Source organism: Trabulsiella guamensis ATCC 49490, assembly GCF_000734965.1.
Classification (GTDB): Bacteria; Pseudomonadota; Gammaproteobacteria; order Enterobacterales; family Enterobacteriaceae; genus Trabulsiella; species Trabulsiella guamensis.
The window spans coordinates 113559-171229 of record NZ_JMTB01000117.1 but is presented as its reverse complement, the minus strand read 5'-3'; the positions used below and the strand labels follow the sequence as shown (position 1 = coordinate 171229).

At 50.4% G+C, this 57671-nt stretch carries 48 protein-coding genes and 6 pseudogenes (2 of these 54 cut by a window edge); 16 read left to right on the top strand and 38 right to left on the bottom strand.

The window, feature by feature from the left end:
• The 3 genes in view from GTGU_RS21260 to acpT are tightly spaced (at most 2 nt apart) and all read left to right on the top strand, a layout consistent with a single transcriptional unit that may run on beyond the window.
• On the top strand, positions 1–391 hold the 3' portion of the coding sequence (locus GTGU_RS21260) for a 3-ketoacyl-ACP reductase FabG2 (protein ID WP_038162063.1). Its footprint begins 341 nt before the window's first position; only the last 391 of its 732 coding nucleotides appear in the window; the start codon falls outside the window, past its left edge; it ends in the stop codon at positions 389–391.
• Entirely contained in the window at positions 388–1617 is a 1230-nt protein-coding gene (locus tag GTGU_RS21255; RefSeq protein ID WP_038162061.1) for a beta-ketoacyl-ACP synthase, read from the top strand. Before GTGU_RS21260 ends, GTGU_RS21255 begins: the two co-directional genes overlap by 4 nt.
• A gap of 2 nt (positions 1618–1619) precedes the next feature.
• Complete coding sequence (acpT, locus tag GTGU_RS21250; RefSeq protein ID WP_051857410.1) at positions 1620–2243, top strand: 4'-phosphopantetheinyl transferase AcpT; 624 nt, start codon at positions 1620–1622, stop codon at positions 2241–2243.
• Here acpT and GTGU_RS26175 read toward each other — a convergent pair.
• The 4 genes from GTGU_RS26175 to GTGU_RS21235 all read right to left on the bottom strand — a co-directional run bounded on the left by GTGU_RS26175 (position 2191) and on the right by GTGU_RS21235 (position 7348).
• Positions 2191–2490, bottom strand: coding sequence for a hypothetical protein (locus tag GTGU_RS26175; RefSeq protein WP_169741191.1), 300 nt, complete (start codon positions 2488–2490; stop codon positions 2191–2193). The two genes, acpT and GTGU_RS26175, sit on opposite strands and share 53 nt — an antisense overlap.
• A 144-nt stretch (positions 2491–2634) precedes the next feature.
• Positions 2635–2862, bottom strand: a complete 228-nt coding sequence (locus GTGU_RS26730) for a hypothetical protein (RefSeq protein WP_051857409.1) — start codon at positions 2860–2862, stop codon at positions 2635–2637.
• Positions 2863–3372: 510 nt separating this feature from the next.
• The gene (locus tag GTGU_RS26925; RefSeq protein ID WP_038162059.1) at positions 3373–3663 is read right to left on the bottom strand and encodes a hypothetical protein; all 291 of its coding nucleotides are present in this window, start codon (positions 3661–3663) and stop codon (positions 3373–3375) included.
• Positions 3664–4081: 418 nt separating this feature from the next.
• Positions 4082–7348: an Eco57I restriction-modification methylase domain-containing protein gene (locus GTGU_RS21235; protein WP_038162056.1), complete on the bottom strand. Its 3267-nt coding sequence runs from the start codon at positions 7346–7348 to the stop codon at positions 4082–4084.
• A gap of 241 nt (positions 7349–7589) precedes the next feature.
• Here GTGU_RS21235 and GTGU_RS25100 point away from each other — a divergent pair, with 241 nt between their 5' ends.
• The 9 genes and pseudogenes from GTGU_RS25100 to GTGU_RS25880 form a co-directional block, all read left to right on the top strand.
• A complete protein-coding gene (locus GTGU_RS25100; protein WP_084222832.1) occupies positions 7590–8399 on the top strand; it encodes a winged helix-turn-helix domain-containing protein in 810 nt (269 codons plus the stop codon).
• Between the two features lie 1039 nt (positions 8400–9438).
• The gene (locus GTGU_RS25090) at positions 9439–9975 is read left to right on the top strand and encodes a fimbrial protein (protein WP_072012037.1); all 537 of its coding nucleotides are present in this window, start codon (positions 9439–9441) and stop codon (positions 9973–9975) included.
• A gap of 85 nt (positions 9976–10060) precedes the next feature.
• On the top strand, positions 10061–12580 hold the full coding sequence (locus GTGU_RS21220; protein ID WP_051857408.1) for an outer membrane usher protein: 2520 nt from the start codon (positions 10061–10063) through the stop codon (positions 12578–12580).
• Positions 12577–13401 (top strand): fimbria/pilus periplasmic chaperone, encoded by an 825-nt coding sequence (locus GTGU_RS21215; protein ID WP_245609631.1) that lies wholly within the window; start codon positions 12577–12579, stop codon positions 13399–13401. Before GTGU_RS21220 ends, GTGU_RS21215 begins: the two co-directional genes overlap by 4 nt.
• Before the next feature lie 54 nt (positions 13402–13455).
• The gene (locus tag GTGU_RS21210) at positions 13456–13971 is read left to right on the top strand and encodes a fimbrial protein (protein WP_038162048.1); all 516 of its coding nucleotides are present in this window, start codon (positions 13456–13458) and stop codon (positions 13969–13971) included.
• A gap of 24 nt (positions 13972–13995) precedes the next feature.
• Positions 13996–14448, top strand: coding sequence for a hypothetical protein (locus tag GTGU_RS24055; protein ID WP_156964224.1), 453 nt, complete (start codon positions 13996–13998; stop codon positions 14446–14448).
• On the top strand, positions 14445–15485 hold the full coding sequence (locus GTGU_RS21200) for an FKBP-type peptidyl-prolyl cis-trans isomerase N-terminal domain-containing protein (protein ID WP_084222829.1): 1041 nt from the start codon (positions 14445–14447) through the stop codon (positions 15483–15485). Before GTGU_RS24055 ends, GTGU_RS21200 begins: the two co-directional genes overlap by 4 nt.
• Positions 15486–15552: 67 nt before the next feature.
• The gene (locus GTGU_RS21195) at positions 15553–16425 is read left to right on the top strand and encodes a hypothetical protein (protein ID WP_038162045.1); all 873 of its coding nucleotides are present in this window, start codon (positions 15553–15555) and stop codon (positions 16423–16425) included.
• Positions 16426–16486: 61 nt separating this feature from the next.
• Positions 16487–16621: pseudogene (locus GTGU_RS25880) on the top strand (IS3 family transposase); the annotation flags it as partial.
• A 22-nt stretch (positions 16622–16643) separates the two neighbouring features.
• On the opposite strand, the pseudogene GTGU_RS21190 reads toward GTGU_RS25880, so the two are convergent.
• Positions 16644–17612: pseudogene (locus GTGU_RS21190) on the bottom strand (IS110 family RNA-guided transposase).
• 191 nt (positions 17613–17803) lie between these two features.
• Here GTGU_RS21190 and GTGU_RS25085 point away from each other — a divergent pair.
• A pseudogene (locus GTGU_RS25085) lies at positions 17804–17995 on the top strand (integrase core domain-containing protein); the annotation flags it as partial.
• Between the two features lie 49 nt (positions 17996–18044).
• Here the strand turns inward: GTGU_RS25085 and GTGU_RS25875 are convergent.
• The 11 genes and pseudogenes from GTGU_RS25875 to GTGU_RS25075 all read right to left on the bottom strand — a co-directional run.
• On the bottom strand, positions 18045–18302 hold the full coding sequence (locus tag GTGU_RS25875) for a hypothetical protein (RefSeq protein ID WP_156964223.1): 258 nt from the start codon (positions 18300–18302) through the stop codon (positions 18045–18047).
• A 174-nt stretch (positions 18303–18476) separates the two neighbouring features.
• On the bottom strand, positions 18477–19223 hold the full coding sequence (locus GTGU_RS21185) for a membrane lipoprotein lipid attachment site-containing protein (RefSeq protein WP_038162043.1): 747 nt from the start codon (positions 19221–19223) through the stop codon (positions 18477–18479).
• 580 nt (positions 19224–19803) lie between these two features.
• A pseudogene (locus GTGU_RS21180) lies at positions 19804–20003 on the bottom strand (hypothetical protein).
• Positions 20004–20059: 56 nt separating this feature from the next.
• On the bottom strand, positions 20060–20347 hold the full coding sequence (locus tag GTGU_RS21175; RefSeq protein ID WP_038162041.1) for a hypothetical protein: 288 nt from the start codon (positions 20345–20347) through the stop codon (positions 20060–20062).
• Positions 20348–20362: 15 nt separating this feature from the next.
• Complete coding sequence (locus GTGU_RS26720) at positions 20363–21088, bottom strand: TreTu family toxin (protein WP_038162037.1); 726 nt, start codon at positions 21086–21088, stop codon at positions 20363–20365.
• A 131-nt stretch (positions 21089–21219) separates the two neighbouring features.
• Entirely contained in the window at positions 21220–21426 is a 207-nt protein-coding gene (locus GTGU_RS21165) for a hypothetical protein (protein WP_038162033.1), read from the bottom strand.
• A 2-nt stretch (positions 21427–21428) separates the two neighbouring features.
• Positions 21429–22007: a hypothetical protein gene (locus tag GTGU_RS26920; RefSeq protein WP_051857405.1), complete on the bottom strand. Its 579-nt coding sequence runs from the start codon at positions 22005–22007 to the stop codon at positions 21429–21431.
• Positions 22008–22630: 623 nt separating this feature from the next.
• Positions 22631–22903 (bottom strand): colicin immunity domain-containing protein, encoded by a 273-nt coding sequence (locus GTGU_RS21150; RefSeq protein ID WP_038162030.1) that lies wholly within the window; start codon positions 22901–22903, stop codon positions 22631–22633.
• Positions 22900–33690, bottom strand: coding sequence for a hemagglutinin repeat-containing protein (locus tag GTGU_RS21145; protein WP_051857404.1), 10791 nt, complete (start codon positions 33688–33690; stop codon positions 22900–22902). The genes GTGU_RS21150 and GTGU_RS21145 overlap by 4 nt, the downstream gene beginning before the upstream one ends.
• Before the next feature lie 18 nt (positions 33691–33708).
• Positions 33709–35385, bottom strand: coding sequence for a ShlB/FhaC/HecB family hemolysin secretion/activation protein (locus tag GTGU_RS21140; protein WP_084222828.1), 1677 nt, complete (start codon positions 35383–35385; stop codon positions 33709–33711).
• Positions 35386–35634: 249 nt separating this feature from the next.
• Positions 35635–35799 (bottom strand): annotated as a pseudogene (locus tag GTGU_RS25075) (IS3 family transposase); the annotation flags it as partial.
• Between the two features lie 97 nt (positions 35800–35896).
• Here GTGU_RS25075 and GTGU_RS21135 point away from each other — a divergent pair.
• The 3 genes from GTGU_RS21135 to GTGU_RS21125 all read left to right on the top strand — a co-directional run bounded on the left by GTGU_RS21135 (position 35897) and on the right by GTGU_RS21125 (position 36822).
• A complete protein-coding gene (locus GTGU_RS21135) occupies positions 35897–36151 on the top strand; it encodes an SDR family oxidoreductase (RefSeq protein WP_084222827.1) in 255 nt (84 codons plus the stop codon).
• Between the two features lie 21 nt (positions 36152–36172).
• A complete protein-coding gene (locus GTGU_RS21130) occupies positions 36173–36376 on the top strand; it encodes a hypothetical protein (RefSeq protein WP_156964222.1) in 204 nt (67 codons plus the stop codon).
• A 164-nt stretch (positions 36377–36540) separates the two neighbouring features.
• Positions 36541–36822: a hypothetical protein gene (locus GTGU_RS21125; protein ID WP_038162028.1), complete on the top strand. Its 282-nt coding sequence runs from the start codon at positions 36541–36543 to the stop codon at positions 36820–36822.
• Between the two features lie 44 nt (positions 36823–36866).
• Here the strand turns inward: GTGU_RS21125 and GTGU_RS21120 are convergent, their stop codons facing one another.
• From GTGU_RS21120 to GTGU_RS21015, 22 genes and pseudogenes are all read right to left on the bottom strand, one after another.
• Positions 36867–38411 (bottom strand): conjugal transfer protein TraG N-terminal domain-containing protein, encoded by a 1545-nt coding sequence (locus GTGU_RS21120; protein WP_038162026.1) that lies wholly within the window; start codon positions 38409–38411, stop codon positions 36867–36869.
• Between the two features lie 10 nt (positions 38412–38421).
• Positions 38422–38760: a hypothetical protein gene (locus tag GTGU_RS21115; protein WP_032676594.1), complete on the bottom strand. Its 339-nt coding sequence runs from the start codon at positions 38758–38760 to the stop codon at positions 38422–38424.
• Between the two features lies 1 nt (position 38761).
• Positions 38762–40156: an integrating conjugative element protein gene (locus tag GTGU_RS21110; RefSeq protein WP_000709002.1), complete on the bottom strand. Its 1395-nt coding sequence runs from the start codon at positions 40154–40156 to the stop codon at positions 38762–38764.
• 11 nt (positions 40157–40167) lie between these two features.
• Positions 40168–41139 (bottom strand): TIGR03756 family integrating conjugative element protein, encoded by a 972-nt coding sequence (locus tag GTGU_RS21105; RefSeq protein WP_038162024.1) that lies wholly within the window; start codon positions 41137–41139, stop codon positions 40168–40170.
• Positions 41136–41543 carry a TIGR03757 family integrating conjugative element protein gene (locus GTGU_RS21100; RefSeq protein WP_038162023.1) on the bottom strand — a complete coding sequence of 136 codons (408 nt, stop codon included), beginning with the start codon at positions 41541–41543 and terminating at the stop codon, positions 41136–41138. Before GTGU_RS21100 ends, GTGU_RS21105 begins: the two co-directional genes overlap by 4 nt.
• Positions 41544–41894: 351 nt before the next feature.
• A pseudogene (locus tag GTGU_RS21090) lies at positions 41895–42203 on the bottom strand (lytic transglycosylase domain-containing protein); the annotation flags it as partial.
• Positions 42182–42895 carry a TIGR03759 family integrating conjugative element protein gene (locus GTGU_RS21085; RefSeq protein ID WP_038162188.1) on the bottom strand — a complete coding sequence of 238 codons (714 nt, stop codon included), beginning with the start codon at positions 42893–42895 and terminating at the stop codon, positions 42182–42184. The pseudogene GTGU_RS21090 and the gene GTGU_RS21085, both read right to left, overlap by 22 nt.
• 24 nt (positions 42896–42919) lie before the next feature.
• Positions 42920–43786, bottom strand: coding sequence for a hypothetical protein (locus tag GTGU_RS21080; protein WP_038162020.1), 867 nt, complete (start codon positions 43784–43786; stop codon positions 42920–42922).
• 207 nt (positions 43787–43993) lie between these two features.
• Positions 43994–45115 carry a site-specific integrase gene (locus GTGU_RS21075; RefSeq protein WP_032676573.1) on the bottom strand — a complete coding sequence of 374 codons (1122 nt, stop codon included), beginning with the start codon at positions 45113–45115 and terminating at the stop codon, positions 43994–43996.
• 441 nt (positions 45116–45556) lie between these two features.
• Positions 45557–47023 (bottom strand): shufflon system plasmid conjugative transfer pilus tip adhesin PilV, encoded by a 1467-nt coding sequence (gene pilV / locus GTGU_RS21070; RefSeq protein WP_425427528.1) that lies wholly within the window; start codon positions 47021–47023, stop codon positions 45557–45559.
• A gap of 5 nt (positions 47024–47028) precedes the next feature.
• Positions 47029–47697 carry a prepilin peptidase gene (locus GTGU_RS21065; protein WP_000173819.1) on the bottom strand — a complete coding sequence of 223 codons (669 nt, stop codon included), beginning with the start codon at positions 47695–47697 and terminating at the stop codon, positions 47029–47031.
• Positions 47694–48173: a lytic transglycosylase domain-containing protein gene (locus GTGU_RS21060; protein ID WP_038162017.1), complete on the bottom strand. Its 480-nt coding sequence runs from the start codon at positions 48171–48173 to the stop codon at positions 47694–47696. Before GTGU_RS21060 ends, GTGU_RS21065 begins: the two co-directional genes overlap by 4 nt.
• Positions 48174–48177: 4 nt before the next feature.
• Entirely contained in the window at positions 48178–48774 is a 597-nt protein-coding gene (locus tag GTGU_RS21055; protein ID WP_038162015.1) for a type 4 pilus major pilin, read from the bottom strand.
• 9 nt (positions 48775–48783) lie between these two features.
• Positions 48784–49899 (bottom strand): type II secretion system F family protein, encoded by a 1116-nt coding sequence (locus GTGU_RS21050; protein WP_038162014.1) that lies wholly within the window; start codon positions 49897–49899, stop codon positions 48784–48786.
• Positions 49889–51463 (bottom strand): GspE/PulE family protein, encoded by a 1575-nt coding sequence (locus GTGU_RS21045; protein ID WP_038162012.1) that lies wholly within the window; start codon positions 51461–51463, stop codon positions 49889–49891. Before GTGU_RS21045 ends, GTGU_RS21050 begins: the two co-directional genes overlap by 11 nt.
• Before the next feature lie 7 nt (positions 51464–51470).
• Positions 51471–51968, bottom strand: coding sequence for a type IV pilus biogenesis protein PilP (gene pilP / locus GTGU_RS21040; protein WP_038162010.1), 498 nt, complete (start codon positions 51966–51968; stop codon positions 51471–51473).
• Positions 51955–53235: a type 4b pilus protein PilO2 gene (pilO2, locus tag GTGU_RS21035; RefSeq protein ID WP_072012036.1), complete on the bottom strand. Its 1281-nt coding sequence runs from the start codon at positions 53233–53235 to the stop codon at positions 51955–51957. Before pilO2 ends, pilP begins: the two co-directional genes overlap by 14 nt.
• A gap of 3 nt (positions 53236–53238) precedes the next feature.
• Complete coding sequence (gene pilN / locus GTGU_RS21030; protein WP_038162008.1) at positions 53239–54912, bottom strand: PilN family type IVB pilus formation outer membrane protein; 1674 nt, start codon at positions 54910–54912, stop codon at positions 53239–53241.
• Between the two features lie 19 nt (positions 54913–54931).
• The gene (gene pilM / locus GTGU_RS21025; RefSeq protein WP_038162007.1) at positions 54932–55375 is read right to left on the bottom strand and encodes a type IV pilus biogenesis protein PilM; all 444 of its coding nucleotides are present in this window, start codon (positions 55373–55375) and stop codon (positions 54932–54934) included.
• A gap of 1 nt (position 55376) precedes the next feature.
• Positions 55377–56726: a PFGI-1 class ICE element type IV pilus protein PilL2 gene (gene pilL2, locus GTGU_RS25070; protein WP_072012035.1), complete on the bottom strand. Its 1350-nt coding sequence runs from the start codon at positions 56724–56726 to the stop codon at positions 55377–55379.
• 266 nt (positions 56727–56992) lie between these two features.
• The gene (locus GTGU_RS21020) at positions 56993–57241 is read right to left on the bottom strand and encodes a DUF2442 domain-containing protein (RefSeq protein WP_038162005.1); all 249 of its coding nucleotides are present in this window, start codon (positions 57239–57241) and stop codon (positions 56993–56995) included.
• Between the two features lie 205 nt (positions 57242–57446).
• Positions 57447–57671 carry the final stretch of a GNAT family N-acetyltransferase gene (locus GTGU_RS21015; protein WP_038162003.1) on the bottom strand. The gene runs 258 nt beyond the window's last position, so 225 of the gene's 483 nt are visible here — the last part of the coding sequence; its start codon lies beyond the right edge, outside the window; it ends in the stop codon at positions 57447–57449.

The window sequence follows — 57671 nt, the reverse complement described above, 5'->3', positions numbered from 1 at the left end:
TTTTTATAATGTTATCCACCCGTGCATTATGCCGATGATTAGCACCCGTCAGGGCGGGCGGATTATTACGCTGTCCTCTGTTTCCGGGGTCATGGGCAACCGGGGTCAGGTGAATTACAGCGCAGCGAAAGCCGGAATTATTGGCGCGACTAAAGCGCTGGCTATCGAACTGGCAAAACGAAAAATCACCGTAAATTGTATTGCGCCAGGGCTGATTGACACAGGCATGATCGAAATGGAAGACGCGGCGCTGAAAGAAGCGATGGCGATCATCCCAATGAAACGAATGGGTCAGGCAGAAGAAGTCGCCGGGCTGGCAAGTTATCTAATGTCTGATATTGCGGGTTATGTGACTCGCCAGGTGATATCCATCAACGGAGGGATGCTATGACTCGTCGGGTTGTCATTACAGGTATGGGTGGCGTAACGGCTTTTGGTGATAGCTGGCAACAAGTCTCACGTCGCTTACTGGCTTATGAAAATGCTGTACGCAGTATGCCGGAATGGCAGATTTATGATGGTTTGCACACCTTGCTTGGCGCCCCCATTGATGATTTTGTGCTGCCAGAACATTATACCCGCAAGCGCATTCGCGCGATGGGTCGCGTCTCTCTGCTCTCTACCCGTGCCAGCGAACTGGCACTGGAACAGGCTGGATTGATCGACGATCCCATTCTGACCAGCGGGCAGACGGGCATTGCATATGGCTCATCAACCGGCAGTACCGGCCCGGTAAGTGAATTCGCCACCATGCTCACTGAAAAGCACACCAACAACATCACCGGTACGACCTATGTGCAGATGATGCCGCACACCACCGCCGTGAATACGGGGTTGTTTTTCGGTCTGCGTGGGCGTGTGATCCCCACCTCAAGTGCCTGTACTTCCGGCAGCCAGGCGATAGGTTATGCCTGGGAAGCCATTCGTCATGGTTATCAAACCATCATGGTGGCAGGCGGCGCAGAGGAGCTGTGCCCTTCCGAAGCGGCGGTATTTGATACGCTGTTCGCCACCAGCCAGCGCAACGATGCACCGAAAACCACACCGTCGCCTTTCGATCAACAACGCGATGGGCTGGTGATTGGTGAAGGCGCCGGTACGCTGGTCCTTGAAGAGCTGGAACATGCCACTGCGCGCGGGGCGACAATTTACGGTGAAATCATTGGCTTTGCCACAAACTGCGATGCCGCGCATATTACCCAACCGCAGCGGGAAACCATGCAAATATGCATGACGCAGGCGTTACACATGGCCGGACTGAGTCCAAAGGATATCGGCTACATTTCCGCGCACGGCACCGCCACTGATCGGGGTGATATTGCCGAGAGCCAGGCCACCGCAGCGCTGTATGGCGACAGCGTGCCGATCTCATCGCTAAAAAGCTACTTTGGCCATACCCTCGGCGCCTGCGGCGCGCTGGAGGCATGGATGAGTCTGCAGATGATGCGGGAAGGCTGGTTTGCTCCCACTATTAACCTGACGCAACCAGATCCGCAATGTGGGGCGCTGGATTACATCATGGGTGAAGCGCGTCATATTGACTGCGAATTTCTGCAAAGCAATAACTTCGCATTCGGTGGGATCAATACGTCGTTAGTCATTCGACGCTGGGCCTGAACATGCATCAGGTCATCCTGGGCAAGGTATCTATTCTGAGTCAGGAGGTGCTGCCAGAAACCTGGCGTTCACTGGCGCCCACTGGCGCAAACCGCGCAAAATGGATTGCGGGTCGCGTGTTGTTAGCCCACGCGCTCGCCCCTTTACCACTGCCGGAAATTATCTACGGCAAAAACGGCAAACCCGCCTTTCGGGACGAAATTCCCCTGTGGTTTAACCTGAGTCACAGTGGCGACGATATCGTACTGCTGTTCGGCAACGAGGGAGACGTTGGCTGCGATATCGAAATCCTGCGTCCTCGCAAGTACTGGCGGCAAACCGCTGAGTCAGTGTTTAGCGCGGGTGAACAGACATGGCTGGCGACAGAAAGGGAAGGCCAGCAACTTGCAATGTTCTGGCGTATATGGACGCGTAAAGAAGCAATGCTAAAACGTACCGGAGGGCACATCTGGCAGATAGCGGATTTCGACAGTACCTCGCCTCAACACGGCTTCGTCAACGATCTCACGCTGACAGACGGCCGCATGCTGGCTATTTGCACACCGACACCCTACCCGCTTTCCCCGGACACCATTACCTTTTTCCCTTCGCCCGCCCCAATCGTGGCATCACGCGGATATAAATAAGCTCAGAAGTCGACGCAACCCCTTCACTTTCTTTAATATTTATCAGCTCGGAAATCACGCTATCTTTAATGAAACCACCAATAAATTCAGAACCACCGGAACCAACACCTGTATAAATGGAGTCAGGAAGCTCTTTTCCTGTAACTGAATTTACAATACATCCCAAACATTCCACCGCCCCATGACCCGGCAACCACTCATCCAATAGAGCCGGCATCAGGACCATCGGTAAAGAATGTGCTCCCATAGCAATACCGACGTTTAACCAGACAGTTCTTCCCGGTGCAAGTATACCTGCTATGCCTGAACTGGTACTGTTTTTCCAGTCCCAGCCTTTGTTTTCATTGCCCGACTGGCACAGGTCAAACCACTGGTATGTTCCGTTAGTTATCTACACAATCACTTCACTACCAATCACCTTGCCGATGGAGCCAGCAGAACTAAAATACCCGACGTATACAATCATGACCCAATATTTATAACCATCAACAAACACTTTTGCGATATTAGCACCATCCGGTAATTCGTTTTTAGCAAGCTTATTCAGTCCTGTCTGCGTTTCCTCCTGAGACAAGCCATTAGCTGCCGCATATTGCAGTCGTGAATTAGAAATATTCACATAGTTATCCAGAGCTAAGGCAGGGAAACTTGCTGAGCACTTTATTCTCAGTAACACCTCGTTCCGACGTAGATTTATGTAACAAACCAGATTTTCACATTATTTACCGTTAATTACTGTCATTTTACCTGTTGGACTTCCGGTGTGACAACTTTTGCCCGGACGTGCCCTTTTCGCCTGGACACGCTACTACCCCAGCGAAGATCACCAGACACAGTAACAATTTCATCAGACGCATCAGTATTTTTTCTATACGCGCATAATAATCTACGTTTACTTTATGGGTAATGTTGTTTTTAGCCCTATTCAGGGAGTTAGTGTGATTATCCGGTCAGGCATTAACTCTGCTGTACTGCCAGGCTATTTTTTTACGGAAGGTATGAAGAACCTGCAGGATGCATCCACGGGCCTTTTCACCCAAATACACGATGATGAACGAGAAGTGAGGTACCACCAGTTTACTCTATTTGTCTGATCTCCCGGCCTTTACATCTGCCAGGGGATTATCTTTCAGTATGTGCTTTCATGAACCACCACGTCCATCGCGGCCTGTGAAACCGCTGACTCAGCGACAATTAACGAAGAAGGACTCTGTTGGCTGGCCGTTACCTCAGGTACAGACGGTGATTCATGGCTGAACACCACACCGTGGCCACTGACGGAACCAAGCCACCTGACCTGTTGCAGCGCCAGCACCGACTCCGGACTGCTGCTTATGAGCGTATAGTCATTCGCATCCATACCCGGCGGGAAGCTCACCCGCCACGCGTCCAGATCACAGGCCAGCAGTTCAGTCGCCACACGCTACGCCCCTGATCTCCCACCTCATCACGGTCATACGCAATAAGCACGTGTTTCACGCCGTGGTAACGCAACACCGTCAGATGAGCGGCGGTGATGGCATTGACATTCTTGAATAGGTTAGCCGTATGGATGGTGGTGTTCGGGAAGATTATGTGCGTCTGAAAATATTTGGAATTATGCTAAAAGGTGGCGAAATTGCATTCCCTATATACATAAATGTATATGTGATTTTTTATCGTTTGTAATCGTAGTTTTTTTTGAATTATCGTTATGACCAGTCAACGTCCTGTTCAGTTACAGAACGGGTGGCAAAAGGAACCACGACAGGTTCCTCTGGAGATGCCGTTGTAGCCGGGCTACAACCCAAAATATCGCATAAGTGAATTGAACGCTCATATTCACTCCTCGGCCTGCATTAGCAAATGGACTGGTTGCGTTGCATGATTTCCTCTTCGATCAATTTGGCTGCTGAATTCCGTACTTTGATAACCGTGCGGGATCGTATTTCTGCATCGTGCTCACCATGCGCTTGTTTAACCAGGTTCGCGAGATCAGTGTGGGCTGAGTTCAATGGATCAAACAGGGGCAAGCTGACATGTTTGAATATGTCTCCCATGTTGGTAGCGACGTTATGAGCCTCGATCATTTCCTTGACGATTTCCGAATGTAAAAGCCCACACAGGAAGTAAGCTGGCTCTGGTTCTTTAAAATCGGCGAAATAAAGCTTGTGGTCGGGGACGTACACGCGCGAGCCATATCCCGGTACCACACCTGAAGCCACAACTGCAGCGGCAAAATCGCCCGTCATCTCGGCCCAGACCACCTTATATGGGGAAAAGGTGTAGTCGCCAACATTGTATATTGAGAAGAAGGGCGCTCCTTTCATACGCGTCCTGAAGGTAGAACGCGACTCTAAAAAAAACTCGTAGGCTTTGAAAAAATTGAAGGTCTTAGGGTTTGTGTGCGTACTGTAGCTCACTGCCGCTATGTCGAGTGATGCCCGGTTGATTCCCTTATTGGGAACGAAGGTGTATAGGTTGTTCTCTGGCAGGAAGTAGCACGGATGCAGGTCGCCAGCACCTTTGGCGAGCGGATACAGGCTATCGGCTTCCACCCAGAAGTCGCGAGGTTTCCCGAGGTCGGTCTTACCCTCCTGTGGTCGGGTGCGAATCTTGACGGTCTTGTCTGCAGAGTTTGAATCGATCACTTCGACGAAATAGACGCCATTCAAGTCAGTGGTAATCCCTTTGCGACCATTGACCCAGGTTGAAGGCCCAAATAGTGACTTGTACGCCGCAAAATGGCCGGGCTTCATCACTGCCCAAGGTGCACCTTCCATCGTGTCCGATACCGGATTGGCTTCCATCTGGATCACATCTACCAGTCCAAGTACATCTGAACGATGCAAGCGAGGGTCGATGGCCTTCAAGCGCTGCGGTAGTCCTCCGCGTCCCTTCTTAGGATTACCAGCGCTGTCACTCTTCGGTTTTCCGAACCAAACGCGGTAATCAAGAGGGTATGCAGTCACGCCTTGAATCTTTTTGGTGAACATCGCGACGGCTGTCTTGTTCGCCGCATCCGGGAAGGGTTTCAGATCCTTCATATCATCGACTGACAGCGGTACGAGGCGATCCGTTACGTTAATACGGAAACGGCGGAAGCCCTGTGACGACGGCGACTGGAAGACGGTCTGAGTGATAATGAACACCAACCTTCCTCCTTCAACCAGCCACTTGTCAGCCGTCGTGTAGGTAATCATGGCTGAGATGTCCAGCTCATTGCCTCCATGGAATTTAGTGTCGGAGAAGATCGCGTACTTCTCGCACGTTGGCTTGGCACGGTTGCGATAGGCCTCTGGTAGATTCGACCAGCGAACCCACGGTGGATTGCCCACGATGGCATCGAACTGGCCAGCAGTAGCCGACCAGAAGAAATTGCGAACGATCCGGAACCAGATGCCATTCCAGTTCTGTCGGTGCAACGCGAGCACTTGGTCGTAAGTTTCTTTTAGATGCACCTGCCACTCATCAGACTGTGCTTTCGAGAGCACACCTGATTTGATCATCTCCTTAGCTACGGCAGGATATTCGGTATCGTTCTCGACCTCCATGCCCATGAGTTGAAACACCTGATCGAGCAAAACACGATCACGCACGAGTTCGGTGGGCAACACAACTTGCAGGTTGGCATGCTCACTACCGATGCTGTACTCGATCACTGTTTGGTCGCCATCAGGGGGAGGTGCAGGGGAATACACAGCATCCGCCAGCAACACCGGAATCTCAACATCTTTGCCTTTACACTGCTGCAACAGATCTGCAATGGCGATCAGGAAGTTAACGCGAGAAGACTGGACAGCCAGAGGGTTAAGGTCAAAACCCCAGATCGTTGTCGTGAGCATTTCTACAGTGCGGTCTGCATTCCAGCCAGCCGCAAGCGCAGCACGACGCTTCTGCTCGATGGCTTCAAGCAAAAACGAGCCTGAACCACAGGTCGGGTCTAACAGACGAGCAGCAAGCCACTTGGCGTCGTTATAGCCGAGCTTGGCCACAGCATGCTCCACCAGCCAGTCTGGTGTATAGAATTCTCCGAGGCTTTTGCGCAGTCCTTCCGGCACGAGGTCCTGGTAGAAATCACGCAATACATCACGCGAACGACCTGCCTTCTTGATTGTGTCAAAACGGTAAACCGACAGTTGTGCCAACAGGGTGCGGATCGCCAGACATAACGACGAGCGAACTGTCCTTTTACTTGCTGCGTCCAGATACCAACTAAAAATTGCTTCTTCGACAAAGCCATGCAAGCCCACTGCGTTGAAGAATCCACCGTGCTCCACATCGGCACGCAACGCAGCAATCAACGCCTCGTTGTTGTCGATAGCCAACAGCTCATGAATCAGCGAGGCACTGGATGCCATGCCATGTGCAGCCACAATCTCGGCCGCTATCAGCTTCATCAACAGCGAGTGAAAGGTGTGCGTAACGAAAAGCTTTGCAGGTAAATCAATGTACGCAGGACCATTGAAATCAAAGCCAAGTGAGCCGCTGATTTTCTTGCGTTGCTGAATGCTGAGGTCGGCGGCTTGACCGTACAAAGTCGCCCACTCCTCGAAAAGCATCTTTATCTTGCGATTGCCGGATTGACCGAGAGCGTCTTCCAGCGCATCCGACAACACCTGCATGAACTCTCGACCAGTGGTGGAAAGGTGGCCAAAGTCCTCAGCCAAATTTTCGGACGTGATGGCCCGTCGGAAGTTGGCTTTTAATGCATCGACGACCATCTGGAAGGTTATTATTGAGAATGGCATTAAGGGCTGGTGAATGATCTTGCCCTCCTGAACCTGTGCGAAACCAACATGGTCACCGTCGATGGCAATACCAATGTAGTCCTTCTCGTCCATGCCTTGCTCAGCCGCTAGCCGCTGGATGTACTTGAGTAAACGGCCCTCGGTAGCCTCTATGAACTTAGGGCTCGTCTCGTTGCCCTTGAACAGCCCAGGCCCTTTGAATTCAATGATGACATTGTTGTAACTGGAATCGCGCTTAGCTCGTTCCGCGTCGAGATCAATCTGCAAGGCCTCTTCCAGCCCTTTCATCCAGACATGGCGTACCTCTTCTTCATTCACCCATTGTTTGCAGCGGCGGTTGATAAGGTCATAACCTTTCTTTGTATTGGTATCCATTGTTGTCCTTCTGCCTGTTCAGGTTCTTCACGTCGGCACTGCTTGCGCAAGAGTGCGCCCATGCAGGGCGCACAAGAGTATAACGTGGCAACAACAACGATAATATGAGTTTATAGCGGGCAAACCGAACAACTTCCGTAACGTTAGGATTATTCTATGGTACGTTCCATTATGAGTTTGTTTTCAGTAAACTTAGCAAGTTTCCATTTTTAGACACGAGTATTAACTTGAGCACTGTTCCATGCACACAGGTTATCTAATTGATAATTATATAGAATTTTGGCCTTCTCTATCACTGTTAAAATCACGAAAGACAGAGATGACATTCCAGTTAACAAAATCATCTTCACTCTGTCTCTCAATTCTTCTTCTAAATGCACCTGATATTGTACTTCACTCAACGTTTATGCGAGAGGTGTGGCACGATGAAGAAATGTCCACCAATATTCTTTATCAAAACATATCTCATTTACGTAAAGGGCTCTCCACAATCGCGGGTTTTGAATGTGGCACAACTATGATAAGGACTATTTCGAGAAAGGGATTTTGTTTTACGTCCGAGTTCTGCCAAATTCAATTACTGGAAGATAAAACAGAGGAATCCAGTATATCGTCACCTCTAATGGAAAAGACAGATGAATGTATCGGTAGTCCGCCTCAGGACAACGGGCAATTAACAATTGCCGATACTCAAACAACATTACATGAACGATTTTTACAAAGCAAAATCGTTTCCTTTGTTCTTATTGTATCTGCAGTAATTATTATATATTTAGATCATTTGAACTCTAATGGTTATTACCAATCATTTTACGAAAACTATGAACCATTCATCAAAGAAGGGGATTGCAATATCTATATTAATAAAGATACGTTCGTCGCTAAAACAGAAGCCATCAAAAAAGGGATAGCCGCTATTAACTGTAAAATATATCCATATATATACACCACATCATGGCAGCACATTACATCAGTACGCATGGTTGCCTGCCCCAAACCGCTGGATAAAGAAAGTTCACCATTTTGTATCACTTATGTATACAGAGGGTAAACAGATACATGAAAAAATGGAATCTCGTATTAAGTTTACTGGTTGCATTATGTGTAATGTTCTTTGCGATCCGTTATAACGTCAACAATAGCACATCGACGTCTCCCTCAACTTGCACAGTACGTTATACATCAGTTAAAGGCAATATACAACTTCACACCATCGTTTATTTCTTTTTCAATAGTCACGCAAAGAAAGGAGAGATTATTCTTGATGGTGAAATATATAATCAAGACTTATTTATTTCAAATTTACACAGGAAGATATCATTTCAATATCATATGGACATGAATAATATAAGTCTTACTTCAGAACAGTATGAAAAAATGAATGAAGATGATACGGACGACGTGAATCTGAAAGACCATTTATCACCTTTTTACCTTGTTAATCACAAATCCACGAACATTTCAATTCAAAAACAGGGTCCTAACGCTTATATTTTTTATGAAGGTCCAATTCCACTTTTTTATTGTTTGACTAAATAGCTGTAAATAGTCGCTTACCACTATTCATGAACATGGATTAACACGATTGCGTTGCCGCCTGATAACTCAGCAGCGGCGATTACTTTTATACTATACGGCTGTAGTGACTGTTACATATTGCCATAATGACTTGCATCTTTTATTAGTCATAGTTCCGCAATGCTACTGGACAGTCTCTGTGAGTGGTGATACGTAACTGTACTCCTGAAAATCTTAATGTCGGGGCCTGGTGAGGCATATATCATCAATAAGCTTCCATACTGTATTTTAGTAGAACATGGGCTTTATTACAGCTGTTACATGTAATGCTCTTTAGTTAAAGCCATCTTATTAGATCACTGCCTGACAACCAACAACTCATCATTTTAAATTCTTTAAATTCTTTAAATTCTTTAAATTCTTTAAATTCTTTAAAATGGATTTAAATATTTGTTTTCTACGGGAGGTTTGATTTAATACTGCCGCAGGCCTTTTTTGTCAGCTTTATGCAACATTATCATTACTAAATACAAAAATGGTTTGTTTTATGTTAACACTCTAAGGATGAATATATGCGTAAGTTAAAATTTAACGCTTTAGTGGCATCAGCTTGTTTTGCACTGTGTTCTGTCTCTCATGCTGACTCCGGGCATGGAACAATTACCTTCAAAGGTACAATTATTGACGCACCTTGCTCCATTTCTTTTCAGGACGCTAATCAGACCGTACAGTTAGGCCAGATATCTCGCACAAGCCTGGTAAATACAGGGTCTTCTGTACCTCGCGACTTTACCATCACACTGGAACAGTGTGATGCAAGTGTTGTGGGTAAAAAAGCTCATGCTGCTTTTACGGGTGTCACTGCCGGTACTGATTTACTGGCTGTTAGCGCTTCTGCTGGTGATGTTGGTGTGAGACTGACCAGTGATTTGGGTACTAATATTGCAATTAACGGACCTGCCTGGCAGTCGGGGAATCTTGTTCAGGGCGATAACGTTTTACATTTTAAAGCAATGCTGAAAACAATTGCCCCGGCAGCACCAGCAACGGTTACTGTTAATGAAGGTGATTTTACCGGTCAGGCTAATTTCACTTTAAGCTACCTGTAATAATAACTCTGAACCTGCAATTAAATTTGCAGGTTCACATTAAATAAAACGGAAAATTAAGACCAATTCTAATGGATGTGGCTTTGTGCTAATATATTTAAATAAAACAAACCTGAAACCATTAAGTATAGTTACATCGCTGTCATTGTCGATGGCGCCGTTTTATGCAGCATCAGGTGGTGCTCAGTTTAATACAGAGTTTCTGGACATTAATGACCGAAGTAAAATTGATTTAAATCGTTTTTCTCAGGATGATTATGTGATGCCAGGAACGTATGACCTGGTTGTTCAGATTAATAAAAACGAACTATCTGAACACTCTGTCACCGTTTATGATTCCGATGATACTCCGGATGTCAGCCATGCGTGTATCACAGCAGAATTGATACAAAAAATTGGAATAAAAGAAGAATATCTGAAAAACCTGTCGTGGTGGCATAATAATGAATGTGCCAGCGAATCATCTTTGTCTGGTATGGATGTTAAAGTTGACCTCAGCACCTCGTCGTTGAATATTTCAATGCCAAAGACATATCTGGAATATGTGTCAGATAATTGGGAACCACCTTCAAGGTGGGATAACGGTATTGCTGGTATTTTACTCGACTATAATATTTCGCTGCAGGCCAGACAGCAGACAGGAATGCCGGACGCCTACTTGTTTCGCGGAAACGGAACAACGGGAGGTAATATTGGTGCATGGCGCATACGTGCAGACTGGCAAAGTCATATGGATAACCAGAATAAAGGTCAGAGTATCGACAGACGACTGGAATGGAGTCGTTTCTATGCTTATCGTGCACTTCCATCGCTTAAAGCCCGACTGATCGCTGGCGAAGATTATCTGAATTCAGGGTTATTTGATGGTTTTCGTTTTACCGGTACCAGCCTCGCTTCTGATGATAACATGCTACCTCCAGGATTAAGAGGTTATGCGCCGGAAGTCACCGGGGTTGCCCGTACGAATGCGCGCGTGATTATCAGCCAACAGGGACGTGTTTTATATGAAACTCAGGTGCCCTCTGGTCCTTTCCGAATCCAGGATCTTAATGATTCGGTTTCTGGTGAACTGGACGTACGTGTTGAAGAACAGGATGGCTCTGTACAGCAATTCAAGGTCAGTACTGCATCGATTCCCTATTTAACCAGACCTGGTGACTGGCGTTACAAAGTTGCTCTTGGACGCCCCTCTGACTTCAGACACAAATTTAATGGCCCTCACTTTATCACCGGAGAATTGTCCCGGGGGATATCGAATGGCTGGTCCCTGTATGGGGGGGCTTTAGTTGCGCCATCTTATGGTGCCTTATCGTTTGGTGTGGGGCGGGATTTATTATTATTCGGTGCTATTTCTTTTGATGTAACGCAGTCACGAGCAAAATTAAAAAATGAGAGTAGCCATTCTTCAGATGGCAGGTCATATCGGGTGAGTTACTCGAAGACATTCGATGAAATTGACAGTCAGGTGACATTTGCCGGGTATCGATTTTCAGATAAAAATTATCTTTCTATGTCGAACTGGCTGGAGGCCCGTAACGGCGGTATTTCTGCTGGCCGTAGTAAAGAGATGTATACCCTTACGCTTAACAAACGGTTCAGGGATTCTGGTCTTAGTCTTTGGTTTGGCTATGACCACCAGACATTCTGGGATCGCCCCTCAACGAATCGCTATACAGCAACACTATCCGGGGATTTTGATCTCTGGGACTGGAAACGTCTTAACCTGTCTCTGTCAGCCTATCGCAGCCGGTATTATGGAAGTAATGATGATGGTGTATATCTGTCTATGAGTATTCCGTTGGGCGAACGTTCTCGCATGAGCTACAACAGCACATTCAGCAAAGATACTGCAGATCATCGCGTTGGGTATTACGACAGGGTGAACGACACTGACAGTATGCAAATGAGCCTTGACAGCTATCGGGACAGAATTGGTGCTAATGTTTTCTATAATCACAGAGGTGACCTTGCTGACACCAGTATCAATGCAGCTTATCAGGCCGGACGTTTCGCATCCACTACAGTGTCTTTTACCGGAGGGGCAACTTTAACCAAAGAGGGCGGAGCCTTTCATCGGGGCGGAATAACGGGAGGAACCCGGTTACTTGTTGATACCAGCGGTGTACCTGATGTCCCGGTGAAAGGATACGGTAGCATTATACGTTCAAATCGCTTTGGCAAAGCCGTCTTAGTGGATGTCAACAGTTACTTCCGTTCCAGAGCTATTGTCGCAGTGGACGAACTGGATGAGCGGACAGAAGCAACAAAAGCCGTTGTACACAGCACACTGACTGATGGTGCGATTGGTTATCGGAAATTTGACGTTATTTCCGGGTTAAAAGCTATGGCAATGATCCGTCTTGCTGATGGCAGCGTACCTCCATTTGGCTCTACCGTTATGAACGCCCGAAAACAGGAAACCGGGGTTGTAGGCGATGAAGGTAATGTTTTCCTTGTCGGAATCAATGAAGGTGAATCCATGTCTGTACGCTGGGATGGTGTTGTTAAGTGCATAATAACACTACCGACGCCATTACCAACTGACGTATTGACAAGAATTCTTCTTCTTCCATGTATTCAATCAGAGAGTATGGAAAACAAATGACTTTAAATATTAATTTATATCTGGTTCTGAATATGCAGAATATGCTCATAAACAAAATACATTTATTTTTTCAACAATTATGCGCAATATTGAAACTCCACAAAAATGTTGCAGTGGTTGTATTTCTTTCGTTTGCAATAATTCCTGCCGGGTATGCAGCTATTGCACCGGACAGAACCCGCATTATCTATAATGGTTCGCAAAAGTCTGTTAGTATTGCTGTTCATAACAGAAATACACAACTGGCATATCTTGCTCAGGGATGGATTGAAGATGAGAGTGGTAATAAGGTAAAGGATTATTTTGCCGTTCTCCCCCCGGTACAGAAGATTGGACCTGGTAAAGAGTCCCAAATGAGAATACAGGCATTGCCTTCTGTTTCTGCGCTTCCGCAGGACCGCGAATCTGTTTTTTGGTTTAATTTGCGTGAAATTCCACCGAAGTCGGATAAACCTAATTCATTACAGATTGCCCTTCAGTCACGCCTGAAGCTCTTTTACAGGCCTACGGCAATCACTTTGAAGGATGGAGAAAAACCCTGGCAGGAAAAAATAACATTACACAAAGAAGGTGATAGATTCATCGTACAAAACCCTACTCCATATTATGTAACAATTGCTGATGCCGATAATAATAAAGGAGGAAGCGGTATCAAAGGATTTGAGCCGGTGATGATTGCCCCGATGGGGAGGGCGATGCTGAAGGTTTCCTCCAGTGCTTTGGGGAACCATCCTGTGTTGACATATGTAAATGATTATGGCGGGCGACCACAACTGGAGTTTGTTTGCAACGGCACCGTATGCGATGTGAAGAAGAGATAATGCCTCACGCATAACAGGAGCAATAACAGTCCATGGACTTATGCGGAGGATATCATGAGATTTAATAATTTACTTTTTCTGTTCGTTATTCTGTTCCCTGCTCTGTGTGTATGCGGTGCGTCTTATGGTGTTGGTTTCCGAGGAACCGAAGAAATAAGTGTTCCTGTGACGGTGGCCGTAAGAGCGTTATGTGAAATCGACGCATCAAGTAATAATGTTGAGGTGTTGTTTGACGGAGTCGCATCTGGTCATTATCAGCAGTCTTTTACTATCACGCTTAAGGGAACGGGGTGTCCTGCCTCACCTGAAGTGTCTTTCACTTCAGCAAATAATGTTGACGCTCAGAGTCGCCTTCTTGCGCTGTCAATGGAATCTGCGACGCTGAATCAACCTGTCGGTGTTATTCAGGTTATGAGCGAAGACGGAAGGTCTTTCAGGTGGAACGACGTGCCGGTAAGTATCCCACTTGTAGCAAACACGATCAAACTGGTTGCCGGGTTATCGTTATATTCCGGCGCACCTGCTGGGCGTTTCCAGGCCACAGGTATCTTTACAATTAACTATATATAACTGTCTAAACGGAAAATGATGGCTATGGCTGGTACAAATATTTTTCGAAAAAGCTCTTTGTATGTAATTAAATTATTCATTGCGTACACGTTCGCCATATTTTTATCTCAAACAGCGATGGCGGCAAAAAAAAGTAAGGAAATGAGTGTAGTGGTTGGGAATGTCTCTGCAGAATCTGAACCAGAAGAGAGTCTGGAAGTGGATAATTCTGGTTATGAACATGAACTGAAAGCGTGTCAGCAGGAGCTGGCGCTACTTGAAAGTTCTGTTCCTGACAAGTATCAGTCTTTCAAAACTAAATATGACAGACTAATGAGTGATATTTCTGGTTACGCTTCGATTCGTTCCGGTATCCGACCTCAGTTACAGCGTAGTATGGATTCACTCTGGCAGTTTCGTACTTATAGATTGTGTGCGGAAATTAACCTGACATTGCTTCAGGGACTTTCAGAAGATGCTGCGGGGGATGGCAAGTGACTGGCTGTACATTCAAAATAAACAACTTTCTCCTGTTCGTCGTATTGCTCTTAAGTGCTGGTACCGTAGTACCTGATAGTTCGGCCGCACAAATAGAAGAGCTTTTACGTTTTGCTGAAAAAAATCAGACACCAAAATCAGTTGAGACTGAAAGGGTTGAAACTCAGGAATCGACTGGTGATATGAGTACGAACGAAGAACCTGTATATCAAAATACAGCAACCAAAACATCCGGAATAACTGAGTCAGTTAAGTTCACTGAGTTAACAGGAACAGTGAATAACATTGTTCCTCAGTTATGGCCGTGGTTAGATAAAACAGGAAGTCTTTTGTCTCATAATGTCCATAGAGGAATGATTCAGGGCACGGGCAATACAGAGACTGTAAGTGTTAATCTGGAATCGCCGGTCGCAAGACAGTCATGGGCCAGTGGCTATGTGCTTGGTCGTGACCTTAAGTCTATGGTCGACGAACGCCGGGACTGGAAAGTGGCTGTTGAGACAAGACAGTTTCTTTCGGGAATTGAAGATGCTTTTTTTAACCACTCCCGTCTGTCAGAAGAAGAGTTTTCTGAAACACTTAATGAACTGGATTCCATTGTTTCAGCAGCGCGTACAAAAGTTCTTAAAGAGCAAAAAGTACTGGGAGAGTTATTCCGCTCTGAATTTAAAAAGAAAAAAGGGGTTAAGACATCATCAGGTGGTTTTTTATACAAAGTAGACTCTCCCGGTGATAATGATATTAAAGCTGACTCGGAAATTGAGTTGACAGTTAAGGAAACGTTGATCGATGGAACTGTCGTCAGTGACATGGAACGTGATGGCATCCTGATTTCAAAGAAACGCTCTGAATTACCACCTGTGATTCAGGAGGCTGTTGGGTATTTACGTAATCATGGTTCTTTAACGATGGTTGTTCCGCCAGAGTTAGCATATGGCGATAATGGTTTTTCTCCTCTGGTACCCCCTGGTGCTACAATGGTTTATTTTCTCAGTATTAAAGATGTTCGTACCTTGGTAAAAAAGAAAGTGAATTAATGTTATTAATTAATAAATGTCAGCGATAGGCTATGTTAAAGTTACTTTTCTTTGAGGGGATATCAGCATGAAAACATTCAGGTGTATGGTGTATACTTTTTTTGTATTCCTCGCCCCTTCCTGTTGCCAAGCGTATCAGTTATTTTTTACAGGTAGCCAATACGAGGTTCAATTAAATGACAGTGATTTTTCTTACTCGTCAGGGAACTGGTTTCGAAAAAAAACGAATTATTCGGCCTATGTGAAAATAGTTCAAAATAAAGGCAGTGTTGGTCTTATTCCTACTGATTTCACCATGAATGGTAATTGCGGATCTGCATTTACCACAGGGGTTGTATCGAAATCAATTAATTTTAACTCGGGTGAAAATACCACTTACGGTGCTATTTTCAAAAACGTCCTTGGGGCAAAGGGAAATGTACTATTTTTTGAACCGGCAAGTCCATGGATTGGTTCTGCCGGACAGCGTTGCTTAAGCTCTTACCGGGATATTTATTTGTGTCTGACAATAGCAGAGGCAGTGGGGTCCGGGGCTTCCAGTATTGCCATGAACGAAACATGTCAGGTCACGCATATTCCCCCTGCGAATATGGACTGCTATGCATCACTTAACGGGGGTGGTATTGATATTACGACAGACGAAGGTGTCGCATGGAACCAGAGAACGGATATCAGCGTTACCTGTAATGCAGAAGCATCCGCTCAGATTGAATTAAGGAACAACGTCGGTGACAAGGTACGTTTAACTGATATCGTTAAAGGAACAGATACCTTTGGCGAGGTCTGGGTTATCGGCGAACGCCTCACACAAAACCACAAAGCGATCGCAAGATTGAATAACGGTACAACGAATCTTGCAGTACGTATCCGTAATGATAATGGCACACCTGACAGTGGAGTTTACTCCGGGGCAATAGTACTGGCTTTAACTTATATATAAGTCGGAAACCAGAGACGGGAGTAACATGAACATGCGACTAGGTAGATTTGTAAGCATCCCGCATAATCTGCCAGCCTCACGAGTGGTCCGTGTGCTCGACAGGATCGAGGGAAACCGCGACTACCCGCTGAAGATGCGGATGGACAACGGACCAGAATTGGTCTCACTGGCGTTGGCGCAGTGGGCTGAAGAGCATAGCAACTGTCTTTCGAGCGCGACTAGGAAGCATGCTGGTGATACATCGGATCCCTGCTTCATTCTTTTTCAGCATTGCGTTCAGGATGGTCAGCAATTTTCTGATGCAGGCCGTAAGTGCAACTTTTTTGGGCTTTCCTGCGGCAACCAGGCGTGTATAGAACTCTTTAATTACTGGGTTGTGCCTTATCCCGACCAGGGCCTGACATATAGAGAGCGGTTCGGACGGAGGCTCGTCCTCCGAATACCGTTCGGCGACCGCGCATCGTGCCGGAATCCCTGTTTATTGGAGCAACCCCAATAAGCGCACTAATTTCACGTCGTGATAACGTTCCAAGTTCCGGAACCTCAGCCAGCAGCACGGCAACAGTCGCTGCACCAATACCTTTAACGGCGCTCAATAATGCAGATAATTCACTGAAATTTTTCGAGATATAGGCTGACATTTCAGCTTCTACACGAGCCATTTCACTTTTCAATACCGAAATTATAAATCTGATATTTTCATAATTCTGAGGATGCGATGGATGCAACCTGTTCCGCTCAGCTGTAAGCATGATCGTTAATTGTCGGCGTCTGACCACCATTGCTGCCAGCAACTGCCTGTGAACATCAGGTAAGGGACGAATATATTTTTCCCGCTCAGGATGCTGGTTAATAACTTTTGCCATTTGTAGCAGGACTCTGGCATCTATTTGGTCGGTCTTAGCCAGATATCCCATTGCACGGGCAAAATCTCGCGCCTGTCGGGGATTGATAACAACCACATCGAAACCTTCAGACTGAAGATAACCAGCCACACCAGACTCAAGTCCCCCACTGGCTTCCATCAGGATCAGTTGAGTTTCATTTCGCTTTAACTCTTTGAGTATCTGATTAAAACCGCCATCTTCATTTGGCACAGTGAATTGCTGGGCAATACTGCTGATTGCAATATCCAGAGTGCTTTTCGAAACATCAATGCCTGCACAACGTTGATTTGACACGCTCATCTATACCCCTCCTTGCAAACACGATTTGAAGTTCAGACAACTGTTCGGGCTTCAGATGAACGACTCAGCCTGTGCGTCAGTCGCTATGCTGCGGGCTTGAATAACCCCAGGAGGAATCGGACTACACGGGCTTTGCCAAATCTAAGCCAGAACATAGTAATCCACTTTCAAGATACAAGGGGATACGGGAGTTTATTAAACAGTTCAACCGAACGTACCGGATAGAAATACTCAATTTTTATCTGTTCAGAACGCTGAATGAAGTGCGGGAAATCACAGAGAAACGGTTATCAGAATATAACTGTGAACGCCAGCATGAATCGCTGAACAATATGACCCCTGAGGATTACCGCCAACAATATTATCTGGCCGGGTTCTCAAAAAAGAATGGAGCTAAAGCGGGTCTATTTACAATCACAGTGATCATAAGCATTATGATACTGGGTCTGTTTTTTTAGTTTCAGTCCATATCTGAGAATCTTTTTGTTTACCTGAACCAGCATTTACCTCTACACCATGATCTGGTTTCCATACTCCACTTGATGATTGCGATGTAGGATTTGAAGGCAACTTTGTTGGTATACCATCACTCGCTTCTTTTATGAGCTTATTCGCCCCATCAAGATAGCCAGCTTTTAACAGTAATTTGGCTTCTTTTAGTGGTTTCGTGAATACTTTAGCAAAAGGCAATGTACCCGCAGCAGCTAACGTGTAATCAATCCAATCATCTGCTTTAGCAAAATCGTAATATCAATATGAGTTCCCGTAATCAATAATAATCCCAGCAATGCTGGGATTATTATTGGGCGGTGCGGTTTTAAATTATATAATAACGCTCACACTTACATTGGGTTTGCAACATATTTAAAAGTCATACTTTTTCTTGATGGATATTACATCCTCTTTATAATCAGATGAATTTGCAAGCCCTAGCCCTTGGGTTATCTTAACTGAAACCAAGTATATATTTTCAATTTTATTGTCTTTTAATTCAACATAAACTCGCTCAGCCCCCCCTGACTCAGTACCTTTTATCATGTTAAAAATTGGGATGAAGGAAGTTGCATCTCTTGTTATTTCCGTGTTACTATAAACCAATAAAATATTCCCGGCATCTGAAAATGATATAGTTCTAGGTTCTCCAAGAAGACCTAATGCCTTTGACTTGCTATCGTTTTTGTTTAACTCATTAAAAGCAGTTAAACGCAATTCCTCTGGTCTTTTTTCAAATTTATTCTTCTCTCTGAAGTTATTTGTTGCAATATCATGATTGATAATCATACCATTTTTATCATAAGCCACAAAGAGAACACGGTGTGCATAAGTACCAGCCCAGTCATTCAGGTGGCCCTTATATGAAGAAATGCTGTAAGTACCGTTGGGAAATGTTTTTTTGACTACACTTCTGGTATTCTGCTTATTATCACCAAACAAAGCGTTAACTTCATTTATAGAAGTTTTATTGTTTTCAATTTTCGAATTTATTTGCTGATCAGTTAAGCTTTTATCTGCAAGCATTTCATTTCCTTTAGCCCAATTCCAATTCACATTTGGTTTAGAGCAGCCAGATAAAGCTAAAGTAAAAATCAGTGACAATATTATTTTTCTCATTGAAGCATCCTTTGTTAAATTAAAAAATTGAATCAATAAAGTGACGATGTAGTATCGATTTATTGATTCAATGGTTCATAATTGAGCTATACGTATTCAATATTCCACCACCACCTTTCAGTGGTTCTCCATCCATTCCTGTCAAGTATTTTGGCTGTACTATTAAATAATGGATTAATGTTAATAATTTCAGTTGGTCGCAGCCCAAGCCGCTTTTCTTCTTCCTCTCTGAGCGAGTTATTACCCACAACAACTATCTCTGATGCAGAGAGCAGGGGTAAAGTCGATTTTTCCCTGTTTTTTCCGTCAGTTACATCCGTTTTTGCCTGCTGCACTTCCGGCGCGACAACTTTTTGCCCCGACGCGCCTTTTTCGTCTAAACACGCTACCGCCCCGATGAAGATCGGAGGGCTCGATCAACCAGTTCCCTGCACCGGGTTCACTCTGGCTGAGCCATTAGGACTGACTCACTCAGCACTCCACAGCCTGACACAGTTGACCGCCAGTCCCTACAAGCCGGAAAAACGTCAGCACAATCAGCACCAGATCGTCAATGCGAGGTCCCCGGAACTTTACTCATCTAACGATTCCATTTAATATCAAAATCAGTTAGTTGATTGTCAAGATACTCTTTTTTTCAAACCAATAATCAAAACATTCAATATTACCATGCTGCAAAATCAGGTAATACCCTCCTGTTTCACCAGCAGTATCATCAACAATTTGGATCTTCCAGCCTGCATACTCACCGCTATGCACAATACCTTCATTTAAAATCATGAGCACACCCCAATTTTTATAAGGGACGTGATTATTAGAGATGTACTGTAGGCTTTTCATTTATTAACTTCTAAAACTCGCAAAAGATCTTCTATTGTTTTATTTTGCTGTTCTAACTCATCTGGGCCTAATAATATGTTAATTAATTGAGCCTCTAAGGCGCTATCATACACATCTACCCCCATCCAACCTGTAGACCACAAGTCAACTGTTCCGAATTTATCCCCTTTTTCAAACTCAATTCGCTCTAAGTCGCCAAAATCACCATTACTAAAAGAGCGATATTGAAGCTCGCACCCTGTTAAATAGGGGGCAATTTCGGCTTTAAAAATATCTATATTCATTATTAACGCTCCTTTCTATTTCTTATCTAGAACTGTGATACTTTTAGCTTCAGGTAATTGACTACCGCCTTGCTTATTCAACATAAATTGCTGTGATTTACTCGCATCTGGACCGATTAACTTATACCATCCATCTTTTCCGCCTTGTAACAAACTATTTGTAGGGACATCAAACTCAACATAGACTGACCCTGCCGGTGCGGTTGACTTGAAATCTGAAGCACCTCTAGTGGATATAAAAGTCTGTCCACCACCTCCTTGAACGACTTTCCCTCCATTTTGCATTTGAGATAATTCATCTGGAGACATCCATCTACCAACACGAGTAACACTAACCTCATTAATAATTACTGTTTCGCCCAACTTTATCTGTGGGTAAGAGTTTGGTATTGTCCCCTTCGCTACACCGCTTTCCGTTATAGATGTTGCCCCTGGTTTTCCTCCCGCCAGACTTCCAGCGCCAAGCACACCATAAGTAATATTGGTTAAACCATCGGCCCCTGCTTTCAGCAATGACGCTTCCAGCCAGCCACACTTACCTGCGCACTGTTCAATTATATCTGCGTACCATTTCGCTGAACTTTCATACGCTCTGCCAGCCAGATCATCCTGAACCCGTAATGCAGTATACACCTGCTCATTCAGTTCAATCTGCGCCCCAAGTTGCACCACGCAGGCAGTATCTCCAGCTTCCCAGCATGACTTCAGCTTCAGAACATTTTCCGCTGATTCTTTCGCCATATCCTTACGGATCTGCTGTTCACAACCAGCATTTCCACTACATTCTTTATAGCGTTCAGTATATTTCTGTGGGCTGCCTTTGCTTAAGGAATTGTGTTCAACAACAATTCGATCCGATGTAACCTAATACATCAAGCTAATGCATCCATTTTATCCAATACCTCACCAATTTCATCCAATAAAACAGTTACCTCAGTCAAAGTAGCACCAAGTCTTGTTTCAAACTCAGGAATATCAATACCGTTGCAAACTTCATTCAGCGCTGAATTTAAAACGAGCAATTCGGTCTCGGTAACTTCTAAGGTAACCTTATGTTTTGCAATGCCTAACGTATTCATTCTCACCTCAAATTATCAAAATAGGCCCGACCATTAACAGGTCGGAAGGCAGTTCCACCATCGCTTGCTTTGGGGTTACGGATCACAACAGTTCCTGTTGCATCATCCCAATATGCAGACCTACCACCACTAAGTGTTCTGGACGCTGAAGGATTGTTAATTATTTTCTCAATATGCTGGGCAAATTGCTCCTTAGTTTTTATTCCAAGATCAGCAAACTCGTTCTGCGTAACAACATGTTTTTCAAATGCATGTCCATCTGCAATATCTTTGCCAACGGTTGATGCGGCAGAGTTCCGTCCATTTTCCTCGTCCTCTGGTCCCCAGCCTCCTGGCGTTCCGGAACCCACACCACCTAACTCAGCTTTCTGGTCGTTATCTAGGCCTTTACCCAGATTAGGATTGGATGACGCTTCCGGTGCATATTTGTCCTGCAACAGACCAAGATACTTACTGGTGATCTCATCGTTGCCCGTCATTTGCAGGGTGACGAGGTGATCCAGTTCGTCGGCGGTCAGTTTGTCGGCGAGCGTCTTCGCCACAGCCCCCGTCAGCCCGGCCTTGACGCCAATCTCCAGCAACTGCTCTGCAACCTTGCTACGACATGGGGCAGCGATAGCACAACCTTCCGCAATAACCTTCAGACTGTTGTTGTCTACAACAACTCTCTCTGATGCAGAGAGCAGGGGTGAAGTCGATTTTTCCCTGTGTTTTCCGTCAGTTACATCCGTTTTTGCCTGCTACACTTCCGGCGCGACAACTTTTTGCCCCGACGCGCCTTTTTCGTCTGAACACGCTACCGCCCCGATGAAGATCGAAGGGCTCGATCAACCAGTTCCCTGCACCGGGTTCACTCTGGCTGAGCCATTAGGACTGACTCACTCAGCACTCCACAGCCTGACACAGTTGACCGCCAGTCCCTACAAGTCGGAAAAACGTCAGCACAATCAGCACCAGATCGTCAATGCGAGTTCCCCGGAACCTTACGTTTTGCTCCCCGTTTTCCCGCTGCTATAAAGAGCCTGTTCCAAATGACCAAGTACTATTTATTCCTGCATCCCCAGCCTAGAAACTGGCTGGGAGAGGCGGGATTCAGCACCGACACGCCGGTCATTGTCAGTGTGGAAGAGTGAAGACCGGTAGTCGAGCCGGTTAAGAGCTGACGATTAACAAGAAGATCCCGGCAACTACGCCAGGATGTTTTTTACTTATTAATATAAATATCCATGAGCTTATTTATTTCATTTCGTAGCTGCTCATCATCAAATTCATATTCTTCACGATCATCATCAGGGTTATACATATCTGCCGCACAAAATACACTTGATAGACACTCACTTACACTCTCATCATAGTTAAGTATATTTTTGTTATCTCGTTCTATACGCCAAAGCTCCATATATGCTTCCGCGAATGCTACCGCAGAAAGCCTTCCACTCCCGAAAGATCTGGCAAATTCAACAAGTAAGTAACTCATCTTAAAACCCCATTTTTCATATAGTTATCATACTGAGGTGTTCCAGGGATCACTTTGAAGCCTGTAATAAACTCACCTGACTTATCAATAACAACTGCATTATTCGTATTGGGATTAAAAAACACTCTTGAGTCTTTCACAAAGCCATAAGTGCCGTTTTCACTAGTAGCTTTATCATTCAGATGATTCTTAATAGCTGTCTCATATTGCTTAAGTGTCTCCGGGTTTTTCTTTGTGGTAACAACATCGAAGTCAATTGCATGCTTAAATTTTTTGTCTAACTGCTTGGTACTGAACGCGACACTATCAGAGATGATTGCAGTTCCAGCATTTGGCAATTTCTTACCTGGCAATATAAAACCTGCCAGTATTCCACCTGTGGCTTCCAGTGCAGCCTGGTTTCCGCCATACGCCTGTTTTACATTATCGGCTACTGCTGACCAGGTTTCACTCTGCATCAGCGCCTTGACGCTGTCTGCCACTGCCTGATTTTTACCCGCCAAATCACTCAGTGCTTTATCACAGTAGCTTTCGCCGGTTGCACATGAGGCGAGCGCCATTGCCGCATCACCCACATAATCGGCTGAGCCTATTGCCGTATCACCGGAGTCAGCGATGGCATTAATAATGCCGTTGGCAATAGCCGATGAGGCTCCGTCTCCCAGCTTATCCCTGACCTGTGTTTTCCACCATTCAGCACTTTGTTTGACCGATTCCCTGGCCTTATCACCCGCCAGCGAGTTATTGGTGACTTCCACCCTCGCTGTATTTGCGGCCAGAGCCGCCATTGACAGATCACCGTCCGTGCCTGCCGCTCCGGCCAGACCACCTGCAATTGTCACCAGACTGCTCACCAGACGTTTTTCATCGGCGGTAAGTTCGCTGACCTTCTTACCATACAGAGCACTCACCAGATGGTCCGTCATCACCGACGCCGTAATGGCACCAATCGCACCGGCTTTCATACCTTCAGAGCCGCTGCCCCCGCTCAGTTGCGTCAGCGCCGCCGCCACAATCCCGTGCAGGGCCGCACGGGCCACGTCGTTATTCACATCCTTAACCAGCGAGGCCAGCAGCGGTGCAGCACCTGCTGCTGCACCGGCTTTCAGATTGCCACCAAGCGCACCGGCCAGCAGTCCTGCCGCCGCACTGCCCTTCGTCCAGAATTCACTTCCCAGACCGTAGTCGGTTCCCTGATAATCTGGATGGGCTTTCAGCGTGGCTTCCCGTTGTTCTGCTGTCATGTTGCCATTAAGCTTGCCTTCGGCGATTAGCTTCGCTTCCAGCACGGCGTTGGATTCCTTCGCCTTCTGCTCTGCGTACTTGCCATACACATCCAGTACCGACGTTGCCAGAGCCATCCCTTCGCTCTGTACCGCCAGGTTATCCTTTACCTTCTGCACATTGCCGTTCACGTCCACTCCGTGGTGGGCGTTGTCGGTGTCACGACTCAGGTCAGCAATATCCTGTTTCTGGTTCGCCTGGGCACGGATGATGATGGTGCCGTTACTGATAGCCGATAAGGTGGTGCCACTGCTGCTCTCTTCTGCAAAACCGGTACCAATCCCCGGAACCACGTTGCGATTTTCATCGTCACCGCCTTTTCCCCTGTTGACAGATTTATCAGCGCTGTCCTTACCCCCCATGCTACCCGATATCGCCACGGTATAGCTGTTACCGGAGGTTTTGCTTTCGTTATGAATATCCGTCCAGCCCAGCGTTCCCGTATCCAGTTTGTTTTTGCCGCTGTCTGCCGTGGACGCAATCACCGCACCATCAAGTTGGGTGTGGTTTCCGACCGTGATATCAAAGCCGCCGTTTCCGGCGAAAATACCGCTCTGGTCGGTGACGCTCTTACCGTTCTGGGTGATATTTTCACCGGAGGCGTTCACGCTGCCCGATGAGGTACCGGCGCATATCGGCGGCACGCAGAGGCTGAGGGATGCACCGGAAGAGGATTGTTTGCTGTCGTAAGAGGCGGTGTCCTGCACGCTGCTGATGGTCAGGTCGCGTCCGGTGTTCACCACCACACGATTGCCTTCCAGCTCTGCCCCTTTCAGCGTGGTGTCGCGTCCGCTGTTCACCGTAAGTTGCTCTTCGGCACGGATAACGCTGTTGGTGTTGCTCTGTGACTGGCTGTTTTCCTTACCTTTCTGCTGTGAGGCACCCAGTTCAATACTGATACCGGTCTGGGAACCTGCCAGGCTGGCACCCACACCCACACCCACGCCTGCGCTGAACTGGCTGCCGCTGTTTTTACTCTGGCTGTTATGCGTGTTCTGAGAGGCGGTCAGCAGAATATCCCGTCCCGCATCCAGCACCACCTGTTTACCGCCAATCTGTACGCCCTGACCCGCGATATCGTTGCGGGCGTTAATAATGACATTCTCACCGGCATGAATGGTGGTACCCTGCGTGTTACTGCTGTGGTACTGACTGTCCTGCGAGGATGAACCCACGGTGACAGAGACCTTGCCCTTCACAACAGCCGAATCCGTCATCATGCCCTGTGCGGCAGTGGTGCCCGCCTGACCTGTTTTAATGGCGGTCAGACGCGCATCGTCGCCATTTTCCGCACTGCGGGCAGCCGTTTCAGCGGCTTTTGCCGCGTCAATGGCCCAGCCACCGGCAGCGGCGGTCACCCCGTACTGTGAACTGCTGCTGTGGGCTTCCCCGTCACGGGTGTCGCGGCTCACGTCAAACAGGACATTTTCACCGCTGAGTGAAACCGATTTACCGGCGCTGACATCCGTACCGGACAGGGAAACGTCCTTCCCGGCCTGAGCAATAATGTTGCCGTTTGTGCTCGTTAACTGGCTGCGCTGCCCGCTTTCAGTGGTCGCGTCCTCACGGCTGCTGTGTTTATCCCGACTGTAACCCGCCGTGGCGCTGTAACCGTCCCCACCCAGGGTGCCAATGGTTTTGCTGCTGCCACTCGTTTCATTATGTGACGTGTCACGTCCTGCGGTGACCGTAATATTGCCCTGTGTGGCCGACAGCATCAGGTCTTCGGTTGCCGTCATCTGGCTGCCGCTGATGTTCACACTGCCTTCCCGGCTGTTGACGTAAATATCTGAACCCTGAATGACCGACGCGTTCTCTGTGGTACGCGTGCCGCTGCTGTTGCTCTCAGACCGGCTCATTCCTCCCGGCAGAAGCTGACTGCCGTGTTTGCCCCCGCCGGTAGTGGCACGGACAGCACTCCCGGCACTCAGTGCATCCGAAAGATTCCAGCCGCTGGATTTGCTGCTGTTGCTGTATGTTTCGGTATCCGTGGAGGTGGTGATGTTCACATCACGCTTCGCATCCAGTATCACCGCTTCACCGGCATTCACCTGGCTACCTGCAATCAGGATATTGCCGCTGTTGCCACCCTGTCTGCCGGTAGCGGTCATCTGGATATTGCCTGCGGCGGCAAGCTGGCTTCCGCTGTTAAACTCGCCCTGGTAGTGTGATTCAGAGGACGACTTGCTGCTGCCTGCGGAAACAGACAGCATCTGACCGGCACCGTCCAGGGCAAGAGCGGCACCTTCCGCACCCAGCGATTTCACCTTATCAACGGTGCTGTTACCGCTGCTGTCTTTCCCGCGCACGGTGTCACGCACATTGCGTACCGTGTCCTCAAATGGTGCCTTCACGCTGACGGTGATACCGGAGGATTTTGTCTCCTGTTTCACCGATTCGGTGACCGTATCCCGTCCCGGGATAATGGCAATGTCGCTGCCGGTGATATCGATATGCCCGGTAGCACGGGACGTGTCGTCCTTCGCCCGTCCGGCAATCACGTCGGCGGCGCTCAGTGTCACCTGGTTTCCGGCGCTGATAATGACGTTCCCCCCGGAAGTGCCCACCATGCTTCGCGCATCGCTCTGCGTGGTCTCTGCACCCCGCCGGGTGGTTTTCGACGACTGTGAACCAATGGTTACACCCAGGCCTGAACCACCGGAGAAGATGCCGGATTTCTTCGTCTTCTTCATGTCATAGTACGTGTCGGTATTGGTCGCGGCTTCCACCGTCACGTTGTTTCCGGCCTTCAGCGCCACGTCGCGTTCAGCGGCAACGGATGAGCCCTGAACTGTCAGGTCACTGCCCGCGCTGAGTACCACGTTTTCCCCGGAAAGCTGTGTGCCTTTCTCGCGGGTGTGATTTTCCTCGTGGATGGTGTGGGTGGTCTTTTTACTGAACATGCCACCGGAGGTTTTCTTCTTCTCCCGGTACTCATAGTCGCTTTCAGTGGCGGTGGTGAGGGTGATATCCCGTCCGGCCACCACGGCGGTGTTTCCGTTGGCATATACATCAGCGGCCTGTGCTGTCACATCCCGTCCGGCCACAATAGTGGTGTTTCCGCCGGAGGTGATGTCGGTGCCCTGCTGACGGACTGTCTCGTTAATCTCTTTTTTGTTTTTTGAGATATAGCTGTTGCCTTCGTTGCTGGCTTCAGCCATCAGGTTCACATCACGTCCGGCCCGGATGGCGACGTCGTTTTCCGCCGCGATTCCGGCGGCCTGACTGTTCACATCACGACCAGCAGCAAGGGTGAGGTTATCACCAGCGGTCACCGTGGAGACGACCGAACGGCTTTCGTGGTTTTCTGATTTGCCGTTGCGGTGAGATTCACTTTCCCGTGCCGCATTCAGGTTCAGGTCGTTGCCCGCTGAGAGCAGGGCAATGTTACCGGCGGTGACAGAGGACGCGGTGACGTTCAGGTTATTGTCCGCGGCCATCACCAGATTTCCGCCCGCGCTGACGGTACTGCCCTGTTGCGTGATGGTGCGGCTGACTTCCTGGTTCTTCCGGTGCTGTCGGTTGTCGCTTTCGGTTATCTGGTTCGCGGCAATATTAATATCATTACCCGCGAACATCCCGAGGGAGTCACCGGCGCTGACGTCTGCCCCGGTGATGTTAATATCCCTGCCTGCATCCAGTGACAGCGACTCTGACGCCGTAATGGTGGCGGTTGTGCCGGTATCCGTGCCGCTGATATGGGTTCGTCCGGCAGTCACATCCCACTGCTGCGCACGGGTGATATTGTTAATGCTGCCACTGATACTCTCCAGTGCAACGCTTTTGCCACTGATGGCTGAGCCGATATTGTTAATGTCTCCGATAGCGCTCAGGTTCAGACTGTTCCCTGCACTTATCAGTCCCGCGTTCAGGTTGCTGATGCTGTTATCTGCATCCAGGGACAGGTCATTCTGTGCGGTCAGGGTACCGCCACTGTTGATGATGTTACCAGCCGCCAGCTGTACGTTATCCCCGCTGATGACAGAGCCATTGTGAATGGTCACGTCCTGCGGGGACAGATACAGTTTCGGCACCATCACGGTCTGCCCGTTAATGGTCGCCGACTCCCACCACAGAATGCTGCCGGTCAGGCGTGCCACCTGTTCAGCGGTCAGCGCCACGCCAAACTGTAAGCCCAGCCCTTTCTGCTGACTGGCCGCGCTGTCCATCAGGTACTGCATCTGCTCAAGGTCTGAACCGAGGCCATTGATATAGCGTGAACCGGTCTGGTTCAGCATCGCATTTGACACATACCGGGTGTCAAAGGCCGCATCGCCCAGGAAACGGTAATCCTTCTCCGGTTTCAGACCGAGGCGGTCAAGGAAATACGATGAGCCGAGGAACTGTTTTTCATCGCTCCATCGCGCATCTGCATGTGGAGCCTGCCCCGGCTTCATCCCCAGCAGACCATAGAGGCTGTCAAACAGGCTGCTGTCCAGGTTCCCGAGGCCATCGAGCTTCGGGTTTACCGTAATCAGATACGGGCTGTCGGGGTCAGTGGACGGAACAAAGTAACCATTGTTACCGGAGGGCAGAGGATAACTGCCACCGCTGCCACTCTGACCGGAAAGTGACGAGCCCCCGGCGATGTCTTTCAGCCCGTCGGTGATACTGTCCAGCCAGCCGGGACCGCTGATGGTGGCGTTTCCGGCACCGGTGAGCGATTCTGCACTGAGACCGCCACCAACAGTCTGCGGTGTCAGCGTGCTGAGCGAGGGGGCGTTAATCGTGTTGCTGACGCCACCTGCGTTCGCGGTGGTCGTGGTGTTGCTGATGTCACGGGTGAAACTGGCGCTGATATTACCACCGGCACTGATAACGGCACGGTACGCCCCGCCGTCTGCCACATATTCGGTTGTGCGCTCACCGAGGAGATAGGGCACCCAGGATGCATCACCATTTCCGCTCCAGCTGCCGTCCGGATAGAGTGTCACGGGCTTCCATGCAGTACTGTCACAGTCACTGTAAAACCATTCACAGCGGTATTCAGCCTGCACATACGTGATACGGCGTCCGCTTTCAGCAGACAGGTTGTTCAGTGTTCCTCCAGTCAGTACAGCGTTGCGGCCTGCCAGAATATGGCTGCCACGGTTATCAAGCGTTCCTGCGGTAACAGAAATATCCCGACCGGAAGCAATACGCGCCGCTGTACCACTGGCTGATACCGACACCACTGATTCGCTCAGCAGATACTGGCGGACGTCACTACCGGTGAGGCGGTAGGAATAAAGAGTCCGACAGTGGTCATTTACACCACCAGTACACATTTTTTCTGATTTCCAGACAATGTCTTCCCCGTTGTATTTCCATTCGTTCAGACTGACATCAAAATCCGGTGTGTTAAGGCTGCCGTAAAAGCCGTGAAGTCCCGGCATGGCATCCGGGTAGGTATGTTCTGACTGGCTGATGGTCAGCCCGTCAGCTTCGTTCAGCAGGTGTCCGGTGTTAATGACGATGTCGCCATTCGTGGTTTCGATAGTGCCGGAACGGTTGATGACCTCAGTATTTACCGTCCCGCCGGCATTCTTCTGCATCCACAGGCTGTTACCGGCCAGGATATCGCCGTAAATGTTGTGAATGCGGTCGGCAAACAGCTTCAGGTTGTTACCGGCATAAATCAGCGCGGTGTTGAGCAGGGTACCTGCGGCTGTCATGGTCAGACTGCCCGCCGTGCCGGTGAAGCCGTTGACGGTGATATTGCCACGCGACGTCAGTTGCACATCGCTGCCCGCCTGAAGCGAGCCGGAGGTGTTCAGCAGGATGTTCTGTGCGTTGATGGTACTGCTGCCGTTACCGGTGGTCAGTTGCGCATTGTTGGTGAAATTGCCCCCGGCACTCAGCGCAAGGGCATTGCCCTGCATCACACCGCTGTTGGTGATGGCATTCTGCGACGTGACAGAAAGGGCCTGACCTGCGGCCAGTGTGCCGGTGTTCGTGAGCGCGCTGATGAGTTTCAGCGTTGCATTACCCAGAGCTACCACCTGACCCCGTCCGCTGAACTCGCGCACGTCAAGCTCCAGAGCACCGGCGCTGTACAGACGACCGGCATCGGTCTGCACCAGCGAATCACCTTTTACCGTCAGCCCGATGGTGCCGAGCGCCGTGCCGCTGTTGCTGAGCGTCCGGTAATTCACCAGCAGGTCCGCGCCCTGAAGCGTGCCGCTGTTATTAAGCGACGTGCCTTTCAGTTCAGCACTGCCGGTTGCCAGTACGCGCCCGCTGTTTACGGCGTTCACCACATCCAGCAGCAGCGTGACGGCCTGTACCAGTCCGCTGCCGGTGTTCGCCAGCTCCGGCGCGGTCAGCGTGAGTTTACCGCCGGAGAGGATTTTGCCGTCGTTCTGTACGCGGGTGGTGGCCTTAACGGAAGAGTCGCCGCCGCCCTGTATTGCGCCCTGGTTGGTCAGCGTTGCGGCTGACACATTCATGGCATTCTGGCTCAGCAGCACGCCACTGGTCGTATTGCTCAGTCCCCCGGAGACGTTCAGCGCCAGAGACTCGCCCTGAAGCCGTCCGCTGTTAACAAACGAGCCTGCGGTGATGGCAGTTGTCTTTCCCTGTATCTGTCCGGCGTTCGTGACGCTGCCCGCGCTGAGCGTCAGATTACCGGCGCTCAGCAGTTTGCCGCCCGCCGGGTTATTCAGGGTCTGGTTCAGCGTGACCGACAGTGCATCCACTCCGGTTACCTCACCGCTGTTTGTCAGCGTTCCGCCATTCAGCGTCAGGTTTTTCGCTATCCACTGCCCACTGTTGCTCAGCGTCAGCGCGGACAGCGCCAGTTCACCGTTTGAGGTGATTTTGCTCCCGGATGTGCCGGTGAGGCTGTTGCTGATTTGCGCATCCAGTAACTCTGCCGCCTGGAGCGCACCGCTGTTTGTCACCGTCTGCGCATGGATAAGTACCCGTTTCCCCTGCCATTGCCCCACGTTGCTGATGGTGCCTGCGGTGAGGGTCAGATCGCCGGTCGTGAGCAGCGATCCACCACTGTTATTTGTCAGCGTCAGCAGGGGGGCCGCCATCTCCGGGCGTGCGCCCAGCGTCAGTGCGGCGATCCCGGTGAGCGTTCCGCTGTTGGTGATGCGGTCCTGCTGAACCGTGACACGGTTGCCCTGGACGGTGCCGCTGTTATCCAGCGAATTTCCGCTAAGGGAGAGGTCGCCTGCCGACAGCAGACCGCCCCGGTTGTCTGTCGTTCCCGCAGTCAGCGCAGTGTTGCCCTGACTCATCAGATCGCCGGTATTGCTGAGCATCCCGGTAAGCAATACCGACAGTGATCCGGTTGCAAGCCCGCTGCCGCTGTTCTGCCAGTCACGGGCATTCACGCTGACGTTCTGCCCCTGTGTCTGGCCTGCGGTGGTCAGCGTGGTACCTGAAAGGGTGAGATCCCCGCCGGTGAGCGTGCGCGACCTTGTCAGCAGTACCAGTATCCCGGCAGTCAGCGACAGCGCGGTATCTCCCTGTAACAGACCAGTACCGGTGAGACGATCGGCATTCAGCGTCAGCCTGTCACCGGCGATCGTGCCCGCATTTGACAGGGACTGTGCGGTGATCGCACTCCCGCCCTGCGCCAGCAGCAAACCGCCAGTGGTATTGTTCAGCGTGCCGTAATCAAGAGAAAGTGAAGCACCGCTTAACTCCCCGCTGTTGGTCAGTTGTGAGCCGGACAGGGACAGTACGGCATCGCCGGTGATAATGCCGCTGTTTCTGAGTTCCGGTAAGGAAAGGGATAATGCGGCCTGGCTGTACACCACACCGCTGTCACGGTTATCCAGCAGGCGGGAGACCAGCGAGAGCGTCTTTTCGCCGTGGATCAGACCGCTGTTGATAACGGTGGGGCTGTTGATCGCAAGCACAGCAGCAGTCAGCGTGCCGCTGTTGCTGAGACTACCACTTTCCACCTTCAGCGTGGAGGCGGACGATTTACCACTGTGGTTCAGCGAGTCACGGGCTTTAACAGTGAGGTTGTCCCTGGCAGCCTGCGTCCCGTCAAGCTGCGCGTTCTGAACATCCACGCTGACGCTGTTGCCCTGCGTCTGTGCGGTGGTCGTGGTCTTCAGGCTGTTGCCTGTTACCGTAACGCTACCATCCGCAACGGTCTCTCCGGAAAGCGTAATGTTGCGGGCGCTGACAGACAGCGTTGAGGAGCTTTTGAGGTTGCCGGTACTGGTCAGTCCGGTGGCAGTGACTTTCAGGTTGTTGCCCTGGACGGTGCCGGTATTGCTGAACACGCCGGTTTTCACCGTGGCATCGCTTCCGGCGGCCAGTGTCCCGCCGTTGTTCAGACTGCCGGTACTGACGGTAAGCCCTTTTCCGGCAACCGTACTGCCCTTCAGCGTGGCATCCCCGGCAGTGGTGAGGGTGATATTCCCGGCGGCATTGATTCTGCCGCTGCTGTTCTGACTCAGCGACTGGCCGCTGAGCGTGGCGTTCTGTCCGGCGGTCAGTTCACCGCCGTTCTGTACAATCTGTCCGGACGAGGACAGCGCCAGACTGTTATCCGCCACCAGGCGGGACTGATTCAGCGTCAGTGCATTTCCCCCGGTGACATTCAGGCTGCCCCCGGCTTTGTTATCCCCGGAAAGCGTGACATCTGTCCCGGTGACGGTGGTGTTGCCGCTGGCAAGGCTGTTTTTCAGGACCAGCTTACCGGCGCTGTTCAGCGTGATATCACCCTGGCGGGCATTGAGGTTACTGAGGTTCACCCCGACACCCTTTTCAGTGGAGGTCAGGCGGATACGGTTCGCGTACATCCCGCCGAGTGCACCGGTGTCAATGGCGACTTTCGGCGCTGAGCCTTCACCGGTAACGGGTTTAATGCCGCCGTCTGCGCCGACGCGGTTAGCCCCGGCGATGATGGTTAAATCCTTCGCATGCAGCTGTGCATTGAGTTCGGTGGCACGGGCAATAATGGACACGGCATCTGACTGGCTGCCATCCAGACCGGCCCCGTTAATGGTGATACTGCCTGTTGTCACCTCCAGTACCTGAAAGCTGCCATCGGCGTTCATCGCGGGTTTCCCGGTGGTCAGCGTGGCCTGCGGGGTGTTGATAAAACCGCAGCCGTCACAGGTGATACCATACGGGTTTGCCACCATGACGTTCGCGGCTTTCCCCGCCACTTCGGTGTAGCCTTTCAGTTCTGAGCGTTTACCGCCCGTGACTTCATTAATAATGCCCCTGGCTTCCTTGCCCGCCTTCAGGTTCGGGTTGTTCTGGATGAGGCCGCCAAGCTGCGTCTGACTGAGCTTACCCGTGGCGTTATTGAGAATCAGCCCTTCCTTCCCGACGTTGTATTCACCGTATCTGTTGTGCGAAATGCCAGCCCCGTTGGGCGTGGCAATATTCACCACCGGCACCCCGTTACCGGCTTTATCCATCTTCGTGTTACCGGAAGGGGTGACCACGGCACCGATGGCAGGCAGCACGGGCTGTCCGGCAATCAGGGCGCTGATGAGATAACTCAGAACACGGCGGCTGAAGGAAACGGTGTGGTGATTATCCATAACGGAGAGTTCCTGAAGTTAAAAGGCCAGTGCCAGACGGTAATACATGATGAGATGGTCCGGCGCGAGCCAGTCCGGGTACTGCAGGGGAATGCCCAGAGTAAACTGTGATGAGTGCCATTTTCCTGCTGCGGACAGACCGATGGCACTGCCCCACAGGGTACCGGAGGAATAGCGGTCATACCGGTCAGAATGCAGCCAGCCGCCATCCACAGCGGCAATGGTGCTGACCTGGCCGATAAACGGCAGGGTGAACAGGGAATAATTCAGCTCATTGCGCAGATAACCGCCGTTGTTGCCGGAGAGATACTGCTCCTTAAACCCGCGAACCGAGCTTTCGCCCCCGACAGTCAGTTGCTCTGCACCGTGCAGGCGGTCGGGTGACCACTGACCATAAGCACTACTGAGCCACCACAGCCCGTCTGCAACCGGACGCTGAAAACTGGCGCTGAGACTATACTTCCTGAACTGCGATTTTGGTTCACTATCCTGTTTACCGTGGTCGGTCTCTGCATCCAGCCATGACATGCCACGCGTGAAAACCGGGTTCAGCGTGGCGACGCCACCCAGAACTTTCTGCGTGTGGTTCAGCCCGACAGAAAACGAGGTGAGCTTACGACTGCTGCTCTGAAGCAGGACATCATCAAGGTAGTTACGGCTGATACGGTGCTGTAATCCACCGGTCAGCGCCGTTTTAATATCGCCGTTGCGGAAAATGACATGAGACAGGTTCAGACGGTGCGTCTGCGTGTCCCCCGTGGAGCGCCACGGCCAGCCGTGATTATCAATGGTGCTGAGGTAGTTGCTCCACGCGTAGCTGTAATCCAGCAGGGAATACCCGTACGGGAGACTGAAACCTGCCGCCACGTTCTGCGCATCATGCGAAGACGAAAAGTCGCTGCTGCGCCCGCCGCTGACAAACCACGAATCCGCCAGACCGAGGGGATTATTAAAGGAAAGGGAACCGCTGAACTGCCCCGTCCCGGTACTTTTCTGGCCGCTGTTGTCGAAACTCACCGAGCCTGTGACGGGAGACTCGGGTGTGACGGTGAGATTCACCACCGACCAGCCTTCCCTGTCACCCGGTAAAATCTCAATCTGCACTGGCTCGCGGCGGGTACGGTTAATCTGCTCCATCCCCTGCTCGATGTCGCGCAGATTTAAAACACCGCCTTCCGGCCCCGGAAAAACCATCCTGAGCATACGGGGTGGTGCATCATCCATTCTGATGGCCTGAAGACGACCCTCCATCACGACAAGACGAAGATGACCACCGGAGATATCCTGCTCCGTCAGAAAAGCCCGACTGGTGATATAGCCCCGGCTGATGTACCAGTCCGTCACATCGTTTGTAAGCTGCGTCAGTTGCGCCATACTAAGGCACTGGTTCAACCAGGGAGAAAGTAACGTTTGCTGCGCGGCAGGTTTAATCAGCGTGGAACCATTAAGGGATATGTCGCGAACAGTAAAACAGGGACCGGATGCGTCAGATGTTGCGGGAGGGGGTTCTGCTGTACGGGGAAGCGGAATACTGCGTTCAAGCTCTTCGCGCTGGCTCTGTTCGCGCCGTAGCAGTTCAGATTGCTGCTGCTGAATACTGTCACGATCGGATGGCGAAAGCGGCGCGGCACAAACGCCGGTACTCAGTATCGACAGAAATGTTACCGCAATTCTGACCCGCGTTTCCCTGCCCATCGTATCGCATTCCCTTGAATCAGCCTGTTAGTTTAATTTAAGTAAAACCACCTTTATATTATGGTTATATCGCATTATTTGCTTACATTTCCACATAAAATGAACAAAAAACCGTCTTAAAAGTGAGCTTTTCCGGGGTTAAGGGAATAATCCTGGTGAGAAGTGTTATTTACTGAAGAAACAGCAATCTGCTGAGTTTACAGAAACCGCCAGTCTGGACTGACCCACGCCCGTAGACAAATTCTGTCCTCACGACGAGATCTGTTCAAAGGCCTCCGGACTGACGCCACCGAGATGGGTATGGCGCCGGGCCCGGTTGTAGATCACTTCAATGTAATCGAAGATAGCCGCCCGGGCCAGATCGCGCGTTTTGTATATCCGCTTTCTGATGCGTTCTTTTTTCAGCGGACTGAATGGAAAACAGGGTCGAGCGTAGCGAGTTCATTAAATCCTTGTTTTCCAGGCTGGACGGGTGCTACGAACAGCCCTCCGTGTGAGAACGTCAGGGGGGATGGTTATCGCTGCATTAGTTAAAGGACTGGCGCTGGATCTGGCCCCACGCCAGATTACGGTGAATAATATTCAGCCGGGACCAACCGAAACGGATATGACTGCAGATATGGCAGAACGCCTGGCCGCTTCAAGCCCGCTACAACGGATAGCCCAGCCTCAGGAAATTGCCTCACTGGTATCCTGGCTCGCCGGAAGAGAGTCGGGATATATGACCGGCTCAAGCCTGACCATCGATGGCGGGTTAACTGCCTAAGTGGATATTGCGGGGCAGAGTGTGAAGGTATCTGAGGTACGCGAGCTGCGCGCGGAAGCGCTGCCGCTGCGCGAGCCGGTGGCCCGTCTGACCGCCACCGGCGAACACCTGGCGGCGCAGTTGCAGGACACCAGAGCAGAGCTGAAGGAAACCCGGGAGGATGGCCGTGCACTACAAGCCGAGCTGCTGGCCCTAACACGCCATGACGGGAAGGCGAAGAAATGAGAGCAGACACCCGGACCAGCGTGCAGGTATTCCCCCGCGCGCTGGAGCTCGCCGTCAGGGAACGCGCCGATGAGCCGGTGCCCTCCCCCTATAGCGCTTAATAATTTGCGTGTATAGGGGATTTTTAGTAGCTTATTTATTAGACAAAATGAGGAGCTGTTATCATGAGCGAGGACGGTTTTAATAAAGATGACCTGAGCAGCACCTTTGCGCGCTTCACCACAAAACGCCGCAATATCGTTTGTGATGAATCCAAGTTAAAGCGGAAAAAAACTGAGCCGGTAAAACTTTCGAGTGCGACACAAGAAATTGGTTGTGTGATTTCATCTGTGCTCGCCTCCACCTCTAAAGCGGATGTCACAAAAGACAAACATGACCAATATAAATCTCCTATCCGTTACAGTTGGGAGAAAAAAGGTATTAACGGTGGTTCTAACAATTTTTAATCTTATGAAGCGATGGCATTACCACCGCTTCATATAGCCATCAGTTATCCTTTACTTAATCCTGATTTAATCCCGCCTGATGCTGCATCAATCGCCACCCCTTGAGCTTTTTTACCTGCTTCCGAGCCAGCATCCGTAGGCATTTTAGAAGCATCGCTAAAGTTGTTAGCCATATTACCAATTCGAACTCCAGCCCAACTCAGCATACCGACCCAGAACATCGGAAAGACCAGGTACATCATCCCCAGCACCAGGTTCATAATCCATCCATCAGCCGTTGAACTAAAGAAAGCCGCGAAGGGCACCGAGCTGTTTGCAATCCCCTGCTCAGCCATATTGTCATAGAGGATGGTGATCAATCTGTCATCAAGCCAGCCTGCCAGCTCCCACCAAAACGTGATGAACTGAAGAGCGAATAACGCGAACGAGATAGTAAAAATGGTTTTCGGATCGTAGGCGCTGAACATCATTAACGCAGGAATGACCGTGATTATCATCATCAGCAATAATGCCTGGATCATCGGCAGTGCCTGCTTCATTGCATCAAAACCAGGTAACGCCTCGGCCTGTTTTAATCCAAGACCAATAGACGAGGTAAGGCGTGTAAGATTACCGACTACTCCGGAGGTTGTGTCGCTACTGCCAACAGCATAAGTGGTACCGGTGCCGGACAAATCTGCGTTGCGTGGGCTGACCAGCCAGCGTAACGCAATTTCTTCCCACTGCTGTCCGGGGAACTGACGTTGCATCTCCTTACGTGTGTTATCACTAAAACTGGCCAGAACTCGTGTACGAAGCCCGGAAGTACCATCGGACCACCACGTCTTACATGTTGGATATCCACCTGCACCTGTATCTGGATAGCCACTGTCCCGGCTACTGTTGTAAGGCCACTGGCTACGTGGCGTCATAGCCGTGTAGTAGTCATAATATCCGGAAGTATTCAGGAAGTAGCTGCTACCTATCCAGCCCACAGAGTTGATGGTGGCATCACTGAGCTGGCTGTTGCTGTTTTTCAGTCTGAAATATGCTCTCGAGTAACATTGATCTGCAAATTCCTGGACCTCCTGCAGCAACACAGGATCACGCAGCTTCGTGTTCTGAACGTCAAAACGCATTTGTCGCAAATTCGTACCGCATGGGATTGACGCAATCATTGCCTGCGTTGTGCCCTTCGACATCATATGCAGGAGATACCACCATACTGGAACCTCGGCCGTGCGACCGTCAAAATCATTAACGAGCCCCTTGTAGCCAGAATTCTGTGGTGTCGGCACACTGACGCCGCACTGTTTAGCGCGCGAGCTGTCGAACTTGATTGTGCTGATATCCACCGGCAACAGTGGAATGCAGCAAAAGAGCATCACAAGATAAGACACATACAGTGCATGTTCGATTCGCGGAAGGGCAAGAAGCCCTTTGTTCCCCTCGTCAGCCCCCTCCTCCCTCACTTTCAGCCAGACGCCAAGAACCCTGACCACCAGTGGCAATGCAAAAAGGCCCGTATTGCTGAGAATGCTCCACATGGCATTGTTCATTACCCAGCCAAAGAGAACGAGAAAATATTCCAGAAAACTGTTTGCGGTCATCGTCCTCTCCTTACACAGCGCTTGTCCAGGCCACATATTCCGTGGCTACCAGGAACAACACCCCCATCAGTTCCATACGTACAAGACGCGGACGTCCATCCGGCCAGCGGATTAATGCCTGTGGGCGTACCTTCAGTATCCAGGCGGTAATAAGGCAGCCATAAAGAACCAGTCGCCAGGCAAACAGTCCCCATCGGCTGTCATGCAACCAGCGCCGTGTGATGTGGCCATCAGGGTCGTAAGCCATAAATACCGCTGCGATAGCAAACATGCTGGCCGTCATCAACAGAATGAGCAGCACCATAAGGAGAATGCGGCCAATATGGCCGCTGAGCGGGTTAAGTCTCATATCAGTTTGCTCCGGAAGACTGAGACTGGCCCATCTGGCTGAAGCCCTGGTCCTCGTTACCGGCTTTCTGCTGCAGACGGTTATCCTGATTCCTTGTTCCCTGCCGTTCCAGTGCCGTAAGCAGACTGTTATTGCTGATAGATTTGCGTAACTCCATCTCATTACGCAGCGCCGTCAGCTCGCGATCGAGGGCATCGATGCGGCGATCACCCTCGGCAATAGCTTCCGGCTGCTCTGCAGCATTAGGTTCGGATTCACCGGTGGTGAGCATCCTGCGCATTGTTAGCGCGGTTTCAACGGTGTCGGACATCGCCAGTTCGCCGGCAAGCCGCTGAACCAGGGCCGCTTTGTCCGGATCGTCACGTAATGCCTGAATTACCCCGCGGGTGACAACCAGACTGCCGGTTTTCAGTGCGGAAAGGTTATCAGTGGTGGGCTGCAGTTCACCACTAACCAGCTTACTAAGCTGCTCCAGATTCTCTTTCGTGGCATCCTCAAGGATGGGAGAAAAGCCAGTACCAGCGACAGCACTGCCCGGCTGGTTATCGGTTCCACCACTGGTACATTCACTGGTTTCCCGACAAGTCCTGATGGAGCGATCACCAAGCACTTTAACAACGGCCGCTGCGGCCTCTTCAGAAGATTTATAACGTTGGCATGCGGTACCATTGCAGCTCGAGGAGCCGACGCTGCTGTTACTGGTCACTGGCAAATTATTCATCATGTTATAACCAGCTTTGGCCAGATCCCGGGTGGGCTGAATTGCGGGCTGCCCCTTGCCGCCTCTTTTCTGCCCACCAACCCACGTCACGCCTTCCTCTCCAGTTGCTTTTTGCAGTTTCTGGTCGCTGGAAACCGCATCGCCGCCACTTGTGGCCACAATATCTTTGTACTCTTCAGAGACGGCTACCTGCTGCCATTTATTGCCAATGGTATAATCAGCCAGCTTCTTCGACATGCTCTGACAGTTCAACATCGCTTTATCAAAGCTCAAACCGGCCTGCAGAACGCCATTGGTGAGCATTTCATACAGCCCGGGGTTTGCGCGCTGAATAGCCATTGCCGGCATACTCATGACAGCACCAGTCGCCCCCTGAATCACATTCCCCATCAGATCCTTAAACCCGCTGGTAATACCATTCAGCTGGTTGCCAACGGTTGTTTTGATGTCGAAATTGCCACACATCAGATCACTGCTAAGGCCACCATTGATGCCTATCCTGGACATATTGTTACGACTGGGCGGGGGTGAAATAACCGAACCGCCACCAATAGAATAAAAGAGCCCATCGCTGATAGCGTTACCGCTAACTGACGCCCCCGATGAAGACAAAGAGATATCAGCTGCCATTGCCGGCAGCGAGGCAAAAATCAGTAAAAGTCCTGCTTTTTTCATGTTCTGAACCTTTATGAGAAATCGGTACTGGAAAGGAACGTCTGGCCGCGACGTTTGCAGCAGCTGTACGGTTGCCACAATGCCCAGGCATAGTTACCGTCCTGGGCAATCTGGCCATTGGTGTCGGGAAACACTGCACAGGTCTGGGACAACTGAGGCGAAAGTCGCTGCCATTTGTGGTTTTTCGTGCCGGTATTTTCTTTTACCGGCTCGGGTGGCCAGTAACCCGGGGACTTCTGTCCCGTAAGGGGGTTGTATACATGGAGCTGGCCAGAGCGGGTAATGACGTCAGCGACACGCTGAACTACAACCGCTGCTGATTTGTAACTGTCTGTCTGGGTGACAAACCCGCTACGTGGATAAACGTTCCCCCACATATTGCCGGATGTGGTTTCCCCGATTTCTCGTTGCCCGGGGATGAGTGCTTCGGGATAAAGGGTCTCCGGGACACCTGTTCGCCAGACCAGAGCATCCAGTGAGCTGTTGAAATAGGGCATGAAAGGAGTGGCAGCGCTGTCGCATGAATAGCCCGGCACCATACCGCCAATGACTTTCGTAGCTGGATGGCCCCAGGCGTCGCCGTAATAGAAATGCAGGTTCTGCTTACGTTCCCCGAGAGCTTTCATCTCCTGACGACCGCCCCCCGTACTCACGCCCGTCACACTTTCCAGCAGGGAACCTTCAGCACCGCTGGCGGCGTCACTAACTGTGGCCATTTCAGTCCAGGGGTTATCTCCGGGATTGAGGTAAGCCGATACCACAGCCTCCGGAATGAAATGCGTCACTTTTACCGAGGTTTTCACCGTGCAACCAAATGGAGTACACAATAACCAGTAGCAGATACCACTGACACGCCAGCTGATACAGTCTGTACTTGCCGCGCTGGCCAGAAGATTCGCTGTATTGACGCTGGCTATGGTGCCGGAACAAACCAGCAATGTGGCGATCGCCAGTCGACGTGGGCGGAAGGAGAAAGATTTCATCGGTTCTTCTCCTTCCAGGCAGCGAGCTGACGGGTTGCCTCGTTGACATCAGTCGTACCGTAGACAACAAAGACGTCATCAAAAACCACAGCCGGGAATTTTTCCAGGCCGAGGGACCAGGCATGAGTGACACCCGCATAAGCTTCCGCCAGTTGTTGTTGCTGCTGCCGGAAATTCGGGGAAGAGATCACTGCCCGGGCACGTTGTTCTGCAAGAACGGGATCGGCAGATAACTGACCGAAAATGTCCGCCTGTGCACGTTCGGGCGCATCGAGCTCAACAACGGAGACATCCTGACCAGGATTTGCTGCTATGGCATGAGAGGAGTCGGTATATATCACTGTGCCGGCACTGGCACCGACGGAAAGGAACAGTGCTGCCAGGCAGCAAAATGGCATTTTCATGAAAAACACTCCCTGAGTGTGAAAAACCTATTCAGGGTGCGTTCTCTTTAAGGAGGGGTCAGTAATTAATTCTGACGTGAAAAATGATAATTAATCTTGCTCTGGTAATTCATCATCTGTACGTCAGCATAAATCTCAGATCGCTGGAAATGTCATTTTTTAAATGCAGGAACTTTAATACACGCGGGCTCTTTGCCGCCCGCACCCGCAGCCTCCCCCCTTACCAGACAGCGGAAAACAAACCGCTGTCTGGCATGGTCGGAGGGTTATAAGTCACATCCGGTGTCACAGGTCACCCTGTCGATTTCCTTAAGAACCCAGAGCATATCGGTTGCATCGGGTACACAGATATTCCATCGGATAGCGCTGCATAAATCCAAGAAGTGCCGCAAAGGCCTCCTCGCGGGTTTCAAAGTGGTATCCTTTCCCTGCTACATTAATAGTCCAGGGCCATGGTTTAGACCCCCATGCGGTTTTACGGGTGCTTTCGGCCATCGCCAGCGAGTAAAGCGATTCTGCCGGAACGCGCTCGGCAGCAGCAATGACCCGATAAACCTGCGGAACTACCTGAACACTGCTATTTACATTCACGACCGCCAGGCAACCAGTGCTGACAAACCATAAACAGCAAGCCAGTTTCAGAATGCGGCAATTTGCCATCCCTCTTCTCCCTGCTGCAAAATAACTGGCATCTGACCTTGCCCATAGCGCTGCCACAAACCGCGATCATGATTTAGGGTAATTTGCCGATTACGCACTTTTTCGACTGGTATGCCATGGCTTATTGCCCATGATCTGATTTTTTCGTCGCTCACGTCATTTCCGACAAGGTAAATATCTACCGGTCTGTTGTCGGCGATAACAGCAGCAAGCCGGGCATCACAGCGTGAACATGACTCTTTGACAAATAACGCCAGTCTTCCTTGTGTATCATGAGCGATACCCGCGGCATTCCCCATATTCACGGCCAATGTTTCAGGATAAAGACGAAGCCAGGCAGCATTTATTTCACGTTGAAATGCGAGTTCTTTCTCGGTACGGGCGTATTCGTGTTTTACCCACAATTCAGCCAGCCGACGGCGCTCAGATGAATTGTCTGTCTCAACGCCCAGGGCAGTGAGAGGATCAAGACCAGGGGACATAATGCCTCTGGCTCCTTTCATCAACGACTGATAGCGACTCCAGTCCTCATCTGAAAGCCCCCATTGTTGACCCTGTTGCTGCGTCTGAACCTGGTTTACTGATGATGCCTGCAGGGATGTTTGCTGACTCTGATTCGATTGAGTGGTAACTGTTGATGCCGCCACACACAGCGGCAAGGAAAGTACACCTGCCATCAAAATTCTTCTCATCTGATGCTTCATATGTCTGGTCTCTTATTGAACCTGTAAACTCTGTTGGGCACCGTTCACGCTGAAAACAGCGGTACCACTGCCCTGGATAGAACGAAGCGTCCACCCCAGCATCCCGTCTCCCGGTGAAAGCAACCGCATATCTGATATTTGGGAATTTCCACGGGGGATGACGACTGCGAACATCTGCCCGCCGCGCCGCTCAATGCCGGTCAGTACAAACGGTGCTTCAACAGCTGCGCGCCTGACTGACCGCTCAGGCTTTTTTACGATCTGGCCTGTCCCGGATTTTGAAGATGTTTTGCTCTTAGTGACTGGTTGCTGGTTCTGCTTCGATTCTTTCTGAGAAGTGTTGCTTTCAGCTTTGCTCAGCCCGGCAACTCGCGATTCAACCTGTGACAACCGTGAGTTAATGTCATCAATACGTTCAGAGTGTTCGTCTATCGCGGTACGCCGCGCCAGGGCTTCTGAGGAAAGTTTGTTAATGCTTCCTGTTAATTTTGAATGTTCCCCCTGAAAATCAGCTAACTGGTTTTGTACTGATTCAAGCCCTGATGAGACAGACTCGAGCTGCTTCTCGTGTTTCCGGCTTTGAGCTTCGAGCGAAGTAACCGAACCAGACAACTGGCTCATCTGACCGCTGCGAAAAGCGGCATCCAGGGAGTTCACCCGAATACTCAGATCAGAGATTTGCTGTGCCATGATCACAATCGTGGCCACAGAACCAACAAGAGAAACAATGAGGAATCCCAGACCTCCAATCCGGACTATTTTTTTCAGGTTAATGGGAACCAACCGGCGAGCCTCTGGCTCAGCAGGCACAACTTTCGAAGAAGTAACCTCTGGATTTTCAGGTATAACTTCTTCCGGGACGACTTGACTGACTGACATTTCAAAATCCTTATAGCTGCGCAGAACAGCCATAAGGTGCAAAAAACGTCATTCTATGGCGATGATTAACTCATCTGCCATTTCTGAAGTTTTTTTCGGCGGGGAAACCAGGTCGGAGGGGATCATCTGGAAAGGTCACTATCATAATAGCGCTGTCTAAAAACGTCCTTGTTTTAGATGTGTTTGAATCCAGGGGTTCGCAAAATTTCAGAGCGGATTAATGAGCACACGAGTTGGGTCATTAGCTTTGATATTGCCTGGTGGAGGGAGTCGTTCTCCAGAACGAGCAGCAAGAGCCTGAATTCTGAGAAGCTCAAAAGAGGCTTTCTGGATAACGTCTTCCTTTGTTTGCGCTTCAAGTGAAGGATGTTCAAGATCAGGGAAGCGTAAAACAATACCGTTATTGCTGCTCTCAAGTTCAGCAGGATACGGAACAAAGATCGCCGCCAGTTTCTGCGCCTGTCGTTTACGTATATCAAGTTTACTAACCAGCTGCGTCGCACGAAGGTGGGTATAGCGTTTTAGCATCGTCAGGCTCTTGTGTCCTGATATCGCTGCAATTTCCATAACATTCAGTGTTCCGAGCTCAAAGAGACGGCTTATAGCTTCGTGTCGTAGATCATGAAAATGCAAATCGACAATGCCTAAAGCCTGTATAACTTCTCGCCAAGCACTTTTAAACCCATTGGATGTATAACTGAAAACAGGTCCGGATAGAGGGCCGGAATACTCTCTTAATACCTTTCTGGCTTTAAACGACAACGGAACATCCCGTACGCTCCCATTTTTAGTGAGAGGCAAATGAGCGATGCCAATGTGCAGGTCGATATTCTCCCAGCGAAGTGAGAGGATCTCCCCCTGACGCATAGCCGTTTCAAGGGCCAAATGAAAAATGGCTGCCAACTCGATATTTCGTTTTGCCAGCGCCCTGCCAATCTTTCGCTCCTCCTGAGATGTCAATCTTCGGGTTCGCCCTTTGGATGCCGGTGGTTTTCGTACATGCTCAACAGGATTATGAGTACATGTTCCCCATTCAATTCGAGCAAGGTTATAAAGGGCAGATAGCAACGCAAGTTCAAGTCGGACACTTGCAGGGCTATTAGTTCGCCCCGTTTTACCACTTACTTCAGAGAGTCGCTGATCACGGTATTCTGCAATATCAACCGAAGTAATCTCATGCATGTATCGCCTGGCAAGAGCTGAACGCTTTATAACATTTATCCGATAAAACTCCTGCAGATGGCCCCGCTTTTGCACAGATGCACAACCGTAATATTTATCAAGAGCTACACCCAGCTCCATTTTCTTAATTCGCTGTCTGAGTTGCATCGCATATTCCTAAAAAGATTAGAAATATATCACATACTACTGTCAATCCGGTGTGTGGGCAGCCGCATCAAAAATTAAAATGCAAACCGTTTTTGGCGAAACCACCTGTGCCAATAAAGCAGTTGCATCTGCTTATTGTCCGTCCGGCACAGTGGCTATAGGTGGTTCTTACACTTTAAAAAGTTGGTCTGATGGTTCCAACCATAACTCCCCCGATTCCATGGCTCTTGATCCTGTAAATGACCGGTTTTACATCGTCTTACCGAACAATTCAAAAGGTGCAGCGTGCTTCCAGGCTATAGCAAACTGCGCCACTAATTAGACGCCAAATCCTGTGTGTAGTGAACTCAAGGGCTTTGATGTGTCTGACTACACGCCGGATGGAATATCAGTCTACTGCGCATTTCTTCAGTACGATTCTGACGGTAAAGCGCTCACAGATTATGAGTATATAGCAAGGCTAAAACTCCCTGGAGAGCATCCATAAGAGGGTAACGGGCTGGACATAACAGTGAAGGAAGAGCCTGCCGGTACGATAAAATTAATCGTACCCGACTTACTCCAGCTTGAATTAGCTGTACCTGCGGAGGTGATAACGCGGCCATCAACACTCCCTGACAAAGCCCATGTGTTTCTGCAATTGTCACCATCCTCGACGTGCCGGTTCACTGTGGATACTCCCCCAGATGCATATACTGTCATGGGCTTACCGGTGGTATTGATAGCTGTGTAAGCTGACACAAATGAGCCAAGTGAAGAATAATTCCCGCTGTAGTTTCCGCCAGATACCCACACACCGGATTGACAGGAAAGTATGGCTCCAGTGGCGTCGCGGCTTACAAGGCCGTTTGGTGAACAAACTGCGCCAGCAGTATTGACTCCGTCGAGCTGCAAAACTTCTCCTGTAGAAAGTCTTCCATCAGCCCGCACACTTCCGCCACGAACCTGACCGCTTGTGTAAATACTCTTATTATTTATGACTCGAACCCAGTCATTATCTGACATATAAAAACCGCCGCCATACGTTTCATTTAGCCATCCCTTACTCCCTCGAGTTATGAACCAGCCATTATTTGAACGTATGTCGTTGTTAGCCGTTATTGTATTTCCTGCGGTGACATTTGAACCGGCAGTAACATTCTGTCCTGTAACAGTTCCATTCGCAGTTATATTTCCAGTGGCCGCCACATCGCCACTGAAATTACCCGTTACGGCATTAATCGTGCCTGCGTTATTAAGATTGTTACCTCCCATATCAATACTGGTATGCATCGTGTTGAGGTCTGGCTTGCCGGTTACCGAAAAACGATAAAGGCGATCATTTTCACCGCGAGCAGCGCCCAGTTCATCTGTGGTCAGTAAAGCCGCAATATGTCCCTGAGTTGTACTTATCCCAAACTGTGAAAGAGGAATAGTCCAGCTGCCCATAGCGCCGGTAGCAGTACCTGATGTCCATATATAGCCGCCCATACCCGAGGTGATATCCATTGATATCTGGCGCAGTGCGAGAAAAGGCAGTGCCGCGCCGTTTTGAGTGTAAACCAGTGCCTGCAGTTGATCTGTATTGGTGGCATTACGAACAACAGCTGCCAGGTAAGCCTGTCCGTCTACGGTCGTCTCGCTGAACCCCTGCTCCAGAAATCCGGTGTTTTTCAGCATAGTGGGAGTAACCGTAACCGGGGTCGTGGTGGTGGCACTTGAAAGCAAAGTATCGTAATAACGGCCAGTGTAGCTCTTCACAGCTTGTGTAAAGCGAGATACCTGTGACGCGGTATTCAGCCAGGTCCTTTTTTGCATCCAGTCACTGATAAGCGTAAAGCCCCAGACGCTGACCACCAGGAGAATAATCAATGCAGCACCAGTGCTGAGGATAGCCCAGCCCCGGTCAGTCGTTTTATATGTGAACACAGGCATCACCATGTAATAAGCGGTTGATACAATTTAAACAGGGTCACAGAAATCGCGCCGGCGCACAGCCAGGGTCCCATCGGCCCTCCTTCAGTTATGCGACGAACAGATATCTGCCAGAGCACAAAGAGCACCACGCCGATCAGCAGAGCATAAAGCCCCTCTCGCCCACCCAACCAGGCCGCAATAGCACCGGCCAACCAGACATCGCCCAGCCCCAGACACTCGCGGGCATGAATCCTAAAGGTGACGTAACGCCAGACGCCAAAAATCACCAGCGCAGTGGTAGCTGTGAGGAAGTGCCCTATAAAGCCGGGAGCGATAAGAGCGGAAACAAGACCGGCAATAAGACACCTTATCGTCAATTCTCGGGGCAGAAATCCTGTGAACGCATCGGTAAGCGTCAACCTGAAAAGAAAGAGGCAGAACAACAGAGACATCAGTCGCTCCAGTAGCGGCACAGGGGACAGCATCATGCCAGTTGCCGCTGTAGCGTAAAGCCAGATGAAGCCGGTGGATGCAGGGGCGAAAAAAACAGCAAACCATTCCTGATCATCATCCAATATCATCAGGCTGAGACGAACCAGGCTCCTCATAAAACTGAATAAGCTGAGGCATAGAGGAAAAATGATAATGACAGTTGGCCAGGGCATACTCAGCGTCAGCAGTGTCACAGTTTTATTCCCCGTTCATTAAGTAAAAGCCGACGATAAATGGCATAAATCCGGTTGGCGTAGGACTCGCGAGTTTCATGCCGGTCCTTACGAAAACCTGCGTTATAAGAGCCAAGACAGTTCCAGCTTATGCCGCATACCTGAAAATGCTTCGCCAGTATCCAGGTACCTATCTGAACGTTGAGGCACGGACGGTTCAGGAGGTCCTGTGAGCTGCGAATGTAACCCTGCGCTATCAGCGAAGCGATATGCGATGAATTGACCTGCATCAGTCCATAATCGGTACTGAGTGCCTGCCCGGTCTTTTTGTCACGATTAATATTTGTGACATCCGATCGCAGGCTGCTTTCACCTATGGCTATTGCCTTAACCAGTAGCGGGTCAATGTGGTATTTAGCGCCCGCCGATTCAAAGCAGAATGCATCCACCCGTGGGCAAACCAAAATCAGCAGCAGAAAAGCGGACAGGCGCAGCATGTCATCAGCCGTTATGGGTGAAGACCAGTGTATTGTTACCTGTCATTCCGCTGTCTGATGAGCAGGTTTTGCCTGCCTCTTCTGCACTGACCAGACCGTCACTGTAATCAGTACTGTTAATGGTGATAGCACTGAATGCTCCACCGGAACCGAGCTGTGTAGTGATAGAGATGCAGTCTGCCTGCGGAACTTTCTGCGTTGTAACTGAAAATCCATTGTTAAATCCATTCGATGCCACAGGAGCCAGAACGACCTGACCACCATAACCGTTCCACATCGTAGCGGTACCGGAACTGGCTGTTCCCTGGATAGTCCAGCCAGCCTTTGGTGCGCCCCCCTGCTGGATAAGCGTTCCCGTCATAGTTGTACCGCTCGTAAAGTTATATCCCCCCTGCGCCTGCTTAAGCGACTGCGCGTTTGTCACGACGGTCTGGAGATTTGAAACCTCAACGGCAACGGACTTTTTCCCCCAAAGACTCCAGACCAGAGCACCAACCAGAGCCAGTACGATAATCGTCCCGATCGCAATGGTACCGTGTTCAAGAATGCCCCAGCCCCGGTCAGGCTGATGTTGGCGATGTGGTAATGTCTGAGCTGACATGGCGGTTCCTTAATGTAAGTTGAAAGTGTTCATGTCCTGAATCTGCATCACCATCATCAGGATGAGTAAGAAGAAACTCATAATCAGAACGAGAGAAAAGAGTTTGGTGGCATTCGCCCGACGCGCGACGCGCGCGAGCGCCTGCTCCAGCCAGCGGTCCGCATAATTGGTGATGAGCGAAGCAGCACCATCCCCCTTATCCAGAAGAGAGAGATAGTTCACAGCCTCACGGCTCGGAAAATCATATCCGCTGTTACGCAGAGCTCTGCCAAGTGAATCGCCTTCACTCATGCACTCCATCGCGGCCTCGATGCGTTCCTGCAGCCAGGGCGGTGCAAAACCGTTAAGGATCTGCAAAGCTTTGAGTTCCTGGACACCCGAACCAAGAAGCGCGCCAATATTCATAAGAAATACAGCTCCCTGCAGGTCTTTATAAACAGACCATGGTAGTAACCAGTCAGCACAGCGCCTGAGACGGCCGCGCCAGCGGGGCAGCGACCAGAAAGACAGCAGCACAAGCCCTGCGGCTGTAGCGGCAGAAGCAACACCCCACTCGGAACTCCACTTCGCTACTCCATTCATAAACCCGAGTGCACCGGTCCAGCGAGCTGGATCGGACATTTTGCTCATGGTGGGAACAAGTGCGAGATTGTTGGCCAGTAGTAGCCCCGTACTCAGGATGGCAAGCGCGGCAGGAAATACTGAGGCAAAAATTACCTGCCCAAGAATTCGCCGACGGGCAACAATCAACTTATCAGCCTGCATCAGCGCGGCAGGAATATTACCGGTTTCCATCCCGGCGCTGATAAGCGCGGCCTCTTCGTAAGGTGCCCAGGCAGCCAGAACATCCTGCAGCGCGCGGCCAGGACGGTTGTCGTTCACACCCTCGATGCAGTCCTGAACAAGTTCATAATAAGGATGCCAGCGCCTGCCAAAATCAGTATGTACATCGCCGATCATGGTCAGCGCGTCTTTCAGGGCCTTACGGTTTTCAAGAAGAAAGTGCAGCGTTTCGTAAAATGGCTGGCGGTATTTCCCAGTAAAAGTGGCTCTGACAAGCCGGTAGCGAATCCTTTCAGGGAACGACATTTCCCGGGATGGATAAAAATGGCTGTCACTTTCCATCAGGCACCTCACAATCCATGATGTCATCCTCATCCAGCGGACAGATGAGATCGCCTTCCAGCGGATCAACAAGACCCTCTGCCAGATAACGCAACAGATGCATGCGGCGAGTAATCCCACCCTGGTTTACCCAGTACTTTCTGGCAACTGAAGGCCCATGTGAAAGCCAAAGTTGCATCAGGCGAGCATCTGTCCGGACAACTTCGGCAATAGCTGTTCGCCCTGTAACGCCACGACTGATAATGCGTCCGGTCAGTGGTACCGTTTTCCGGCAGTGTTCACATCCCTCATAGTTGCGGAAGAAGAGATTTTTCGGTTCGCACAAGCCCGCGACAGAACAATATTTTTCGAGACGCGCGCGGGTTTCTTCATCAAGCTCAGGGACTTTGACTTCCCACGGTACCCGGCAGTGTTCACACAACAGCGGCACCAGACGCTGGCCAATCAGGCCGGTGATGAGTGCAGCATCCGCCAGAAGGTGGCGATCAATACCGAAATGCTCCATACGACGCAGGGAGCCGATAGGGCTCTGGGTGTGCAGGGTCGACAGCACCAGGTGGCCGGTTTCACTGGCGAAAATGGCGGCGAGAAGGGAATACAGGTCACGGATCTCACCGTTCAGGATGGCATCCGGATCGAGACGAAGTGCAGAGGCGTTTCCGTTACTCCAGGCGCGGCTGATGGCCTCCGGTGAATTGTCTTCCGGCATAACGGGGGTCTGAATACCACCCGGAATACGCCCCTCGGGCGGGTTTTCCAGCGTGAGCAGGCGCTTTTTACCGCCGGTCAGTTTCAGCCAGATATCACTGAACACGCGCAGCGTGGCGCTCTTCCCTGAACCAGTAGGCCCGGTCAGCAGCGTCATGCCTTCCGGCATACGCAGGATCTGCATGATGAGCTTAATCTGCTCAGGCAAAAAACCCAGTTGCGGCAGCGTCGGTATATTGTCCCCGTCATCCGGGATCAGACGCATGACCACTATCAGCCCATCCGGAGTAGGACGGTGTTCGTAGCGGGCGCCATAGAGGCCGGCGCGGCGGGCGAACTTTGCATCGATGCGCCCTGACTGCTCACGACCGGCAAAGAATGACTGCTCGCGCACGTCGCACATGGAAAGATAAGATGTGGAGGCCAGCGTCATACCCTCCACATCTTTCACTTCATCCACCACCTCCAGCTCGCCGTGAATACGCAACTGAACGATGCAAATCTTGCGATCACCGCTTATTTCCATATGAATATCAGAGGCATTAAAGTCGTTACCCAGCCTCATATAGCTGATGACCTTATCCTGCGACACACTGACGTCACGGTTACTTAGATCCGCCTCGCTCACACCCTGGTTAAGCCCACGGCCCTGACGCTCTGCCACTTCACGCCGCCGGTTCAGTTCGCTGAGTGTAACAAACTCAGTTTTTGCATCAGCCCATGTCCGGGTGACATCCATAACCCAGCGCTGTATGCCAGGGTCTTTTCGCCGGTTGCCGTCGATGAGTAGCGTAACCCCTCCAGACGGATGCTGCTCGGCAAAGACAAAATCCATGATTTCTTTATCAGGAGACATCATCACCTCAGAATGAAAGTTCAGAATTGTCGCTGAGGCGTACGTTCGTGGACGTAACCTCCGTGACCCGCTTTGAGGTTCCGGGAAGCTGATCGCCTTTTGCTACTTCTGTGACTCCGCCATCCGGCAGAACAATGCGTGCACGCAACTGCGAGCCATGGCCGTAAATCTCCTGAAGGCGCACACCACCGGTCCGCTTTTCACCGACTGCACTGGCAGTCTGTTGTGAAGGAGCTGGCTGCGCCATAAGCGGCATGTCAGGCTGGGCGGCAGTAGACAGATAATTCCTGTCAGTACTCTGTCCGGACTGGCTTTCACGCAGCTGCTGCTCCAGACGCGCCGTCTGCACTTTCTGCTCCAGAATGAGGTTGCGCGCCTGAGCTGCTTCAAGTTCGCCAAGCGTAACGTTCGGCGGAAGTGCATCACTGGTTACGGTTGCCACTGCCTGCCCGCAGAACAGAGCGGACAGCAGCAGGCCCGTTCCCGCGGGATTAATTCTGCGCATAAATGCTCCCCTTCATGGTGTAGTCGAACTGCCCCTGCGGGCTCATGGTGATTGACACGCTGTTCAGGCGGAGCCCGGTCGCATCAAAATCCTGCAGCAGACGTTCAGGCTGCAAACGCGAGCTGACAGTAAAAGTGAATTCGCGCCAGTCCTGTACGGGCATGGTTTTCTCTTGTCCTGGCGCGACCGCTGGCGGTTTCACTTCACTGAACTTGACTTCCAGGTTGCGGCGCTGCAGGTGCGAAATGAAACGCATCAGTTGGGCATCCGCGCCAGGCAAGGCCTCGTCGGTATACTCACTTACGCTGTATTTCCGGAAGGGAATGAATACGTCGCCGTTTTTACCTCCCTCCTGAAGGTTGAAAACAGCAGAATGCCCAAGAAGCACCCTTGCGCGGTGGGAGAAATCCTCCACCGTAGCACCAGGTGTGGCGAGGTAACGCAAGCGCAGGCCTTCAGGGACACATTCACCGTCCGTAAAGCGCCAGCCAGCCACCGAGGCGAAAAGTGGTTCGCGTGTCAGCCAGCAATTACCAAGTAAAAGCGAAACTGGTGGCTGAGAGGCCCACGGATGCGGCGCTCGGGCTGGCGCAGCTGGCTTATCAGCAGACATCGCCATTCGGGCGCGAAACTCTGCCATTGCAGCAGCCTGTTCCGCTTTTTGCTGAACGTCGTCGTACCAGTAAATTCCTGCTGCTGCCACGAGTGTAATAAGCGCAGCAGGCATAATGAGCGACATCGTCGTCAGGCGCTTACCCAGGCGGCAACGCTTCAGTTGCGAACGGTTCAGCCTGTCAGTGAGCGAGGTTGCATCACAATTATCATCTGCGGTTGCAGCACAGCGCAGACCCGGTGTATCAGCATCGTTAAAACGCAGGAAGTTTTCTGCTGCTGATTCTATCTTCGCGCGTGAACCGGTCACATCACCCATGACAGAAAGCTGCCCACCGCTGGCTGCAAAGAAAACCCAGAGATCTTCGTTGCGGCTGAGGCGGTATATGCCCCATGTATTTCCCCCTTCAGACAGCAGGAATGCTACTGCAAGAGAGTAAGGGCTCCGTCGCACACGCCCGGGGGAAACGACCCCCATCATTGATGCGTTACGCCTGCCGGCAACTACTACATGCGTGTCAGGTGAGGCTTTTCCCCGGAATCGCGTTAACAGTACGCTCCGCTGCTGCTCCCAATGAAGTCCTGCCATCCAGTCGCGACGGTGGTGGGTGACGCGAATGCCGCTACGGAGTGAAGATTTTTTCTTTGATGACATGGATTACCTCAGCAGTACAGGGGTGATCATAATCACGAGCGTGTTACGACCGCGCGTACCGTTCTGGCCGCCGCCCAGGATAAAGTTGTCGGGTGTGAATGTTCCCTGCTTGTTTGCAGAAAGGTTCTGTTGCTCAGATCCGGTTAATACCAGTGTCTGGCCTGAGCGCAGGTTAACTTTACGTGCCAGCCCCTGTGTCGAGGTATTCGGTATATCGTTACGGGTATTCCCGTCCCTACTGATAAATTTCTCTATCTGCGGTGGACTGGTATAGCTAAAAGCGAACTGCAGTTGCACGTCACCGTTTTCCTGGATGAACGGCAGCATGGTCATGAACAAACCGGTGGTGATTGTGGTTACGGTCTGTGAGGAAGTAACCCCGACGTTAGCTGTTGCAGTTGAACTGGAACTTGTCAGAACGCCCTGTTGGTTTGAGAGCTGATAAGCTACCGGCGTCAAATTTGCTGTTGGGTCGGTCTGGTTCAGCGCCATGCTGACGTTGCCCTGCTTGGAAAGCGCTTTAATCAGCAGGCTGGAGCCGGAAAATTTGGCGGCATTGCCTGTTGCCGTGTCGAGAATCGAAATGCCGGCACTTCCTGCTGAAGTCGAAGCATTGGCCATTGAACCGGTCAGAGTGGCGCCAAAATTGTGCAGGGATTTGTATACGAGCCCCCAGTCAAGACCCAGTTGCTCATTACGCGTCTGGTTGACGCTGACAATCTGTATGTTGAGCTGGACCTGCCTGCTTAGAACCTTATTCTGATACTCAATGTAACGACCAATACGCTCCAGAACGTCCGGTGTGTCAGTAACACTCAACGTGCCAGTAGCTGCTGAAAGCCAGAAACGACCAGATTTTGGCGTCAGCATCTGCTCGATGGTTTTACGAATGTCGTCGTACAGGTCGCTGTTCATGCCATAATCGGTCTTCTGATTAGAGCTAATGTCTCCGCTAGTCCCCCCCGATGTGCCGCCACCGCTGCCCAGCTGATTGCCAGAGCCGGAGTTAATTGATGCGCTACTGTTTACTTTCGTATTCAGGATAACGAGCTGAAAAGTGCGGGTATCCTGTCGATAAAAATAAACTCCGTTTCCGTCACTGCGCCATGACAGCCCGTACCCGCTGGCTTCGACATCGAGCAGATCACGAATATCTCCCTGGAATTTAAGGCCACGCATGAGCGCCGGTGATGGCTGAACGGAGACGGGCTGAGCTGACGTAGCCCCCATCTGTGCCAGGGGAACCCGACTATTGTCATCCGGCGCCGGCAGTTGACCACTCATCTGAGAAGTTACCACGCTGCCGGTACTCACGTTGCTCAGCGCAGCAAATGCATCTGGTGTGATGGAGACTCGTATACCACATAGCGCAGTGATGCGCTGTCCCAGCTCAGGCAGTGAAATACCGTCAGGACGATTAATCGTTATCTGACAGGGAGGCAGATTCTTTTCGTCCGGAGTGGAGACCACTGGCGTGACTGGCTGCAGGTTTACCCAGGGCTTATCCATCCAGACAACAGTTGGTTGTGATATGGACTGACGACTCTGCAACACTCGCTGAGCCGTATCGGCCTGCCCAACGGCTTCCTTGTCTATTTTGCTGATTTCATTCAGCGAACATGATGACAGCACAAACGCAGCGGTAAGCACTGTCAGGCAGAAAGGTATACGCGGCATCCGCAGCTCCCTGATTCTGTTAGTTAAGATAAACAATGCTGCCTTCCGTCACACCGGACGGCAGAGACAGGTTCATATCAGTGCCATCCGCCATCCGCAGACGACCGCCGCTTACGGTCAGGGCAAGCGCAGAAGTCACTGAGCGGGCGCGCAACGCGGCATAAACACCGTCTGTTTCAGGTACCCAGATCCACAGGCGACCGTTCTGAATAATGCTTTTGATGCGACTGTCTGGTAACGGCACCATTCCAGTCAGTGCGGTTGATACGGGGCCATCTGTTATGGACCGCCCGTGACGCCAGTTATTTACGACATCAGCAGTCCGAAGCATGTCTGCTGCAAGCTGTTCAGGCTGAGTCTGCTGCAGCGCAAGCCGTACATGCTCTGATGAGTGGTGCTGTGCATCACCGGCTATCAAGATGATGACAAGACAAAGCGCGAAAACTGGCAGCGCATATCCCATATCATTTCCCGTCCTGAATCGGCTTATCGTCCACGAATACCAGGCACTGAAGACGATTTGGTGCTGCATAGAGGGGTTTTTCTGCAGGGCGATATAACCTAAACAGCTGCACGATAATCGACTCGAAATTACCGTGCAGCGTAAATGGTACATCGATGCGGTAGTTAACAGGCGTTGGCCAGATAACTACCCAGGTAGGACTACTGCCACTCTCACAGTGAACCGATGTAGCCCATTGGATCAGAGTCTCTTTTAACGTAGTGCCTGCCTGCGCGGTCCAGGCCTGTCCGTCTGGTAACGAGGAAAGCAATGCTCCCGGAGTGAAAACAGTTTTTCCGCTGACCGGAGCAGTAGGAGAGATGACAGTGGAAGGTGGATTACTGTTCTGAACCGTTCCACCTGGTTTCACTGCACCAGATGGAGTTAAAGGCACACCAAGAGCAGCTTTATTCAGAGGTGTTGACGCAACTGACAATGCTGACGGCGCAGGAGCAGGAGCCAACTCTGTTGATGGTTTTACCTTGCCAGATGTTAACTTAGCTGCGGGACCTGCCTGTGTTTTCTGCACCGGAACCGTAGATTTTTCCCCAGGCTCGCTGGCAGAGAACGGGTTACGAGGTGTTTTTGCTGTCGTTGCAGCAGATAAAGGGGAAACAGTATGAGAGGTAACTTTTGGTTTCCCTGGTGACAAAATGGAACTTTCCGGCCGAGCCGAGGGCAACGGATAGCTGTTATTTCCAGTACCAGAAAGTCCCTTAGAACTGTTAAGTAGTGTACCTGTAGAAGCCGATTTCCCTGTTCCCTGACTTGCTACACTCGCCTGCAAGGGACCTGTTGTTGAGAGGGCAAGATGTCGGTATTCATCACGCAGAACGAAACAAATTTCTCGATTCAGGTCATCTACGCGCATACGCCATGCAGGCCCGGCCAGGATTTGTAAAGCATCTCCAAGCTTCACAGGTCCTATTGAACGCTGCACAGCCGGTAATGGTTTAACGAACAATTCAGAGAATACACCCGGTTCGCCTGAACACAGTGAATAACCTGATTCAAGCATCACGTATCGCATACCTTCCCCAATGGTATTCACCATCTGCAAAGGCATCCTGATATCGATAATCTGATTCAGTGGGTCACGCTGAGCATCTACAGGTCGCGTACTCGCAAGTATGTAACGATCGTATCGAACAACTTCAGGGGAACGGTTTTGATAAAGATCCTGAACACGGGGAGAGCCCTGAAGCCTGCTCATGGGTTCAGAGCGAGAACTAAAGTCTGTGCAGCCAGCGGCAAGCAGACATAGCGTGATGGCCCCAAGCCGATAACGTGTCTGCAGGTTTATTTTTACCATCAGGAATCCCCAGGAGTTGTCCGAAACAAGTCGGATATTCTGGCGGGGATGCCTTTTCGGACAATGCAAAACTATTACTGCGAACTGAAGAAAATTTCCTCGGTGGGGCAACCGCTAAAGACCAGGATATCCAGTTTCAAGGGTTATCACCGTTTTCGGGAGCAGGGAAAGGAGCTACACGAGACCGATTAATCCAGCCAGTTGGCAATACCTTAAAAAGAAAAGCGCCGGAAAATCCGACGCCTTAGTCTACAACTTAGTCATTATCAGGCTACGCGATGTGGAACATGGGTCACATCACCATGGCCAGCAAGCAAGCCATCGACTGAGATATCCTCATCGAGATTATCCCAGTGAATACCACGTTTACTCAGTTTATAGTCATTACGTTCTTTGTCTGTGGCATTCAGCAGACGAGGAAACCAGGCGATTGGTACGCCCATCACCCTGCCATCGTTTAATTCGACCCACATGGTGGTCTCATCAAATCGTACATTTTTAGCAGAAATAGTCATTTCTGGCCTCTACAAACATCGTCTTCTTTATATTCTGACGCTGAACAATCCCTGCCTCTGCTGGAATCACTGGTAGCATTCATCAGTTGACAAAGAACTCACATCACTTTGAAAGATGCTGAGTAAATTCGGTAACTGAAGTCAGAACACTCAGCCTGTGAAAACCAGATTCAAAGAATAACGGAATGTTACATATTTGAAACTATCATAATTTGTAGAACAACGTGTTAGCCGCAACCGGTGACTGAACAAAACCAAAGTATTCATAGAATGCTTTAGCCCGCTCATTGATTGCATGTACCATGATAGCCTTGATTCCGACTTGATCCGCCAGATTCGAGACACGTATCACTGCATCATTCAGCAACCATTTTCCGAAATTATGTCCTTGAGTACATACATCAACTGCAAGGCGACCCAACAAAACAAT

Bases quoted from the DNA above. Each gene is read 5' to 3' on its own strand.
- GTGU_RS24055 (WP_156964224.1), top strand. From the start codon at position 13,996: ATGGCTGGTACAAATATTTTTCGAAAAAGCTCTTTGTATGTAATTAAA.
- GTGU_RS21140 (WP_084222828.1), bottom strand. From the start codon at position 35,385: ATGGGCAGGGAAACGCGGGTCAGAATTGCGGTAACATTTCTGTCGATA.
- GTGU_RS21125 (WP_038162028.1), top strand. From the start codon at position 36,541: ATGAGCGAGGACGGTTTTAATAAAGATGACCTGAGCAGCACCTTTGCG.
- GTGU_RS21085 (WP_038162188.1), bottom strand. From the start codon at position 42,895: ATGAGAAGAATTTTGATGGCAGGTGTACTTTCCTTGCCGCTGTGTGTG.
- GTGU_RS21080 (WP_038162020.1), bottom strand. From the start codon at position 43,786: ATGTCAGTCAGTCAAGTCGTCCCGGAAGAAGTTATACCTGAAAATCCA.
- GTGU_RS21120 (WP_038162026.1), bottom strand. From the start codon at position 38,411: ATGACCGCAAACAGTTTTCTGGAATATTTTCTCGTTCTCTTTGGCTGG.
- GTGU_RS21175 (WP_038162041.1), bottom strand. From the start codon at position 20,347: ATGAATATAGATATTTTTAAAGCCGAAATTGCCCCCTATTTAACAGGG.
- GTGU_RS26720 (WP_038162037.1), bottom strand. From the start codon at position 21,088: ATGGCGAAAGAATCAGCGGAAAATGTTCTGAAGCTGAAGTCATGCTGG.
- GTGU_RS25090 (WP_072012037.1), top strand. From the start codon at position 9,439: ATGCGTAAGTTAAAATTTAACGCTTTAGTGGCATCAGCTTGTTTTGCA.
- pilO2 (WP_072012036.1), bottom strand. From the start codon at position 53,235: ATGTCATCAAAGAAAAAATCTTCACTCCGTAGCGGCATTCGCGTCACC.
- GTGU_RS21135 (WP_084222827.1), top strand. From the start codon at position 35,897: ATGGTTATCGCTGCATTAGTTAAAGGACTGGCGCTGGATCTGGCCCCA.
- GTGU_RS21105 (WP_038162024.1), bottom strand. From the start codon at position 41,139: ATGAAATCTTTCTCCTTCCGCCCACGTCGACTGGCGATCGCCACATTG.
- pilM (WP_038162007.1), bottom strand. From the start codon at position 55,375: ATGGGATATGCGCTGCCAGTTTTCGCGCTTTGTCTTGTCATCATCTTG.
- GTGU_RS21045 (WP_038162012.1), bottom strand. From the start codon at position 51,463: ATGTCTCCTGATAAAGAAATCATGGATTTTGTCTTTGCCGAGCAGCAT.
- GTGU_RS25100 (WP_084222832.1), top strand. From the start codon at position 7,590: ATGCACACAGGTTATCTAATTGATAATTATATAGAATTTTGGCCTTCT.
- GTGU_RS21235 (WP_038162056.1), bottom strand. From the start codon at position 7,348: ATGGATACCAATACAAAGAAAGGTTATGACCTTATCAACCGCCGCTGC.
- GTGU_RS26175 (WP_169741191.1), bottom strand. From the start codon at position 2,490: ATGGGAGCACATTCTTTACCGATGGTCCTGATGCCGGCTCTATTGGAT.
- GTGU_RS21215 (WP_245609631.1), top strand. From the start codon at position 12,577: ATGACTTTAAATATTAATTTATATCTGGTTCTGAATATGCAGAATATG.
- GTGU_RS21100 (WP_038162023.1), bottom strand. From the start codon at position 41,543: ATGAAAATGCCATTTTGCTGCCTGGCAGCACTGTTCCTTTCCGTCGGT.
- acpT (WP_051857410.1), top strand. From the start codon at position 1,620: ATGCATCAGGTCATCCTGGGCAAGGTATCTATTCTGAGTCAGGAGGTG.
- GTGU_RS21115 (WP_032676594.1), bottom strand. From the start codon at position 38,760: ATGAGACTTAACCCGCTCAGCGGCCATATTGGCCGCATTCTCCTTATG.
- GTGU_RS21185 (WP_038162043.1), bottom strand. From the start codon at position 19,223: ATGAGAAAAATAATATTGTCACTGATTTTTACTTTAGCTTTATCTGGC.
- pilN (WP_038162008.1), bottom strand. From the start codon at position 54,912: ATGCCGCGTATACCTTTCTGCCTGACAGTGCTTACCGCTGCGTTTGTG.
- GTGU_RS21255 (WP_038162061.1), top strand. From the start codon at position 388: ATGACTCGTCGGGTTGTCATTACAGGTATGGGTGGCGTAACGGCTTTT.
- GTGU_RS21055 (WP_038162015.1), bottom strand. From the start codon at position 48,774: ATGTCAGCTCAGACATTACCACATCGCCAACATCAGCCTGACCGGGGC.
- GTGU_RS21165 (WP_038162033.1), bottom strand. From the start codon at position 21,426: ATGAATACGTTAGGCATTGCAAAACATAAGGTTACCTTAGAAGTTACC.
- pilP (WP_038162010.1), bottom strand. From the start codon at position 51,968: ATGCGCAGAATTAATCCCGCGGGAACGGGCCTGCTGCTGTCCGCTCTG.
- pilL2 (WP_072012035.1), bottom strand. From the start codon at position 56,726: ATGGTAAAAATAAACCTGCAGACACGTTATCGGCTTGGGGCCATCACG.
- GTGU_RS21075 (WP_032676573.1), bottom strand. From the start codon at position 45,115: ATGCAACTCAGACAGCGAATTAAGAAAATGGAGCTGGGTGTAGCTCTT.
- GTGU_RS21110 (WP_000709002.1), bottom strand. From the start codon at position 40,156: ATGAAAAAAGCAGGACTTTTACTGATTTTTGCCTCGCTGCCGGCAATG.
- GTGU_RS21020 (WP_038162005.1), bottom strand. From the start codon at position 57,241: ATGACTATTTCTGCTAAAAATGTACGATTTGATGAGACCACCATGTGG.
- GTGU_RS21060 (WP_038162017.1), bottom strand. From the start codon at position 48,173: ATGCTGCGCCTGTCCGCTTTTCTGCTGCTGATTTTGGTTTGCCCACGG.
- GTGU_RS21195 (WP_038162045.1), top strand. From the start codon at position 15,553: ATGAAAACATTCAGGTGTATGGTGTATACTTTTTTTGTATTCCTCGCC.
- GTGU_RS21150 (WP_038162030.1), bottom strand. From the start codon at position 22,903: ATGAGTTACTTACTTGTTGAATTTGCCAGATCTTTCGGGAGTGGAAGG.
- GTGU_RS21050 (WP_038162014.1), bottom strand. From the start codon at position 49,899: ATGGAAAGTGACAGCCATTTTTATCCATCCCGGGAAATGTCGTTCCCT.
- GTGU_RS21145 (WP_051857404.1), bottom strand. From the start codon at position 33,690: ATGGATAATCACCACACCGTTTCCTTCAGCCGCCGTGTTCTGAGTTAT.
- GTGU_RS21210 (WP_038162048.1), top strand. From the start codon at position 13,456: ATGAGATTTAATAATTTACTTTTTCTGTTCGTTATTCTGTTCCCTGCT.